The 57,671-nt window shown below is 43.6% G+C and carries 55 protein-coding genes, 3 tRNA genes and 1 riboswitch (2 of these 59 cut by a window edge); of the genes, 12 read left to right on the forward strand and 46 right to left on the reverse strand.

The genetic code is table 11. From position 1 onward, the window contains the following. From AC56AD_RS08945 to thiC, 3 genes are all read left to right on the forward strand, one after another. Positions 1-229, forward strand: partial view of a PstS family phosphate ABC transporter substrate-binding protein gene (locus AC56AD_RS08945; RefSeq protein ID WP_041526498.1) — the end only. It extends 590 nt beyond the left edge of the window; the window shows 229 of its 819 coding nt (coding positions 591-819); its start codon lies beyond the left edge, outside the window; it ends in the stop codon at positions 227-229. Positions 230-418: 189 nt separating this feature from the next. After that, the gene (locus AC56AD_RS08950; RefSeq protein WP_223293890.1) at positions 419-1,693 is read left to right on the forward strand and encodes a pentapeptide repeat-containing protein; all 1,275 of its coding nucleotides are present in this window, start codon (positions 419-421) and stop codon (positions 1,691-1,693) included. A 243-nt stretch (positions 1,694-1,936) separates the two neighbouring features. Continuing rightward, positions 1,937-2,058, forward strand: a riboswitch (TPP riboswitch). Positions 2,059-2,126: 68 nt separating this feature from the next. Beyond that, positions 2,127-3,761 carry a phosphomethylpyrimidine synthase ThiC gene (thiC, locus tag AC56AD_RS08955; RefSeq protein ID WP_012508497.1) on the forward strand — a complete coding sequence of 545 codons (1,635 nt, stop codon included), beginning with the start codon at positions 2,127-2,129 and terminating at the stop codon, positions 3,759-3,761. Positions 3,762-3,829: 68 nt separating this feature from the next. On the opposite strand, the gene tpiA is transcribed toward thiC, so the two are convergent. The 5 genes from tpiA to trpE all read right to left on the reverse strand — a co-directional run bounded on the left by tpiA (position 3,830) and on the right by trpE (position 8,546). Next, the gene (gene tpiA / locus AC56AD_RS08960) at positions 3,830-4,585 is read right to left on the reverse strand and encodes a triose-phosphate isomerase (RefSeq protein WP_012508498.1); all 756 of its coding nucleotides are present in this window, start codon (positions 4,583-4,585) and stop codon (positions 3,830-3,832) included. 10 nt (positions 4,586-4,595) lie between these two features. Next, entirely contained in the window at positions 4,596-4,820 is a 225-nt protein-coding gene (locus tag AC56AD_RS08965; RefSeq protein ID WP_012508499.1) for a hypothetical protein, read from the reverse strand. A gap of 33 nt (positions 4,821-4,853) precedes the next feature. After that, on the reverse strand, positions 4,854-5,333 hold the full coding sequence (gene greA, locus AC56AD_RS08970) for a transcription elongation factor GreA (RefSeq protein ID WP_012508500.1): 480 nt from the start codon (positions 5,331-5,333) through the stop codon (positions 4,854-4,856). Positions 5,334-5,497: 164 nt separating this feature from the next. After that, positions 5,498-7,015, reverse strand: coding sequence for a DegQ family serine endoprotease (locus AC56AD_RS08975; RefSeq protein WP_041526499.1), 1,518 nt, complete (start codon positions 7,013-7,015; stop codon positions 5,498-5,500). Positions 7,016-7,049: 34 nt separating this feature from the next. Beyond that, positions 7,050-8,546 carry an anthranilate synthase component I gene (gene trpE, locus AC56AD_RS08980; RefSeq protein WP_012508502.1) on the reverse strand — a complete coding sequence of 499 codons (1,497 nt, stop codon included), beginning with the start codon at positions 8,544-8,546 and terminating at the stop codon, positions 7,050-7,052. 129 nt (positions 8,547-8,675) lie between these two features. Here trpE and AC56AD_RS08985 point away from each other — a divergent pair, with 129 nt between their 5' ends. Then, positions 8,676-9,104: a hypothetical protein gene (locus tag AC56AD_RS08985; protein ID WP_012508503.1), complete on the forward strand. Its 429-nt coding sequence runs from the start codon at positions 8,676-8,678 to the stop codon at positions 9,102-9,104. Here the strand turns inward: AC56AD_RS08985 and lepB are convergent. The 8 genes from lepB to AC56AD_RS09025 all read right to left on the reverse strand — a co-directional run bounded on the left by lepB (position 9,098) and on the right by AC56AD_RS09025 (position 14,594). Continuing rightward, a complete protein-coding gene (gene lepB / locus AC56AD_RS08990; protein WP_012508504.1) occupies positions 9,098-9,928 on the reverse strand; it encodes a signal peptidase I in 831 nt (276 codons plus the stop codon). The two genes, AC56AD_RS08985 and lepB, sit on opposite strands and share 7 nt — an antisense overlap. 57 nt (positions 9,929-9,985) lie before the next feature. Next, positions 9,986-11,803 (reverse strand): translation elongation factor 4, encoded by a 1,818-nt coding sequence (gene lepA, locus AC56AD_RS08995; protein WP_012508505.1) that lies wholly within the window; start codon positions 11,801-11,803, stop codon positions 9,986-9,988. Positions 11,804-11,884: 81 nt separating this feature from the next. Next, positions 11,885-12,844 (reverse strand): methionyl-tRNA formyltransferase, encoded by a 960-nt coding sequence (fmt, locus tag AC56AD_RS09000; RefSeq protein ID WP_012508506.1) that lies wholly within the window; start codon positions 12,842-12,844, stop codon positions 11,885-11,887. Further along, positions 12,841-13,407 carry a peptide deformylase gene (gene def / locus AC56AD_RS09005; RefSeq protein WP_012508507.1) on the reverse strand — a complete coding sequence of 189 codons (567 nt, stop codon included), beginning with the start codon at positions 13,405-13,407 and terminating at the stop codon, positions 12,841-12,843. Before def ends, fmt begins: the two co-directional genes overlap by 4 nt. A gap of 314 nt (positions 13,408-13,721) precedes the next feature. Beyond that, on the reverse strand, positions 13,722-14,150 hold the full coding sequence (locus AC56AD_RS09010; protein ID WP_012508508.1) for a response regulator: 429 nt from the start codon (positions 14,148-14,150) through the stop codon (positions 13,722-13,724). Between the two features lie 79 nt (positions 14,151-14,229). Continuing rightward, positions 14,230-14,319 (reverse strand) — tRNA-Ser (locus AC56AD_RS09015). A 12-nt stretch (positions 14,320-14,331) separates the two neighbouring features. Beyond that, positions 14,332-14,414 (reverse strand) — tRNA-Ser (locus AC56AD_RS09020). 89 nt (positions 14,415-14,503) lie between these two features. Then, positions 14,504-14,594, reverse strand: a tRNA-Ser gene (locus tag AC56AD_RS09025). 218 nt (positions 14,595-14,812) lie between these two features. Here AC56AD_RS09025 and guaB point away from each other — a divergent pair. The 4 genes from guaB (at position 14,813) to AC56AD_RS09045 (ending at position 17,911) form a co-directional block, all read left to right on the forward strand. Then, the gene (gene guaB / locus AC56AD_RS09030) at positions 14,813-16,306 is read left to right on the forward strand and encodes an IMP dehydrogenase (RefSeq protein ID WP_041526802.1); all 1,494 of its coding nucleotides are present in this window, start codon (positions 14,813-14,815) and stop codon (positions 16,304-16,306) included. A 261-nt stretch (positions 16,307-16,567) separates the two neighbouring features. Next, on the forward strand, positions 16,568-16,786 hold the full coding sequence (locus AC56AD_RS09035) for a hypothetical protein (protein ID WP_012508510.1): 219 nt from the start codon (positions 16,568-16,570) through the stop codon (positions 16,784-16,786). Continuing rightward, on the forward strand, positions 16,786-17,046 hold the full coding sequence (locus tag AC56AD_RS09040; protein ID WP_012508511.1) for a Txe/YoeB family addiction module toxin: 261 nt from the start codon (positions 16,786-16,788) through the stop codon (positions 17,044-17,046). The genes AC56AD_RS09035 and AC56AD_RS09040 overlap by 1 nt, the downstream gene beginning before the upstream one ends. A gap of 340 nt (positions 17,047-17,386) precedes the next feature. Beyond that, positions 17,387-17,911, forward strand: coding sequence for a hypothetical protein (locus AC56AD_RS09045; RefSeq protein ID WP_150085643.1), 525 nt, complete (start codon positions 17,387-17,389; stop codon positions 17,909-17,911). Between the two features lie 156 nt (positions 17,912-18,067). Here AC56AD_RS09045 and bchH read toward each other — a convergent pair whose 3' ends face one another. The 4 genes from bchH to lpdA form a co-directional block, all read right to left on the reverse strand. Further along, positions 18,068-21,910, reverse strand: a complete 3,843-nt coding sequence (gene bchH / locus AC56AD_RS09050) for a magnesium chelatase subunit H (protein ID WP_012508513.1) — start codon at positions 21,908-21,910, stop codon at positions 18,068-18,070. A 200-nt stretch (positions 21,911-22,110) separates the two neighbouring features. Then, on the reverse strand, positions 22,111-23,967 hold the full coding sequence (bchD, locus tag AC56AD_RS09055) for a magnesium chelatase ATPase subunit D (protein WP_012508514.1): 1,857 nt from the start codon (positions 23,965-23,967) through the stop codon (positions 22,111-22,113). After that, positions 23,967-25,142 carry a magnesium chelatase ATPase subunit I gene (bchI, locus tag AC56AD_RS09060; protein ID WP_012508515.1) on the reverse strand — a complete coding sequence of 392 codons (1,176 nt, stop codon included), beginning with the start codon at positions 25,140-25,142 and terminating at the stop codon, positions 23,967-23,969. The genes bchD and bchI overlap by 1 nt, the downstream gene beginning before the upstream one ends. Before the next feature lie 130 nt (positions 25,143-25,272). Continuing rightward, entirely contained in the window at positions 25,273-26,697 is a 1,425-nt protein-coding gene (gene lpdA / locus AC56AD_RS09065; RefSeq protein ID WP_012508516.1) for a dihydrolipoyl dehydrogenase, read from the reverse strand. 70 nt (positions 26,698-26,767) lie between these two features. Here lpdA and AC56AD_RS09070 point away from each other — a divergent pair, with 70 nt between their 5' ends. The 3 genes from AC56AD_RS09070 to AC56AD_RS09080 all read left to right on the forward strand — a co-directional run bounded on the left by AC56AD_RS09070 (position 26,768) and on the right by AC56AD_RS09080 (position 32,911). After that, positions 26,768-27,817, forward strand: coding sequence for an RluA family pseudouridine synthase (locus AC56AD_RS09070; RefSeq protein WP_012508517.1), 1,050 nt, complete (start codon positions 26,768-26,770; stop codon positions 27,815-27,817). Between the two features lie 244 nt (positions 27,818-28,061). Continuing rightward, the gene (locus AC56AD_RS09075) at positions 28,062-31,514 is read left to right on the forward strand and encodes a PAS domain-containing protein (RefSeq protein WP_012508518.1); all 3,453 of its coding nucleotides are present in this window, start codon (positions 28,062-28,064) and stop codon (positions 31,512-31,514) included. Positions 31,515-31,516: 2 nt separating this feature from the next. Beyond that, positions 31,517-32,911 carry a sigma-54-dependent transcriptional regulator gene (locus AC56AD_RS09080; RefSeq protein ID WP_012508519.1) on the forward strand — a complete coding sequence of 465 codons (1,395 nt, stop codon included), beginning with the start codon at positions 31,517-31,519 and terminating at the stop codon, positions 32,909-32,911. 140 nt (positions 32,912-33,051) lie between these two features. On the opposite strand, the gene AC56AD_RS09085 is transcribed toward AC56AD_RS09080, so the two are convergent. The 23 genes from AC56AD_RS09085 to AC56AD_RS09195 form a co-directional block, all read right to left on the reverse strand. Next, entirely contained in the window at positions 33,052-33,396 is a 345-nt protein-coding gene (locus tag AC56AD_RS09085) for a gas vesicle protein K (protein ID WP_012508520.1), read from the reverse strand. Positions 33,397-33,398: 2 nt separating this feature from the next. Further along, on the reverse strand, positions 33,399-34,148 hold the full coding sequence (locus AC56AD_RS09090; protein ID WP_012508521.1) for a GvpL/GvpF family gas vesicle protein: 750 nt from the start codon (positions 34,146-34,148) through the stop codon (positions 33,399-33,401). Between the two features lie 24 nt (positions 34,149-34,172). After that, on the reverse strand, positions 34,173-34,373 hold the full coding sequence (locus AC56AD_RS09095; RefSeq protein ID WP_012508522.1) for a gas vesicle protein: 201 nt from the start codon (positions 34,371-34,373) through the stop codon (positions 34,173-34,175). A 1-nt stretch (position 34,374) separates the two neighbouring features. Next, positions 34,375-35,175 (reverse strand): GvpL/GvpF family gas vesicle protein, encoded by an 801-nt coding sequence (locus AC56AD_RS09100; RefSeq protein ID WP_012508523.1) that lies wholly within the window; start codon positions 35,173-35,175, stop codon positions 34,375-34,377. Between the two features lie 13 nt (positions 35,176-35,188). Beyond that, positions 35,189-35,461, reverse strand: coding sequence for a gas vesicle protein GvpO (locus AC56AD_RS09105; RefSeq protein ID WP_012508524.1), 273 nt, complete (start codon positions 35,459-35,461; stop codon positions 35,189-35,191). 67 nt (positions 35,462-35,528) lie between these two features. Next, positions 35,529-35,801: a gas vesicle protein GvpG gene (locus tag AC56AD_RS09110; RefSeq protein WP_012508525.1), complete on the reverse strand. Its 273-nt coding sequence runs from the start codon at positions 35,799-35,801 to the stop codon at positions 35,529-35,531. Beyond that, a complete protein-coding gene (locus AC56AD_RS09115; protein ID WP_012508526.1) occupies positions 35,767-36,543 on the reverse strand; it encodes a GvpL/GvpF family gas vesicle protein in 777 nt (258 codons plus the stop codon). The genes AC56AD_RS09110 and AC56AD_RS09115 overlap by 35 nt, the downstream gene beginning before the upstream one ends. 23 nt (positions 36,544-36,566) lie before the next feature. Continuing rightward, positions 36,567-37,340 (reverse strand): GvpL/GvpF family gas vesicle protein, encoded by a 774-nt coding sequence (locus AC56AD_RS09120; protein WP_012508527.1) that lies wholly within the window; start codon positions 37,338-37,340, stop codon positions 36,567-36,569. Between the two features lies 1 nt (position 37,341). Further along, entirely contained in the window at positions 37,342-38,361 is a 1,020-nt protein-coding gene (locus AC56AD_RS09125; RefSeq protein ID WP_012508528.1) for a GvpL/GvpF family gas vesicle protein, read from the reverse strand. 6 nt (positions 38,362-38,367) lie between these two features. Then, the gene (locus AC56AD_RS09130) at positions 38,368-40,515 is read right to left on the reverse strand and encodes a CDC48 family AAA ATPase (RefSeq protein WP_012508529.1); all 2,148 of its coding nucleotides are present in this window, start codon (positions 40,513-40,515) and stop codon (positions 38,368-38,370) included. After that, complete coding sequence (locus tag AC56AD_RS09135) at positions 40,512-41,474, reverse strand: ArsA family ATPase (RefSeq protein ID WP_273277906.1); 963 nt, start codon at positions 41,472-41,474, stop codon at positions 40,512-40,514. Before AC56AD_RS09135 ends, AC56AD_RS09130 begins: the two co-directional genes overlap by 4 nt. Before the next feature lie 4 nt (positions 41,475-41,478). Beyond that, complete coding sequence (locus tag AC56AD_RS09140; protein ID WP_012508530.1) at positions 41,479-41,991, reverse strand: Hsp20/alpha crystallin family protein; 513 nt, start codon at positions 41,989-41,991, stop codon at positions 41,479-41,481. A gap of 12 nt (positions 41,992-42,003) precedes the next feature. Then, complete coding sequence (locus AC56AD_RS09145; RefSeq protein ID WP_012508531.1) at positions 42,004-42,303, reverse strand: gas vesicle protein; 300 nt, start codon at positions 42,301-42,303, stop codon at positions 42,004-42,006. Between the two features lie 12 nt (positions 42,304-42,315). After that, positions 42,316-42,630, reverse strand: a complete 315-nt coding sequence (locus AC56AD_RS09150) for a hypothetical protein (RefSeq protein WP_012508532.1) — start codon at positions 42,628-42,630, stop codon at positions 42,316-42,318. A gap of 29 nt (positions 42,631-42,659) precedes the next feature. Continuing rightward, positions 42,660-43,559, reverse strand: coding sequence for a gas vesicle protein GvpN (gene gvpN / locus AC56AD_RS09155; RefSeq protein ID WP_190274047.1), 900 nt, complete (start codon positions 43,557-43,559; stop codon positions 42,660-42,662). Positions 43,560-43,711: 152 nt separating this feature from the next. Then, complete coding sequence (locus AC56AD_RS09160; RefSeq protein ID WP_012508534.1) at positions 43,712-44,857, reverse strand: hypothetical protein; 1,146 nt, start codon at positions 44,855-44,857, stop codon at positions 43,712-43,714. A gap of 28 nt (positions 44,858-44,885) precedes the next feature. Continuing rightward, positions 44,886-45,497, reverse strand: a complete 612-nt coding sequence (locus tag AC56AD_RS09165) for a hypothetical protein (RefSeq protein ID WP_012508535.1) — start codon at positions 45,495-45,497, stop codon at positions 44,886-44,888. 162 nt (positions 45,498-45,659) lie between these two features. Then, positions 45,660-45,866, reverse strand: a complete 207-nt coding sequence (gene gvpA / locus AC56AD_RS09170) for a gas vesicle structural protein GvpA (protein ID WP_012508536.1) — start codon at positions 45,864-45,866, stop codon at positions 45,660-45,662. Positions 45,867-45,918: 52 nt separating this feature from the next. Then, the gene (gvpA, locus tag AC56AD_RS09175; RefSeq protein WP_012508536.1) at positions 45,919-46,125 is read right to left on the reverse strand and encodes a gas vesicle structural protein GvpA; all 207 of its coding nucleotides are present in this window, start codon (positions 46,123-46,125) and stop codon (positions 45,919-45,921) included. Positions 46,126-46,177: 52 nt separating this feature from the next. Beyond that, positions 46,178-46,384, reverse strand: a complete 207-nt coding sequence (gene gvpA / locus AC56AD_RS09180; protein WP_012508536.1) for a gas vesicle structural protein GvpA — start codon at positions 46,382-46,384, stop codon at positions 46,178-46,180. A 52-nt stretch (positions 46,385-46,436) separates the two neighbouring features. After that, entirely contained in the window at positions 46,437-46,643 is a 207-nt protein-coding gene (gvpA, locus tag AC56AD_RS09185; protein WP_012508536.1) for a gas vesicle structural protein GvpA, read from the reverse strand. A gap of 388 nt (positions 46,644-47,031) precedes the next feature. Then, the gene (locus tag AC56AD_RS09190; protein ID WP_012508537.1) at positions 47,032-47,742 is read right to left on the reverse strand and encodes a DNA alkylation repair protein; all 711 of its coding nucleotides are present in this window, start codon (positions 47,740-47,742) and stop codon (positions 47,032-47,034) included. Between the two features lie 59 nt (positions 47,743-47,801). After that, positions 47,802-49,700 carry an ABC-F family ATP-binding cassette domain-containing protein gene (locus AC56AD_RS09195; protein ID WP_012508538.1) on the reverse strand — a complete coding sequence of 633 codons (1,899 nt, stop codon included), beginning with the start codon at positions 49,698-49,700 and terminating at the stop codon, positions 47,802-47,804. A 293-nt stretch (positions 49,701-49,993) separates the two neighbouring features. Here AC56AD_RS09195 and AC56AD_RS09200 point away from each other — a divergent pair, with 293 nt between their 5' ends. Continuing rightward, the gene (locus AC56AD_RS09200) at positions 49,994-50,548 is read left to right on the forward strand and encodes a hypothetical protein (RefSeq protein WP_012508539.1); all 555 of its coding nucleotides are present in this window, start codon (positions 49,994-49,996) and stop codon (positions 50,546-50,548) included. 129 nt (positions 50,549-50,677) lie between these two features. Here AC56AD_RS09200 and AC56AD_RS09205 read toward each other — a convergent pair whose 3' ends face one another. From AC56AD_RS09205 to AC56AD_RS09230, 6 genes are all read right to left on the reverse strand, one after another. Continuing rightward, the gene (locus AC56AD_RS09205; protein ID WP_012508540.1) at positions 50,678-53,227 is read right to left on the reverse strand and encodes a PAS domain-containing sensor histidine kinase; all 2,550 of its coding nucleotides are present in this window, start codon (positions 53,225-53,227) and stop codon (positions 50,678-50,680) included. Positions 53,228-53,403: 176 nt separating this feature from the next. Beyond that, positions 53,404-54,099 (reverse strand): ABC transporter ATP-binding protein, encoded by a 696-nt coding sequence (locus tag AC56AD_RS09210; protein ID WP_012508541.1) that lies wholly within the window; start codon positions 54,097-54,099, stop codon positions 53,404-53,406. Then, entirely contained in the window at positions 54,092-54,820 is a 729-nt protein-coding gene (locus tag AC56AD_RS09215; RefSeq protein ID WP_012508542.1) for an ABC transporter ATP-binding protein, read from the reverse strand. Before AC56AD_RS09215 ends, AC56AD_RS09210 begins: the two co-directional genes overlap by 8 nt. Beyond that, positions 54,817-55,812 carry a branched-chain amino acid ABC transporter permease gene (locus AC56AD_RS09220; protein ID WP_273277895.1) on the reverse strand — a complete coding sequence of 332 codons (996 nt, stop codon included), beginning with the start codon at positions 55,810-55,812 and terminating at the stop codon, positions 54,817-54,819. Before AC56AD_RS09220 ends, AC56AD_RS09215 begins: the two co-directional genes overlap by 4 nt. Next, positions 55,812-56,681 carry a branched-chain amino acid ABC transporter permease gene (locus AC56AD_RS09225; RefSeq protein ID WP_012508544.1) on the reverse strand — a complete coding sequence of 290 codons (870 nt, stop codon included), beginning with the start codon at positions 56,679-56,681 and terminating at the stop codon, positions 55,812-55,814. The genes AC56AD_RS09220 and AC56AD_RS09225 overlap by 1 nt, the downstream gene beginning before the upstream one ends. Before the next feature lie 146 nt (positions 56,682-56,827). Next, positions 56,828-57,671 carry the 3' portion of an ABC transporter substrate-binding protein gene (locus AC56AD_RS09230; protein WP_012508545.1) on the reverse strand. Its footprint extends 302 nt past the window's final position, so 844 of the gene's 1,146 nt are visible here — the last part of the coding sequence; its start codon lies beyond the right edge, outside the window — the gene reads right to left on this strand; the stop codon is at positions 56,828-56,830.

The following is a 57,671-nucleotide window of genomic DNA, read 5'->3' on the forward strand; positions in this document are numbered from 1 at the left end:
CAGCTATATCGGACTCGGTTTTGTTGACTCGTCGGTCAAGGCTGTTCTGGTTGATGGAATCGAAGCTGATGTCAAGACCGTCAAGAACAACACGTACCCGATCCATCGTCCGCTTTTCATGTACACCAATGGCCAGCCAACAGGCGCTGTCAAGCAGTTCATTGATCTGCCAAAAACTGCTGAAGGGAAACGCATCATCAGCGAGACCGGTTTTGTGAACGTCTATTAATAATCTCCTGTGATTGATCGCTGAGAGTTCCCATGTCATCAGCAGAAAAATCATCAATTGAGCAAAAGCAGTCCGGCGAGAGACTGCGTTTGCTCAATTGCGGGTTATATAGCCTCCCCTCTTCAATGTTCACTCTGACAAGAACAAAAAAAAACATCTCATCCCATGGACTGTAAAGCTCTGTGTTTCATGCTGCCTCTTCTGCTCAATACCGCTCTGGCTCCAGCGCTCTCATCAACCGCATCTGCCTCTGATGCAACACATCTCGAATTGCTTGAAGGCGGAGTAACATCATGGAATACCATGAGAGTTACGCACCCGGAATTAGTCCCCGACCTATCAGGAGCTGAACTGAAAGGCAAAAATTTGAGGGGTATTAATTTATATAATGCAAATCTTTCGGGCGCTATTCTCTCTATGTCGAATCTGAGTAACGCCAACCTCAGAAACGCTTCACTTGATGGAGCAAAAATGGATGGAACCATACTGATCAGGGCAAATCTTGACCACGCCATATTACGGGGAGCCAATCTTGAAAGTGCAGTGCTCGATGGAGCTCATCTCCATCAGGCTGTTCTTGTCAAAGCCATTCTTAAAAAAGCAGATTGCACAAATACCGATTTTTCAGAATCCGATCTTAAGGAAACCAACTTTCGTGAGGCTTCGCTCGTTAATGCCGATCTCAGCGGAGCAGATTTACGGGCAGCCTACCTTTGGCGAGCCAACCTCAACCGGGCAAAGATATCTGGTGTGAAGGTTTCAGAAAGCACCGTACTTGACAGCGGTAAATACGCCTCCCGGATGTGGGCAGAAAACCACCACTCGATTTTTGTTGAGGAACCGGCGCAACCCGTTTCCGCCAACCTGGTCAACTCCGTTTCAACAGAACAAGAGAGTCTGCAGGTCACTCTTCCCCGACAGTCAGAGGGCTCTGCCGTCCAGCAACAAGTCACGGGCAACACTCTGCCACAAAAAAATACTTCTGACTCAAAAAAGAGTTTTGCTCCCCGCAATATCTGGCAGCAGTCAGAGGCTCCGGTCAATGTCACTTTCGACAGGTCGCAACACGAGCAACTGAAAAGCAATGTGTTTGACTGGAACGAGATGAGAAAACAGAACAAGGATATCAGTGTGCAGCTCAAAGGAGCTTCATTTGATCACAAAAATCTTTCCTATGCCAATTTAAGTCATGCATCTCTCTTTAATGCAAGCTTCAAGGCAACCGATCTTGGCAACAGCGATCTTCGGTTTGCAGATTTAAGGGGGTGTAACTTCCGGGAAGCCAACCTGCAACAGGCCAATCTTGAAGGAGCAGATCTCAGGGGAGCCAATCTCTGGCGAGCAAACCTCAGCCGTAGCCGTCTGAACAACGCTGTTGTTTCCAGTTCAACCATACTTGACTCGGGTAAAATAGCCTCAGCAGAACTGGCTGCACACCGCGGTATGATATTTGTTGAACAATAGCACTCCAACAGACAATTCTACCTGATCAGTACAGCCGATTCACGATACACCTCAGGAAAAAGCTGCAACAATAACTGGATGTTATGGTGAAATAACCCAACATCATTAGAGGGGCTATACGTTTTCATAATGTGAAATCAGCCGGTATGTCGCAGAATGCCGAGGATGGTTTGTCGATATCGGAAGAAGCTGTTCCACACCTGATTTGTAAAATAGGGTGAATTTCAGTATCGTGAGCTTACATTCACATCTTGGGGGTGCTGAATTTTTTTCCTGTCCTGCTGGAGGAAAAAAAGAAGGCTGAGATCAAACCCTTATAACTTGATGCAGGTAATGCTGACGCAAGAAAAGATTATGATGGCGTTTTTTGTTCCTTTCTGCCATCCTTCTCCTTTCTGTTGTACTCCTCTGCCTGCCTGTTTAACCATCATCCATGACGAACGTTACTGAAAACATAACTTGTCCGGTGAAGCGCATTGAGTGCATCCCGCCAGAAAAAATTTACTCAAAGGGCACTATTTTCCCGCTTGAGGTGGGAATGAAAAGAGTGAAACTGAGTAAAACCTACTTCTGCAATGGCCAGGAATTCTCCTCCTTACCGCTCTATGATACCGGTGGACCCTATTCTGATCCCTCTGTCAGCATTGACCCTGAAAAGGGACTTCCGCCCATACGGAAGAGCTGGGGGTTTCAGCGCGATGAAAAAGCGGCTTCTTCCATAACTCAGATGCATTTTGCCCGAAAAGGGATCATTACCCCGGAAATGGAATATGTTTCGATCAGAGAGAACCAGCAACTGGAGGAGTGGATCAGCTCATTTTCGAGAGGTGGCGCAAAGGTTTCGCCGATAACGCCGGAGTTTGTCCGCCAGGAGATCGCTGAAGGGCGGGCCATCATTCCTGCCAACATCAACCATCCGGAGCTTGAACCGATGATTATTGGCCGGAAGTTCCGCGTCAAAATCAATGCCAATATCGGCAACTCCGCACTTGGTTCTTCGATTGAGGAAGAGGTGGAAAAGGCTGTCTGGTCATGCCGCTGGGGGGCTGATACCGTCATGGATCTCAGCACGGGCGCCAATATCCATCAAACACGCGAGTGGATTCTGAGAAACTCCCCTGTTCCGATCGGAACGGTTCCTATGTATCAGGCTCTTGAGAAGGCCGGGGGCAAAGCTGAAGCGCTGACATGGGAACTCTACCGCGACACGCTGATTGAACAGGCGGAACAGGGTGTTGACTACTTTACCATTCATGCCGGTATTCTGCTTGAGCATCTTCCCTTTGCTGAAAAACGGTTAACCGGTATTGTATCACGGGGTGGCTCAATCATGGCAAAGTGGTGCAAGTACCATAAAGAGGAGAACTTTCTCTATACCCGGTTTGAAGAGATCTGCAAGATTCTGCAACGATATGACATCGCCGTTTCGCTTGGTGATGCCCTGCGTCCCGGCTCGATCATTGACGCCAACGACGAGGCACAGTTTGGTGAACTCAAGGTGCTCGGAGAACTGACTAAAGTTGCATGGAAATATGAGGTACAGGTGATGATTGAGGGCCCAGGGCACGTTCCGCTGCACATGATCAGGGAGAACATGGATAAAGAGCTTGCGTATTGCCACGAAGCTCCCTTCTATACGCTTGGACCGCTGATTACCGATATTGCCGCCGGGTATGACCATATCAATTCAGCCATCGGTGGAGCGCTTATCGCCAGCTTTGGCTGTTCGATGCTCTGTTATGTCACCCCAAAGGAGCATCTTGGCCTGCCTGACCGTAATGATGTGCGTGAAGGGGTTATTGCCCACAAGGTTGCTGCGCATGGCGCCGATCTGGCAAAAGGTAATCCTGTTTCCTGGCTCCAGGATGAACTGATGAGCAGGGCAAGATATTCATTTGCATGGGAAGATCAGTTCAACCTTTCGCTTGACCCGGAGAAAATCCGTGCAGTGCATGCGCAAAGCATGGCTGCAAGAGGCCATACCGAAAAGAACCCTCATTTCTGCACCATGTGCGGACCTGATTTCTGTTCAATGAAAAAGTCGAAGGAGGCTGCGGAGCAGGAGTAACATCAATGGCGAACGGATAATTGACAGTGACAGTAAACGCCACTGTCAATTGATCACATACAAATAAGTTAAACGGAAGCAGCTTTAACGATTGCGGCAAAATCATCTGCATTGAGGCTCGCTCCTCCAATCAAACCACCATCGATGTTCGGCATGGCAAAGAGTTCGGCCGCATTTGAAGGCTTGACACTTCCACCATACTGGATACGAACTTTCTCTGAGGCTGTCTGACCATAAAGTCCAGTGACAAGTGTGCGAATAAAGAGATGCACCTCTTCAGCCTGTGCTGAACTTGCTGTTTTTCCGGTACCAATAGCCCAGACTGGCTCATAGGCAATGACAATGGCACTGATATCGATGATACCGTCGAGCCCTTCCCTGACCTGTGAAGAGATAACAGTTTCCATGACGCCTGATTCGCGTTCTGCAAGTGTTTCACCAACACAGAGGATAACGTTCAGCCCTTCCGACAAGGCCTTTTTTATCCTGAGATTTACCGTAGCATTTGTTTCGCCGAAATACTGACGACGCTCGGAATGGCCGATAATAACGGAAGAACAGCCAACAGCAAGGATCATTCTGGCCGATACCTCTCCGGTAAATGCGCCATCATTTTCATAATGGCAGTTCTGGGCAACAAGCTGAACTTCACTCTCTGCAATCACCTTTTCTGTAGCATCAAGGGCAAGATAGGTCGGCGCTATACCAACCTCACAGCCCGAAAAACCCTCACCAAGTGCTGCAAGCACATCCGTTGCAAGCTGCACCGATTCGGCAACACTGTTGTTCATTTTCCAGTTCCCAACTACAATTTTTCTGCGCATATCTTCTTTTTTAATAATCCGTTTTTATTTCACAGTATATCTGATCGATCTGATTAATGGCAAAGCGGTGCTTTCCTGAACGGGCATCCTTGAGTTCCACTTCGCTGCTGCCGACAGTAGTGATTGTGCCGTGCCACACTCTCGCTTCGTTGGTGACCAGGTTGACTTCGCGATTCAACAGATCCTGATTTCCCCCGATCCTGTCCTGACGATAAATGATTTGACGTTTCCCCATGGGAGAGCTGATTTAACTGGTTTTTGGTTGGCCCTATTTAACAAAAATCTCTAATATCTCATAGTGAAGTTCACCTTTGGGGACGACTATCTGAACTTTTTCGCCTACAGCTTTTCCGATCAATGCTCTTCCTACCGGGGATCGGACAGAGATTTTGCCTGAATCGGTGTCGGCCTCTTCTGATGATACCAGCGTATATTCGATGATTTCATCAGGAGTATCAAGATTTTTCAACTTTACGGAAGTAAGAATATAAACCTTGTCGGTCTTGATCTGTTTTGGGTCAAGAATCGTTGCCGATGCCAGTTTGTTTTCAAGATCTGCAATACGCGCTTCGGTATGAGACTGCTCTTCTCGGGCCGCATCATACTCTGCGTTCTCGCTGAGATCACCATGAGCCCTCGCTTCAGCAATTTTTTCCAGAACTTCCCTTCTGGTTTGATGAACCAGCACGTATAATTCCTCTTTCAGCCGGTTATACCCATCACTTGTCAGGTAAATTCTGTCAGTCATCTCTGGTTGCTGTTTTTGTTGAAAAAAAAGAAAATAACTCCATAAGCGCAATTCGCCGGGGCAAACGGACAGGATTGATAAACAAAAAAAAGTAAAGTCAGTTGCTCACCACTGACTTTACTCCAAAGCAATGTACAACTCTTAATCTTTCAGGCAAAACAAGTTTACACATTAAACGCAAAATATATTTTATTGCCCTTCCTTTCTACCAGCAGAAAAAGAAGATCTCCGCTTTTGATGTTTTTGATAAGAGCACTATACCCGGCAAACGAGTTCACACTCTGACGGTTGAGGGTAAGTATAATATCGCCGACGCGCAATCCGGCAAGGTAGGCATTGGATGCAGGATCAAGAGCTGTAAGTACAACCTTGCCAGAGCCGGGCACCAGGTTCAATTTCTGTGCCAGCCTTGCTGTAAGCTCCTCGGCCTTAAAACCGAGTACCGCAGGAATTTTTTCCTGTTCTTCTGTCATGGCTGAAGCCACACCCCTGGCGGGCTGTTCTTCAAGACGGGCCTGAAAAAGCATGATCGTTCCGTTCCTGAGCACCCGAAACTTGACCATCGATCCGGGTAACTGACTGGAGATGGCATTACGCAGTTCAATACTGCCTGTAACCTTTTGATCGTTGATATCAAGGATAACATCGCCGGTTTTGATACCAATCTTTGCCGCAGGTCCACCCTCGACAACCGTTCCTACAAGCGCCCCTTCTCCAGCCTTAAGGTGCATTGCTTTTGCAATATTTTCATCAATATCCTGGATACTGACGCCAAGATAACCTCGGGTAACTTTTCCGGTAGTAATGAGTGCGGTCATTACTTTTTGGGCCATGTTTGACGGAACGGCAAATCCTATACCATCAAATCCACCGGTTCGACTTGCTATAGCCGTATTGATGCCGACAAGCTCGCCGTTGATGTTGACAAGAGGGCCTCCGGAATTTCCCGGATTGATGGCCGCATCAGTCTGTATGAAGTCTTCATAATCGGCCAGCCCGACATTGGCCCGTCCTTTGGCACTGACGATACCCTGAGTAACCGTTCGTGCAAAATTTTCACCAAGTGGACTTCCTATGGCAATGACCCATTCGCCAACCCTGAGTTTGTCACTGTCGCCAATCAGGATTGGTTTCAGATTTTTTGCATTGACCTTGATAACAGCAAGATCGGTTTTGGAATCTTTTCCTATTACTTTGGCATCAATCTTCTTGTTATCGAAGGTGCGGATATAGACGGCATCGGCATTATCGATCACATGATTGTTGGTCAGAATATAACCGTCAGCCGTTACGACGACTCCCGATCCGATGCCCTGCAATACTTTTTTCTGGCCGTTGCGAGGGGCAATCTCCGGCATATCAAAAAAATCATCAAAGAAAGGCCTTCCCCAAAAACCAAACGGGGAGCCAATCCGCTGGTTTACCGTTTTTTCAGTGAAAATCGTCACTACTGAAGGGGTTGCCGACTCGGCAATCTGCACAAATGCCTCGTTAAAGCCTTTGAGTGACTGGATGGGATAATTCTCAATATTGTTTTTTGCCGTAGCAAAACTTGGACTGTTTGAAAAGCTCAACCCCCTGGAAGAGAGGCTAAACTCAACATTCGAAAAGACAAGTGCGCCTACGGCAATACCCGCAAAAACAAGAAGCAGGTATTTCATTATTGCTCGTTTCTTGCTCATCGGTTCTGTAAGGTTTTTTTGTTATGGTTCTGTTTTATGGTTCTGATAAAGCTTCGATATGTTCAACAGCGGTTAAACCTGCCTTCATTTTATTCATAGTCTCTTCATATTCGGATTCGGGTTTTGAATCGGCGACAATCCCGCCAGCCGCCTGAAAATAGATGGTATTGTCTTCAACCACCATTGTCCGGATAGCAATCGCCGTCGTGAGATTACCCTTGAAATCAAGAAATCCGACTGCGCCACCATACAGACCCCGTTTTTCCTTTTCGAGTTCATAAATGATCTCCATGGCACGAACCTTGGGTGCGCCTGTAAGAGTACCTGCCGGAAAACAGGACCAGAAAGCATCCATAGCGCCAAGTTCATCACGAAGCTCTCCACGAACGTTACTGACAATATGCATGACATGCGAATATTTTTCAATAACCATCATCTCATTGGTCTCGACTGTACCGATTTTAGCAATTCTGCCGATATCGTTCCGGCTCAAATCGATGAGCATCAAATGCTCCGCAAGCTCTTTTTCATCGGCCAGCAGTTCACGGGCGTTGCGTTCATCCTCTTCAAATGTACTGCCCCGGTGTCTTGTGCCTGCAATAGGACGGGTATCGACGATACGACGGCCATAGCTGTCGCGCTCAACCTTTACCAGCAATTCGGGCGATGAACCGACAATTTTGAACTCCTCCATATCAAAGTAATAGAGATATGGAGAGGGATTGATGGTTCTCAGCATCCGGTAAACATCAAAAGAGCGGGTATGGAGAGGACGACGGAGACGCTGTGAAATCTGTACCTGAAAAATATCTCCTGCCACAATGTACTCTTTCGCTTTCCCTACCTTCTGCAGGTACTCATCTCTTGTCGTATTGGAGAGTACTGGTTCCGGCCGCTCAGCCCCAAAGGTTATCTCTTCACGCCGAAGTGGTCGGAACATCTGTTCAGCGATCAGCTCTATTTTCTGCAATGCGAGAGGTTTGTCAATCTCGTCAAGGTAGTTGGAGACAATGAAGACCTTGCGCATAATATTATCAAAAACCACAAGTGTATCACAGAAAAGCAGAAAAATATCGGGCAACCCTGCCGGATCCGGACGCTCTGGCATTGGAATCTTTTCAACAAGGTGCATGGCATCATAACCGAAATAGCCAAAAACACCCGAGGTAATCATTTGGGGTGTACCATTCTTTTTTCTTGGTATCTCTCTGGTTTCAAACGCGGCAAGCAGGTGATCAATCTGCAGGCGTAGATTTGTCTCTGAACGACCAATTTCACGGAGAGCACTGAATTTTTCATCAAGAATCTCAATATCCGTTGGACCATCCACAAAACCTCTGAGGATAGCGACCGGGTCAATAGCTATATAGGAAAAGCGGGCAAGAAGCTCTTCACCCTCTACCGATTCAAGAAGGCATGAAAAAGGGCGCTGCAGTTTCAGATAAACTGAAACCGGCGTCTCGGTGTCGGCATGAACCTCCTTGAACAGCGGCTTGAGACAATAGGGAGCATGCCTTTGATTTTCTGGCATAAAAGCAGTGAGCTGAATTGGTTATTGTTTACCTTGTTAGCTGTACTGTGCAATAAAGAAAAATATTTTGTATCGTAAAGGAAAGTCCGATAATAACACTACGGAAGCGGACAAAACCGGGTAGTTACAATGGTGTGCCGATTTCCTGAAAAAATATTCGTTATCAACTGGCTGAAAGCTCTCATGCTCTCTCCCGGTATGCTTTTCCCTGCGGCATATTTTCTGATCTATCTTTCCACCAATATCTACCTGAATGCTGATTTCAAAAAGAACCTTTCACAAGCGGTAAACCAGGCAAGCGGCAACACCTTGCAGATCAGCATCAAATCACTGAAATCCGGCCTGGTGCTCGACTCGATCACACTCAATCAGATTGAATTCACCCCCATCATTCAAACCGGAAAAAAACGGCAAATCACCAATCATCCGATTACCATCAAAAAACTCGAAATAGAGTCCCCGGAGGTTGAAAAACTTCTTTTCAGCCGCAAAAAACGATTGTCATCAACGAAAATGCTCTGCGATAAAATTCTTGCTGCCGAGCATCTCATTCAATGAATGAGCAACCCTGGACGCGTCCATCGTATTGAGCTAACTTTACCGATGGGATCTGTAAGCAATGAAAGATCCGGGTCCCATGACCAATAAACCACCAACGCCTGACCGACAAGATCCTTTTCCGATAAAAAGCCCCAGAAACGACTGTCGAGACTATTGTCGCGATTATCACCCATTGCAAAATAGTAGTTGTCCTGAACGGTATACTTCTGAGCTGGAGAACCGTCAACAAAGACCTCCCTGCCCTGCAGACTCACATCATGTCCTTCATCGGCAACAAGCGAACTGTAAAGCGGATAGGTTGCCGCTGTCAGTTGCACGACATCTCCCTTGCGGGGAATGCGTATCGGGCCGTAGTTATCCTTGTTGAAGGTTGATGACTGTGGAAAAATCATATAATCACCCTCTCCTGCAGGAGCCTTGACTCCGATAAACTGTCCATGTTCCGGAAGAGGAACCGGTTTTCTGTTGATCGAAAGTTGCTGGTCATGAATCTCAAGGGTATCACCACTGATGGCAACACATCGCTTGATATAGTTCAGTGAACGATCTTTGGGAAACTTGAAAACAATAATATCGCCTCGTTCCACCTTGTCAACTCCAGGAAGCCGTATATCGGTAAAGGGCACTTTTGGCCCATAGACATATTTGTTCACAAAAAGAAAATCCCCTGCAAGCAGCGTATTCTCCATGGAGCCCGTTGGAATACGGTAAGATTCAACAACAAAAACACGAAGAACGGTCGCAAATATCGCAGCAATAACCAGAGCTTCAAACCACTCCCGTGAATGTTTTTTTTCCGGCTTACCTTTCTGAGTATTCAATGATCAGATCGTTTTGACTATTAATGAAAATTCTATCCACCAGATAAACTCTCTTGTCTATTCGTCAATATTGAGCAAGGCAAGGAAAGCCTCCTGAGGAACCTCTACCCTCCCAACCTGTTTCATCCTCTTTTTGCCCTCTTTCTGTTTTTCAAGAAGCTTGCGCTTTCGGCTGATGTCGCCACCATAACACTTGGCCAGAACATTTTTGCGCATCGCCGATATGGTTTCGCGCGATATCACCTTGCTGCCGATTGCCGCCTGTATGGCAACTTCATACATCTGTTTGGGAATAATCCCTTTCAGTTTCAGGCAAAGCTTCTTTCCCCAGTCATAGGCTTTAGAACGATGGACAACGATCGAGAGCGCATCGACCGTTTCGCCGTTCAGCAACACATCAAGCTTGACCAAATCAGAATCACGGTAGCCAATGTACTCGTAATCCATCGAGGCATAGCCTTTCGAAATTGATTTAAGGCGATCATGAAAATCAAAAACAATTTCGGCAAGCGGAAACTCAAAATGCATGATCACTCTTGTCGTGTCGAGATAATCGGTGTTCTTGTACTCGCCGCGACGCTCCATGCCAAGCTTCATGATATTGCCGATATAGTCGGCAAGTGTAATGATCTGCATGGTTACATAGGGCTCTTCAACGAGGTTTATGCGTCCGGTATCGGGCATCTTGGAGGGATTGTCAACAATGACAACCTCACCGTTGGTCATGACAACCCGGTACTCAACGTTGGGAACTGTGGTAATGATATTGACCCCATACTCTCGCTCGAGACGTTCCTGAATGATCTCCATATGGAGCAAGCCAAGAAATCCGCATCTGAACCCGAAACCGAGGGCAACGGAGGTTTCAGGCGTATAGAGCAGCGATGCGTCATTCAGGGCAAGTTTTTCGAGCGACTCGCGAAGATCCTCAAATTCGTTCGAGTTAATCGGATAGAGACCGCTGAAGACCATCGGCTTGACCTCCTTGTAACCCGAAAGACGCTCGTGTGCAGGATTGTCGGCAAGCGTGACCGTATCGCCAACCTTGGCATCCTTGACATCCTTGATGGAGCAGATCAAATAGCCGACATCTCCGGATTCAAGCAAAGATTTCGGCTGCCGTTTCATACTCATGGTGCCAATCTCTTCAGCAAAAAAGATCTTGTTGCTCGCAAAAAATTTTACTCTGTCACCCTTTTTGAGCGATCCCTCAACAATACGGAGATAGATAACCGCGCCACGATAGGAATCAAAAACCGAGTCAAAAATCAACGCCCGCAACGGCAGGTGATTGTTATCGGCAGGGGCCGGGATACGCTGGACAATCGCCTCAATAAGTTCTGGCACCCCGATACCGGCTTTGGCCGATACCTGGAGAATTTCCTCGCGTTTAATCCCAATCAGATCCATAACCTGACGAGCCACACCCTCAACATCAGATGAGGGGAGATCAATTTTATTGATAACCGGAATAATATCAAGGCCGGCATCAAGGGCGAGATAGAGGTTGGCAATGGTCTGGGCCTCTACTCCCTGAGTGGCATCAACAATAAGAAGAGCGCCTTCGCAGGCAGCAAGAGAACGTGATACCTCATAGCTGAAATCAACATGCCCCGGGGTGTCAATAAGGTTCAGAGTATACTCAAGGCCATCGGAGGCCCTGTATTTCATCTGGATGGCATGACTTTTTATGGTTATACCACGCTCACGCTCCAGATCCATATCATCAAGCACCTGTGCAGAAGCCATCTGGGTGCGGTCAAGCGTATGCGTTATTTCCAGCAGACGGTCAGCAAGGGTTGATTTTCCGTGATCGATATGTGCGATGATGCAGAAGTTCCTGATACGGTTGACTTCTGTACTGGACAATGCCATAAAATAAGCGTTTGATGCTGGTTATAAATTCAAGGTGAGCCAATATAATCAATTAATACGATTGTGACATCTCCCGACTCACTACTGGAGAAGCAATGGCCCGGCATCGGGGCGAAAACCTCTGAGAAATTCAGCAGCCTCCATTGGCTTGCGCCCTTCAAGCTGCAGCGAGAGCAGCTCAATCCAGCCATCGGAGCCTTTTGCACAGAGCCTCCCCTGATCGACATAAAGCGTGCCAGGAGATGCTGTGCAGAGGGTTTCAAGTGAGAGCTCTGCCGGAACGGCCCGGAATATCTTCATGGTTTTACCCTTGAAGGTAGTCCATGCCGCAGGCTTCAGGGCAAGACCCCTGATAAAATTATGCATATCTGCAACAGGCTGCGACCAGCAAATGCGCGTATTGTCACGAGTGAGCTTGGGCGCTCTTGAAGCGAGTGCTTCATCCTGGCCTGATACCACTACACTGCGGGAAGCAATCAGATGCACGGTATCAACAACAACTTGCGCGCCAATCAAGGCGAGGCGGCTGGCAAGATCGGTCGCATTTTCATTGGGCGCTATTGGCGTTCTTTCCTGCAAAATAATATTGCCCGTATCGACACGCTGCTGCAAAAAGAATGTCGTAACACCGGTTTCGCGCTCTCCCCTGATTATGGACCAATTGATGGGCGCAGCACCCCGATATGCCGGGAGCAGTGAGGCGTGAAGGTTAAAGGCACCGAGAGCGGCCTGCTCATAGATCGCAGGAGGCAGAATGCGAAAAGCGGCCACAACAATGACATCTGCCTTGCATGAGGCAACCGTATCCGCAAAATCCGGATGGGTGACATCATCAACCTCATAAACCGGAAGCGCAAGAGCCCGAGCGGCCACTTTGACCGGAGAGGGCTCCGCATCAGCATGTTTGCTGCGGCGCGGCTTGTCCGATCCGGTAACAACAAGCACAATCTCAAACGTGTCCTTCTCAGCCGCAAGAGCCTGCAACGAGGGAACAGCAAATTCCGGCGTCCCCATAAAAATAATCCGCGTCATAATACTCATGTGGGTTTTGCTATCGGAACAACTTCACGTTCAACAACAGGGTACTCTGTATCAACAATTCCTGAAGCCAAAGCAGTAAGCTCTTTCTGGATCTTTTTACGATCTCGTTTCTCCATCCTGTCGACAAAAAGAGTCCCGTCAAGATGATCAATCTCATGCTGAATCACTCTGGCAACCATACCGGAAAACTCACCAGTCCGCTCTGCAAAATGCTCGTCACGATATTTCAGAGTAATCGCCGCCGGGCGGACAACATAGCCCTGAACACCAGGAACACTCAGGCAGCCCTCTTCCATATCATTGTGGCCCCTGACCGAAAGAATATGAGGATTAATCACCACCATCGGTTTTTCATGCTCACACTTGCTCACACATGAGACGTCAAGCACCAGCAATCGAATCGACCGCCCGACCTGGGGCGCAGCCAAACCAATACCCGAAGCATTACGCATTGACTCGAACATGGAGGCTATCAGCTCTTCAATTGCACTGTCAACGCCCTTCAGTGGCTTTGCTTTCAATCGAAGAATATCGTCACTATAGATATTGATCGGTAAAATCATACTGTCTTTAATGTTAAAAGGGCATCAATACTCTGTAAACCAAAACAGAGAAGCACTCTCCTGCCCATCATATTTAATCTGTTTTATGGGAACAAGCTGTTAAGCAGACCACTTATGGAGAGTGAACCTCCATGAAGAACCTGCAAATTCAGCCTCGAACATCGCTATGAATATAAGTGACGAGCACCATAAAATAAGGCTCTTCCGCACAGATTCTCAATTTTTATCCGTTTTGAAGCCACTGCTCACCCCCACCACCTCCGGCATGGAATGCTCTGCTGCCTTACACCCACAAACTGAGTCCCTAAAATACCTCACACAGTTTTTGTCAGCAGGGACTCTGTATTCTCTCCGGCCTCATAACGGTAGAAGTGAATAGCGTCATTGATAACCTTTCTTAACGTTATCGGTTCAACCGGTTTTGTGATGAAACGAAAAATAGTGCGGGGATGAGAGGATTCTATAATCTTCCCAACACTTTCATGACCGGAAATAATAAGGGGAACAATTTCAGGATGACGCTGTTTGACCAGGTTTATGAGTTCCAGGCCGTTCATGTCCGGCATATTGAAATCTGAAATAACAATAGCAACATCATGGCATTCAAGCAACTCAAGAGCTTTTACTGTGGTTTCTGCGAAGAATTTCTGGTAAGGCTCTTTACGAAGAAAACGGTTTAAAGAACTGAGAATATCAGCTTCATCATCAACAAAAAGCACCACGATGTCAGAAAGATTCTTCATAGTGTCCCAATTTCAGTGCCGTCCCGCAACGGAAGTCAGATAGCAAAATGCACAAACCCCGCTTAAGCGGGGTTTGATGCGGAGAGGGAGGGATTCGAACCCTCGATAGCCCTATAAGAACTATGTCGGTTTAGCAAACCGGTGCCTTCAGCCGCTCGGCCACCTCTCCAGGGTGATGCTGCGGAGGATGAGGGACTCGAACCCCCATGGGCGTGAACCCGGCAGTTTTCAAGACTGCTGCCTTACCAATTAGGCAAATCCTCCATTATCTGCGAAAAGAACAGGACTGAAGATAGTAAATCCTTTCGAAAACTTTCAAAAAAAAAGGTTTACAAATTATTCAGCAATTTTCCTGGCGGAGAGGGAGGGATTCGAACCCTCGAGGGCTGTAACACCCTACCCGCTTTCCAGGCGAGCGCACTAGACCAACTATGCGACCTCTCCCCGATAATAAATGGCCTGTAATTTACATTCTATTTTTAATTTTCAAAACTATTCTCTTTCTGATGGGCTTTTTAACCCATTGCGTTATCAACCTTGCTCCTCCTTACCGCCTGTTTATCACAGGGTTGTTAATAGTGATTAACATTGTCATTCTTTGCTCACTTTTTGTAAATTGGCAAAATTGATTTTGCAGCAATCCCTTAATCCTGCCCATGCCCATGAAGAAGATTCTCTATGAAGCACTGACGTTTGACGATGTTCTTCTTATCCCGGCTTACTCCTGTATTCTTCCAAAGGAAACAACAACTGAAAGCCGACTCACCAAGACTATTACACTTAAGATACCGCTGGTAAGTGCAGCAATGGACACAGTGACAGAATCGGGGCTTGCTATTGCCCTGGCTCGTGCTGGTGGTATCGGTATTATCCACAAGAACCTGACTATTGAGACGCAGGCACGTGAAGTCGCCAAAGTTAAACGATATGAAAGCGGTATCATCCGTAATCCGTTTACCCTGTATGAAGATGCCACAATGCAGGATGCACTTGATCTCATGCTTCGCCACTCCATTTCAGGCATCCCGGTCATCGCACGCCCGGAATGTGAAGGCAGCTCAGACAGAAAACTTAAAGGCATCGTCACCAACAGGGATCTTCGCATCAAACCGGAGCCCGATGCAAAAATCAGAAACATCATGACCAGCAAGAACCTCATTACCGCTCGTGAGGATGTTGATCTTCAAAAAGCCGAAGAAATTCTGCTTTCCAACAAGATCGAAAAACTGCTCATTACCGATAGTGACGGAAACCTTAAAGGGTTGATTACCTTCAAGGATATTCAGCAACGGAAACAGTTCCCCAATGCGTGCAAAGACAATCAGGGGCACTTGAGGGTAGGCGCTGCTGTTGGTATCAGTGCCAATACACCTGAAAGGGTCAGAGCCCTGGTTGATGCGGGTGTCGATGTAGTTGCGGTTGATACCGCTCACGGTCACAGCAGGGCTGTGCTTGAAATGGTCAAGAGCATCAAGGGATCCTGGCCTGAGCTGCAGGTCATCGCTGGCAATGTTGCTACGTCTGAAGCGGTTAGAGACCTTATCGAAGCTGGCGCCGACTGCGTAAAAGTTGGTATCGGTCCTGGCAGTATCTGCACCACCCGCATTGTGGCCGGTGTCGGCATGCCTCAGTTGACTGCAATTATCAACTGTGCGGAGGAAGCGGCAAAAACCAATACACCAATCATTGCAGATGGTGGCGTCAAATACAGCGGCGATATTGCCAAAGCTCTCGCTGCAGGAGCAGATTCCGTCATGATTGGAAGTATTTTTGCCGGAACCGACGAAAGTCCGGGAGAGACGATTCTCTATGAGGGAAGGAAATTCAAAACCTATCGTGGCATGGGTTCTCTCGGAGCCATGTCGGAACCTGATGGAAGCAGCGACCGCTATTTCCAGGACGCGTCAAGTGAGTCGAAGAAATATGTGCCCGAGGGAATTGAGGGTCGTATCCCGGCAAAAGGGCTGCTTGATGAGGTAGTGTACCAGCTTATCGGAGGATTGAAATCGGCGATGGGTTACTGCGGAGTCTCCTGCATTGAGGAGCTGAAAACCAACACCCGTTTTGTACGCATCACCTCGGCTGGCCTCAGGGAGAGCCACCCGCATGATGTCAAGATCACCAAGGAAGCGCCGAATTATTCTACTTCGATGTAGAGAAAGCCAGAAATTTTCATCTTTGGAGAGGCTCCCAGCCTCTCCATCTGGCACACCCCTCTTTGTTTTACAGAAACTTTCTGTACCTTTACCGTATTCCTTTTTCGGAAAATACATCAATAGAGCAAGGGAACTTGTTGCTTGTTCATGGCTGGTTTAGAGTGATCGTTATAAACCGATAGCTTAGATCCTTGAACTTAACCCTCTGTCAGGATAAAATCAGCTGGCTACGGTAGTCGGCAATCAATATCGGAGAATACCATGAAAACCGTGACACTGAAAATTGATGATAGCGTTAACGAAAAATTCACCTGGTTACTTGAGCACTTCTCGACGAACGAGATAAAAATACTTGAACAATCCGAATATGTTAGTGATGATGAATATCTCAGAAACATTAACGGCATGGTTCAAAGCATTCATGATGCCCAACAAGAGCCTCAAGAAGGTGGAGTGACACTTGATAAACTGGAGTGGTGATGTACACCATACTCTTCATGACCCAGGCTCAAAAGGATGCAAAAAAACTTGGGGCGAGTGGTTTGAAGAAAAAAGTGCTTCAATTAATAAATATTATCAAGGATAATCCCTACAAATATCCGCCTGAGTTTGAATATTTAAAGGGTGATATGAAGGGATTGATCAGTAGAAGGATTAACAAACAACATCGCCTTGTCTACGAAGTTATTGAAGAGGCCAAGATCATTAAGGTGTATCGCATGTGGACTCATTATGAATAAAAACGTTCAATGAACCAATGTTAATTGCTTTCAGTGTGGTTGGTGTGGTGAAGTAATGTCAGTAGAAACTTTCATAGACAACCAAGAGCCAACGGATCCAAAGTCGCCCGTTTGGCGATACGTTGAATTCTGCAAGCTGCGGGACCTCGTCCAGAATAGACAACTTTATTTATGTCGCTCCGATAAATTCGAAGACCAAGACGAGGGGCTGCCTCCCTTTGAGTATGTTCAACACGCCCTGAACCTCAACCCTTATGACCTGAACGATATCCAAGAGCGCGATCACGCAATCGGCTATCTGGCCCAAGTCCGTCAATCGTTCTACGTGAACTGCTGGCACTTGGACATCGGTGAAACGGCAATGATGTGGAGGCGATATGGAAAAGATGGTGTTGCAATCGTATCGAGATACGACCTCCTCAAACAAGTGCTTCATCCGCTGGATGACAAGGTAATGGTCGGTCTAATCAGATACGGCACTAAGCATCTGACGGGCTGGAACGTCATTCAATTCATGACCACCAAACGGGAAAAGTATTCGCTTGAACGAGAAGTTCGAGCCATGATCTGGTTGACCGATACCGGCGACAACATGAATCGTCACTACGACAAAGACAATCGGCCTCACGATCGACCTATATACTCGCCGCCCCCGACGCTGCCGGAAGGGATTCGTCGCGAAATCAATGTCGGTTCCTTGATCACTGAAGTTGTTGTCAGCCCCTTTGCACCTGCAAGCCGATTGGCTGAGGTTCGAACGCTTCTTGCCGATGCAGAAATCGCTGCAGAGGTACGTGAGTCGAAGTTAACTCCCTTTCAGTCGCTCATACCAAATGAAGATGAACTGAGGGGCTTCATGACTTGATCAAGAACAAGCAACCACATCCCCGACCACAACCAACAAAAAAGGTCTGGCTAACTTTGGCTTGCAGCCGAAGCGGATCGGCAAACAATAATCACCGCCACGGCTGAAACCGGTTGTTAAATTTATGAGCCCGCCCTAACCTCATTCCTAATTCAGTTACTCGTCGTCGGTCAGGCCTTCCAGGCGGTCCTCGAGATCGGCGTAGATCTCCTGCAACTCATCAATCATGTTCTGGTCGGCTTTCCACATGCCACGACCATGCGCTTCAAGCATTCGCCCGACAATGTTTTTGATCGCCTGCGGATTAAGCGTTGCAAGCCGCTCCCTCATTTCAGGGTCGAGCGCATAGGTTTCGGCTGTTTTTTTGTAGACCCAGTCATCAACGCTCTTGGTTACGGCATCCCAGCCAAGCATGTAGGTGACGCGGTTGCTGATTTCACCAGCGCCGCTATGACCATGCTTGAGCATTCCCTCAAACCACTTCGGGTTGAGCAGTTTTGAACGGTACTCAATACGGAGCGATTTTTCAGCATCATCAACCTTGATGTCGGAGGTAAACGATTCTACGTAGTTGAGCTTGACATCACCTGGTTTCGTATTGCGGCGGCGAGCGGCAAGCTGCAGGGAACCGGAAGAAGAGAAGTAATGATCGATATCGGAGATACCAAATTCGGTAGAGTCAACCTGGTGCACAACCCGGTCAACCGAACCGAGCAATTTCTGCAGAATAGCCGACTCATTCTCCCCTTTCCTGCCTCCACCGTAAGCACTACTGTTGCGACGGATAAAGAGGTCATCAAGATCATTTTCTGATTCCCATGCCGAGTCCTCAATCATATCATCAACATAGGTACCATAAGCGCCCGGCGCCTGGGTAAACTGGCGGGCGGTCGCCGTCTCAAACTCCATACCAGAGGCAAGCGCCTCATCGACATGTTTTTTAACATAGTTCATCTCCACAGGCTCATCAGCTTTGGCTGCATCCTTGACAAGTCGGTCGAGCTGATCCATGAGAAGGCCGAAAGCATCACGGAAAATCGGGCTGAGCTGCATGAGCACATCAATCCGTGGACGGCGGAGCCTGTCAAGCGGCACCAAACTGTAGTGACTGATTTTACCAAAAGCATCATAGGATGGCTCCCCCCCGAGCAACCTGATCACAACGGCTACGGCTTCACCCTTGGTTTTAATGGTGTCGAGACCCCAGAGCACCTGGGCGATGGTTTCAGGATACTCTCCACCATTTTCCTCAAGATGCTTTTTAACAATACTGTCAGCAATCAGCGTCCCCCGCTTGAAAGCAAGTACCGAGGGAATTCTCCATGGATCGATAGAGTGAATATTGCGACCCGAAGGAAGTACATTGATACCGTCCCGCACCAGGTCACCTCCTGGACCGGAAGAGATATAACGGCCATTGAGTACCTTCATCAGGGAATCAAGCTCACCGGTATTGTCGCGAAGCGCAACAAGGAGCATTGAGCCCTCCCTCATCAACTGTTCAACAAAGGGGATATAATCAGCCGGAATGCGCGATCCTCCTGTTATCGAAGAAAAGGCTCCTGCTGCATTTTTACGGTCAAACAACACCTGCTGGACAAAATCACGGCACGCCGTATCGACCCACTCACGCAGGCGGATAGCCTCTTCGTCTCCCTTTCTTGAGCGACTGGTCAATTCAGCATAGCTGCTGAAGTGTCCATTCTTCCCCGAAGCGCTCATAAGAAGAGTCGGCAGAGTTTTTGCCTCTTCATCCCGGTTTTTAAGGGTTTCCGTGACGGTGATGATCTGCGCTTCAAGAGGACTCGCCTCACCGAAAACATGAAGGGAGTTGGAAATCAGCCGGTTTTCAAGTTCGCTGATATAGATATAGAGCCTGCTGACATAATCAGTGAACCCTTCGCTCTCACGACGGGGACAATCATCGGTCAGATTGAGCAGTTCAGCTTTCTGCATAATGGCCTCTTCAAAACCAGAAGCATCGACCTCCCCACTCGGAGAAGCTGAGGCTGAAGCTGAAAAATTTCTCTCCCGGAAATCGACAAGCAACTCTTTCAATGCAGGAAGCTCCTTGTAGAGGCCGGCACGAGAGAGCGGTGGTACAACATGGGAAACCATGGTAGCCAATCCGCGCCGCTTGGCAATGGTGGATTCACTGGGATTGTTCACCGGATAGATGTAGATATGCGGAACCTCTCCAAGAAGAGCATCCGGCCAACAATCGCCGGTAAGACCTGTCTGAAGTCCCGGCATCCACTCGACCGATCCATGCATTCCTACATGAACCATGGCGTGAGCCTGAAACTCCCGGCTTATCCAGCGATAGAATGCGATATACTGATGGTGCGGTGTATTGGCCTTGTCGAAAAGCAAGCGCATGGGATCGCCCTGCACACCAATTCGTGGCTGAACACCGACAAAAATATTGCCAAACCGTATGCCTCCGATAAAAACATCGTTTTCACCGATCGGCACAATTTCTCCAGGAAATTTCTGCCACCGCTCCTCAATACGTTCGCGCTCCCTTGAGGAGGTCAGCGTTTTGAAAGTCTCATAATTAACTTTCAGGGCATCCGGCTGATGCTGTTTAATCTGGTGATCGGTTGCCTGATCAAGGGCTGTAAAGAGCGCATCAGCCGTTTCGGGAAGCTGGCCAACATTGTAGCCCTCTTTTTTCAACCGTTGCAAGGCGGCCAAAAGCGTTCTGGGAACATCAAGCAGCGCCGCACTGGCTTTTTTGCCGAGGCCGGGAGGATAATCGTAGACAATAAACGCAACTTTTTTATCCCTGTTGGCCGTTGCACGCAAGCGAAGCCACTGACTGACAACGCCAGCAAGCCGGTCAATGCGCTCAGGAACCGTCTCTATTTTGCCATCCTGCAATGCTCCAAGAATAACCGGACAGATCGCACCATCCATCTCAGGAATGGCGTAGGTAAAGGTCATCTGCATGGGAGAGACACCAAGCTCTTTCCAGGATTCAAATCCCTGGGTCAGAAGTGGCTGAGCAACAATGTAGGGGACGTCAAGTTTTGTCATGATTTCGTGACGCGCCTCAGCAGCCGTGCCAGGCTTAGTCGATCCGGCAGGGCCTCCTACGAGGCCAAAACCCATCATATTAACCAGAAGATCGATATTTTCCTTGACAAGCCAGTCCCGCACCAGAACATGTCCCTCCACACCCATCACAAAGGATGGGAACAGATGAATACCCCGTTTTTCGAGCACGCGAATCGTGTTATCGATATAGGTTTTTTCCTGCAGCAGGTGTTTACGAAAAAATAAAAGACCAATTTTCTGGCCCTTGTCAATATTGATCCCACGCTTTTTTAACCAGTTTTTATAGCTCTTGACATCCGTAAAATAGGCTGGTGCATCAGGATGATAAATCCCCATATTCGGAACATCAACAATCGCCCCGACAGTAACCTTTTCGTTAAAATATTCCCGCAGAATAAGCCGGAACATATTGGCGATATTCTCTGCTGTCGGCTGCATCCAGTAGGAGTAAACCATCAGCCAGTTCTTGAAATCCTTGGCTTTGCTTGGCACAAGGGGAAGAATGGTGCGCATGATCTTCATGAGCTTCATATAACCATAGAGGGCATCCTCATCACGACCCTTCACCAGCATTTTCGCCACTTTTTTAACCATATCCGGCATGCCAGCCTTTCCATCTCCTACCGAATAATTCCCTACCTTGGTCAATGCCATCGCTTCAGGCATGGACTCAAAAATAAAGATGGTCTTTTCGTTACTCGATTGATCAAGCTGTTTCTTGAACCAGTCGATCTGCTCCTTGAAATTGATCATGCTCATGAAAACACAGTCCGCCTCCTGAATTGCCCTGGCCGCTTCAGGATGCTTTTTTTCAAGATCAACATCACTCAACTGGGTTAATTCGGCTTCGCTGGAAAGAAGCCCCTTGATCTTTTTCCAGAGACCAGCGTTATACTGCTCAAGACCAACAATAGCAACAATTTTACGGCGATTAGACATGATGTTAGGAGTAGATAGACATTAGAGTGTCATTGTACATAACAAAGCCAATATATATGGCTAATATACAAAACAAGTCCCGCATATATATCGAAAACGTATATATTTGGGTTCCAACTGTACCCCTAATGTAAGTAAAGGAAGGTAATTATTCCACAAAAAGACCTTTCCGCAAAATAAGGCAGAAAGGTCTTTGGGAATTAAAAGCTCAATGCAGCCTCAACGATCTGTTCTGCTTTGGCATTCGGCAGGTAAAAATAACGTCCCCCGAGCTTCTGGGCAAGCTTGGGCGCTTCGCCCCGCGATAGATAGTTCATCTGGGTATCAATAACAATAGATGCAACACCATCGGCCTGGATAGAGAGCGAAAGGGCTTCAATCTCCTTTTCAAGCGCCTCTTTGGAAGCTTTTTCCGCAAGTGGATCAAAGGTAGCCTGCAGCCCGATATTTCCACGTCCATCAGTAATCAGCACAAACATGATCTGTGAAATACCTTTGGTACGCGCCTGTTTGGCCGTCTCCCAGCCAAGATAGAGTGCAGAGGCGAGAGGTGTTCCACCACCTGTAGGAAGAACATCAAGCTCCCGTTTTGCACGGTCAACACTCTGTGAGGGAGGAAGCAACACCTGAGCCTGCTTTCCGCGAAACGATATCAGGGCAACCTGGTCGCGATGCACATAGGCATTCTGCAAAAGACTGGCTACAGCACCCTTTGCCTGGCGCATACGGTTCAATGCCATGGAGCCTGAGGCATCGACCATGAAGATAAAGAGCGTTCCTGACTTGTCTCGGAAGCGCTTGATCTTCACATCATCCTTGGTAATAAGCAAGGCTGTTTTAGACCGCCCTGCCATCTTGCTGTCACGCCTCCGGGTCTCCTGCCAGGGCGCTGCGGAAATAAGTGTCGGAATAAGCGCAACTTTATTGGTGCGCATCTCACCGGGCTGAGCCCGTACAAAACGGCCACGCTTGTTGTTGAGCGCTTCGCCACGGCTGCCGGTAGTAGTTTTCTTTTTTGATGCCAGAGAGATGTTGAGAATATTATCAGGCAACTCCATCTCAATAGCATCCATCATCAGCTCCTCGATCATGTCGGGAGTCTCTTTCTGCTCCTCTTCAGCTTCCGCATCCGGTGTGTCCGCCTGGGCCTCTTCATCTTCAGATTCCGGCTCTTCCTGTGGAGGCGGTTCCTCTTCGGGAGGCGCTTCGTTGGATTCCGCTTCACGTTCAGGCATACGGGTCGCACGAGGAATGAGCACCAGCTTGATGGCCTGTTTCATATCTTCCTCCTCAACATCGCTGCGCTGTGCGAGAGCGGCTGCGGCTATTGCAGCACGAACGGTGAAAATATCAACACGGTTTCCCTCAACCCCCAAGCTGATGGCAGTCTGGATAAGCGCCCGAATCTGCTCATCTGTTATCGAAACATGCGGCAGTTGTTCACGGGCAGCCTGGATAAAACCGGCAAGCATCTTCAACTCGTCACGGGTATCTTCCTCATCCCTCTTGCCAAGTACGATATTGACAATTTTCTTGCGCGCCCGATAATCATTCTGTGCCGTAAAGGGTACAATAATTCCGATGCGGTCGAGAAGTCCCATGCGAACTTCGCCATCAGTAGGATCATAGGTGCCCACCAGCATAAACTTTGCTGGATGCACCTCACTGAGGCCTTCGCGCTCGACAAGAACTTCGCCGCGCGAAATGGCATCCATGATGTGCGATACCGCCGAACTGTCGAGAAGGCTGATGGAGTCGACATAGAGCACCCCGCCATGTGCCTTCGAGAGCACACCATGCTGGACAACGCGCACTCCTGTTGCAAGGGTTGCCTCCAGATCAACGCCACCGATCAAACGATCTTCAGTTACGTTTAGAGGAAGTTCCACGAAGGGTGTCCCTTCGGGAAGAATATCAGCAAATGCCCTGGCGAGCGTCGACTTTCCCGACCCCACGGCCGAAGGAATAACAACACCGCCAAGTTCAGAATCAACGGCCAGCAGCATGAGCGCCTGCTTGGCCAGATCCATCCCTACGATATCGGTAAAAGCTATCATTATACTGCTTCCGCTTCTCCGAGGATTTTAGCGAGTTCACGATCAATTTTTTCACCGGCATCAAGGGTCTCAAGAGGATCCTTGCGCAGACGGTGACGCAGACAGAGGCCTGCGATATCCTTGACATGCTTCATGGTCACTACTGTTTCACCAAGGAATGCTGCATGGGCAAAAGCGGTACGGGTAATGGTAAGTTCACCACGGTGACCATCAATACCAAGGTTCATACAGAGCTTTGCAATATCGGTAAGCACACTGTCATCCATGGTCACTGACGAAAGCAGCTCTTTGGCTGTCTGAATCTTTTTCTGGAGCTTCTGCTGGTCACGACCGTACTTTTTCATAAATGCATCCGGATCTTCATCAAAATCACGACGGCGCTTGACAATATCGACTCGTTTTGCAATATCAAGAATCGTAATGATACGGGCATGCAGACCAAAACGGTCAAGAAGCTGGGGACGAAGTTCGCCCTCTTCCGGGTTACCGGAACCAACAAGCACAAAACGGGCTGGATGGCGAATACTGATACCTTCACGTTCAACCACGTTTTGACCACTCGCAGCAACATCAAGCAGCACGTCAACAAGATGGTCATCAAGCAGGTTGACCTCATCAATATAGAGAAATCCGCGATTCGCCTGGGCAAGCAGGCCTGGTTCAAATGCTTTTACGCCGCTGGTAAGCGCTTGCTCAATATCAATGGTACCGCAGACACGGTCTTCTGTAGCACCAAGCGGAAGATCTACAACTGGTACAGGAATTTTTTCGATTTTGAGCGATGACGGATCAATAGCCTTATGGCCCTTTTTTGCCTCCTCACCTTCAACATATTGATCGACGGTACGATTGTATGTATCACCCTCAACCCGTTCAATCAGTGGAAGCACTTCAGCAAGCGCTCTGACCGTGGTACTTTTTCCGGTACCCCTGTGTCCCATGACGAGCACACCTCCGATTCTCGGGTCAATGATATTGAGGATCAGACTGAGCTTCATTTCCTCCTGACCGACAATTGCTGTAAAAGGAAAGGCTTGTCCAGACTTCTTTTTTGCAGCAGGCTTAACTGCTTTTTTGAGTTCAGGAGTAGTTGTGACCGTTGAACTCGCCTTAGCCTTTACCGCAGCAGGCTTCTTTGCAGCAGTTTTTTTCGCAGCCGTTTCAGTCTGAGTCATAGTTGATCTTTTAGTTGATACCTGTTTCGCCGTGAACATTGAAATCATTCACTGGAAAAGGTTTACTGTTTTATGAGCTAAATAAATGAAACTGAATTTATGCTTTTAGAAAGACAATAGAAAATGGTTTTCAAAAACGTCGCTCCTGCAGAGCATTTTCTGCTGCCTCTTTAATTGTTTCCGAAAGGGTCGGATGGGCATGAACCGTGCTGGCAAGCAGTTCGGCAGTGACCTCAAGCCGACGTGCCAGCGTGATCTCTCCAATCAACTCAACCGCTCCATGTCCCAAAACATGCGCTCCAAGCAAACGACCATCTACAGCGTTAAAGAGCAGCTTCACCACTCCCTCAAGATTACCATAGGCATTCGCCTTGCCTGATGCAGCAAAGAGGGAGCGTCCAACCATTACCATGTAACCCTGCTCAATAGCCTGCTCCTCACTCAGTCCGACACTTGCAACCGATGGTTCTGCGTAAACACATCGCGGAATCATGCTCTCATCAAGCAGATGGGGAGCCTTTCCTGCTATTGAATCAACAGCAATGGCAGCTTCAGCCGACGCCTTGTGGGCAAGCAGCATCCCTCCACGCACATCTCCTATAGCAAAAATATTGCTGACTGACGTCCTGCAGGCAGCATCCGTCACAATGAAACCCCGTGACCTCTCCACGCCAGCATGTTCCAGACCAAGTCCGTCACAATTACCGGTCACTCCGACAGCGACCAGCAACAACTCTGCACTTATCGGTTGCGACTCTTCTCCATCAACAACAAGAAGTCCGTTCACCCGATCTTCTGATACAACAACACCTTCCAGCTTCGCTCCGGTGACCACCCTGATCCCTGCCTTCTCAAACGAGCGCTTCAGAGCTTCCGAAATCTCCCCATCTTCAAATGGCAAGAGACGTGGCATCATTTCTACAAGTGTAACAGTAGTACCAGCCATCGCATAAAACCAGGCCATTTCAACACCAATAGCACCACCTCCCAATACCATCATGGATGAAGGAACTGACTTCATGGCCAACGCTTCCCTGCTGGTGATAATGTGCCTGCCATCCGGCTCCAACCCAGGAAGTTGTCGCGAGCGCGCTCCTGATGCAATAATGATATGGTTTGACTGAACGGTTTCAACACACACCCCATCGCGAAAAATATCAAGTGTGTGTACACCGCTGAACAACGCCTCCCCCTGGATCACCTCAACCTGCGCCCGACGCAGAATAAAAGCGATCCCTTTCGACAGTTTCTGTACCACACTGCGGCTGCGTTTAACCGCTTCGGCAAGGTCAATTCCAGAGGCTTGAACCTTGAGACCGTAGGAACCAGCTTTTTTAAAAAGATCGAACACCTCTGCGCTCCGCAAAAGAGCTTTTGTTGGAATACAACCCCAGTTCACGCACACACCACCCAATGCGCCTTTCTCAATGAGGCATACCTTCATTCCGGCCTTTGCCGCTCGAAGCGCAGCTTCATAACCTCCTGGTCCTGAACCGATAACGGCAACATCAACGTTACGACCGGGCCCTTCAGGCAACTGTTGCATGGAATGCATAAAAAGATATGGTGTGGTTTTGTTATACTGACCCCGTAGTTTATCACCCGTAGTGTTCAAGTATCGCAAAATGCAAAATCAGCCACAAAAAAACGAATCGGAACAACGAGGTGAACCACCTCTTGAGCCCAAAAAACTCACCTTGCAGGTAAGTCGGGTACAAATCCCGATGCGTATTGACCAATACCTGACACAGCAGGTTGAAAACGCAACACGCAACAAGGTACAGGAAGCTATTGAAGAGGGTCGTGTGCTGGTCAATGAAAATAGGGTAAAATCGAATTATCGCATTAAATCATGCGATGTTATTGAGATGACTTTTCTGCGGCCACCAGCACCGGAGCTCACAGCGGAAAATATACCCATTGAGATCATATACGAGGATTGTGATCTGATGGTCGTCAACAAAAAAGCTGGTATGGTAGTCCATCCTGCATTCGGGAACTGGACAGGAACACTGGCAAACGCTATTCTGCACCACATTGGCATGGATGCAGAGGAGCTTGACCAAGCTGAGCTACGACCAGGAATCGTACATCGGCTCGACAAAAACACCTCGGGACTTATCATTGTTGCCAAAAATCCGATTGCGCTGCATCGTCTTGCCCGCCAGTTCGCTGAGAGAAAAGTGATAAAAGTCTACAAGGCCATCGTATGGGGAGTTCCCGATCCAGCAGCAGGCACCATAACAACCAATATCGGACGCTCAAAAAAAGACCGAAAAGTGATGGCAAACTTTCCTTTTGAAGGAGAGTATGGAAAAACTGCGATCACCGATTATTCCGTAATGGAAAATCTCCAATGGTTTTCGCTGCTTTCGCTTAGGCTGCATACAGGACGAACCCACCAGATCAGGGCTCACTTGCAGCACCTTGGTCATCAGATTCTCGGAGATGTTACCTATGGCGGAACCATCTTGCGCACACTCCCTTTCAGTAAAAGTGAAAGTTTCGTTAAAAACCTCCTCGAACTACTACCGCGTCAAGCTTTACATGCCGAAACGCTCTCTTTTCATCAGCCAATAAGCCATGAACCACTCTCCTTCACGGCGCCCATGCCGGAAGATATGCAGCATGCGCTGGATAAAATCCGCTCAACACTTCTTCATCCCTCTTGTTAAGAAGATCAAACCATGAGGATATGATGAATAACTGGCAAGAGATATTTCTCTTGAATACTTATGTTTGAAATAGGTCAGGCAATTTGTTACTCAAATCAGAATGAAGAATATCACTTTTGTCGCCACCATTCCATCTCCCCCTCTTGTAAAATTTTTAGATGAAATTTTCGTATGTTGAAGGGAGAGATCGAAGTGCAATGCGCTTACCACTGAAGAGAAGGTTCTGTTCAACAAAAGAGCCCATATGCCCGTAATATATACAGACAATAACGCCGATAACTCCTACTCTGAGCTTAAAGAGACAAGGGATGCACTCGCTGCCAGCAATACCCATCATCGCAACCTTATTGACTACATGCAAAATGGGTATGCTTACTGCCGCGTAATATTCGAAGAAGGAGTTCCTGTTGATTTTATCCATGAGGAAGTCAATTCCGGTTATGAGAAAATGACCGGCCTGAAAAACGTTGTTGGAAAGAGAGCGACCGAGGTCTTTCCCGGCATCAACAACACCTTTCCTGAATTTATCGAGAAACATATAACCGTAGCCCAGACAGGAATTTCTAATCGGTTTGAATTGTATCTGGAACCATTGAGGTCATGGTTTGACCTGACAGTTTACTGCCCTCAAAAAGGCTACTTCGTCTCTATAATTGATGACATCACACAACGAAAAATAGCTGAAGAGGCTCAGAAGGAGAGCGAAGAACGGTTCAGAAAACTGTTTGAGAACCATTCAGCACCTATGTTAATCATCGATCCCGAAACAGGCTATATCGTTGATGCCAATAACGCCTCTGCAATTTTTTATGGCTGGTCAATCGATGAACTACGCCAAATGCATATGCAGCAAATCAGCACCCTGTCTCCTGATAAAATTAAAGCAGAGATGGCGAAAAGCGTCTTGAAGACACAAAACCAGTTTTCTTTTCGCCATCGCAAAGCTGACGGGTCATTGCGAGAAGTCGATATTTTCAGTAATGCAATTGAAATTCATGGTAAAATCCTTCTCTATTCAATTATTCATGATATTTCTGAACGCAAGAGATACGAATCACTGACCGCATTCCGTCTTCGCCTGCTTGAAATGGCAGAAACCCATTCCGCCGAAGAGTTACTGTTGGCAGCAATGGACAAAAAGGAGGAGGATCAATCGTTCAACAGACTGTTTAATGTCTTTCCTCAACCAATGCTTCTTCTTGATCCCGATGGCGGAATCATTTTAGCTAATAATGCATTCAAAACTCAATTAAACAATCACTCTGAAATAACTCCAGGCTCGAATATTTTTGATTCTATCTCTATTGAACTTGCTCTTGAACAGAGGAACGTAATTGCGGAGGTTCTTTTTACTGGCGAACGTATCTTTTACGAAAAAGAATCTCATGGGCGTATATACCGCCATACTGTCTACCCTATCCCAAATAGCGATGGTGAAATAACAAAGCTGCTGATGTTCATTATGGACATTACAAACCTCATTTTAACAGAAAAAGAGCTTCTTGTTGAAAGAGTACGTTACCGGAACCTCTTCAATAATCATTTGAATGGTTTTGCTTATTGCAGAATGATATTTAAAGATAATTGTCCAGTAGATTTCATTCCTGAAGTGGTAAATCTGAATTTCAAAAGATTAACAGGATTACAAATCATTGAGGGACAAAGTATATCTATGCATATTCCGGGTATAAGCATATCTAATCCGGAACTATTTGAAAAAGTTGGGCGTGTATCACTGAATGGAATTGCAGAAAGATTCGATTTATATATAAACACATTGGATAAATGGCTTGATATTACAGCATACAGCCACCAGAAAGGGTACTTTGTCATCGTGTTGACTCCCATGAAAACCATAAATACCGGTAACTGGGAGTGGAATCTTGAAAATGGAGAGATGATATGGTCCGATAAATTACGGATGCTTTATGGACTTGACTTGCACAGTAGTAACCCTTCCTACCAGACTTGGTTACAAGCCATTGTTCCTATGGAAAGGATAAATACAGAAAAGACAATGCGGGATGCAATTCATAATGAAAATACATTTGAAACAATATACAATATCTGTGATCAAAATGGCACCGTAAGACAAATGATGACTCACGGTTTCCCTGTAAAAGATGAAAACGGACTTGTAAAAAGATATATGGGTGTAAGTATTGATATTACAGAATATAAAAATGATGACACTACCCATCTCATCAATACACACAATTTCACATCTCTTTTGAATTCTGCTGTGGAGCCACTATGCTCTTTGGCAATCGATGGAACAATTCTTGATGCAAACAAAGATTTTCTCGATATCTACTCATTAGAATCAAAAAGCGTTATAGGACAAAACTTTCATTCTCTCTTTCCTCGTCAACTTCAGGAAGAACGAAAAACAAAATTTGAACTTATCTTTTATACAAGAGAACCAGTTCATTTCAAGGATCTGTTTCATTCAAATCTTCATGAAACAGATCGGAATGAAGAATATATCTATCATATTTCCGCATATCCTATTTATGGAATCAATGAAGATATCAACTCTATAGCTGTCTTTATTACAGACTCCAACAAAAACAATAAAGCAGAAAAATCAAGAAGACAATTAGACAAACAATACCAGACTCTCATAGCAGCGTCACCTGACAGCATTATAACAACTGATCTTGATGGAATTATCAGCAGTGTCTCTGATATTGGTCTTGAAATATTTGGAGCCAATAATAAAGCTGATGTTATAGGCATGTCTTTTTCAAATATTGTATACTCAGATAACATTAAAATAATCAATGAAATATTTGATGTAACATTACGCGAAGGTTTGATACAAAACAAAGAGATCGTGCTAAAAAAGAAAAACAATACCGTATATTCGGCAGAAATCAGTGCGGCATTAATTCAGGATTATAATGGAGCTCCATCATCGTATATGATGATTATTCGTGATATTTCACAAAGAAAAATAATTGAAAGCGAACTTTTTCATGCCAAAAGATTAATAAGTCTTGGTGAAATGGCATCTGGTATTGCACATGAAATTTATCAACCGATTAATAATATTGGATTAATCGTTGATAAGATTTTGATGGATGCGTCAAAACATAATTGGGCATGTGAAAAAGAAATTAAAATCAAATCCGAAAAAATATTTGAAAACATATTAAGAATTCAGACTATAATAGATAACATCAGATCCTTTTCAAGTACAGATAATAATTATATATCTTCAGTTATAAATATCAATAAAAGCATTCGAAACGCTCTCTTGATGGTATCCGAGCAGTGTAAGCACAAATCTATAATACTTGATTTCAAAGCTGAAGAAGAGCGATTCTCAGTTACTGGAAACATTTACAAATTCGAACAGGTAATTCTGAATTTAATCAAAAACTCTATTGATGCTCTTGAAGAAAAGAAACAAATCTATAATACGGGCTTTGAAATGAAAATATTTGTTAGATCATTTTACAAAAACAATTCGATAATAGTAACAGTAGAAGACAATGGGATAGGTGTAAGTGAAAGCAATATCGAATATATAATGCATCCATTTTATACAACAAAAGAATCTGGAAAAGGTACAGGACTTGGACTTTCGATTAGTTATGGCATTATAAAAGAGATGAATGGCGATATTAAAATAAAAAGTGTTCCAATGAACGGAACATGCATTATTATTACTCTTCCGTCAAATAGCAACTGAACATGCAGAATAATTACATTAGTCAGATAAAGGTACTAATACTTGACGATGAAATAGATTTTACAAATGAGATCAGTGATTACCTGAAAAACACTGGTTTTATTCCTTTTTCTGCAAACACGCCAGAAGAAGGTTATGCTATTTTGAGCAAATATAATATTGATCTTCTCATTCTTGATGTACGTTTGCCAGGTACAAACGGACTTGATATTTTAAAAAATGTCAAATCGTTGTATCCTGGTATCGAAGTGATCATGGTATCTGCACATGGTGACATGGATACGGTAATCGACTCCATAAGGCTGGGGGCTTTTGATTATTTACGTAAACCCATGAGGTATATAGATATACAGATAGCTATAGAGCGAACACAAAAATATCTTAAAATGCAGCGTAACCTCGCGCATGCAGAAGAGAAGTACTCACTGATAACATCAGATATTGCTTCAAAAATAGGACGCCATTGTATCGGAAAAAGCAAACAGATAATTGAAATCTACGAACTGGCTAAAACAGCATCAGAATATTCAGATATAAATGTACTTATTACGGGCGAAAGTGGAACAGGAAAAGAGATTTTTGCTAAACTTATTCATTATATGAGCAAGCAAAAGGACAATTATTTTGGAGCTATTAATTGCAGTGCGATAAGTGACGCTTTGATTGAAAGTGAATTTTTCGGACATAAAAAAGGAGCTTTCACTGGTGCTATTTCAGATAAAAAAGGATTATTTGAAATATGCAATGAGGGGACATTATTTCTGGATGAAATTGCTGATATGCCATTGAATTTGCAGTCAAAGATTTTACGGGCTATTGAGGAAAAAACAATTACCAGAGTCGGAGATACAAAACAAATACAAACAAAATTCAGACTGATAGCCGCGACAAATTGTGATTTGCAAAAAATGGTTGACGAAAAAAAATTCAGACTTGATTTACTTCACAGACTCAATACATTACATATACATATTCCGCCTCTTCGTGAAAGGATAGAAGATATCGGGCCATTGTTTATCGATTTCACAAAAGAGTTCTCTGAAAAAATCAACAAACCGATAGAATCTATTGGTGATGATGTCTTTGTCGCTCTTGAAAAATATAGTTTTCCCGGGAATATAAGAGAATTAAGAAATCTTGCTGAAAGAGCTATCATACTTTCTAAAGGGAATTCACTACAAATATGTGATTTCCCATTACCTGTAGTGAACAAAATATCCAATACAACTGATAGCAATACTAAAATTGATGAGGAAGATGCTATACATAAAACTCTTGAGGAATGCGAATATAATCAGGTAATGGCAGCAGAGATACTTGGGATAAGCAGATATGCTTTGATTAGAAGGATGAGAAAATATAAAATTGATATCAAAAGAAATGAAGCAGAGCGATAAAGTGATATATTGTAGCAGTTATTAATATACGTCGAGCGAATAATTGCGCGTAATCTTATATCAAGGACGATTTATATTTTTATGTCTGACCTTACGTTACTGCGGAATCAATTCTTGAGAAATACTTTTGTAGATATGGGTTACATAAGATCGCCCAAAGGACCGAGATTAAGGTTGAGATCTTTGTCAGTAAGGTTGAAGATACCTTTTAACTCCTCCATCTTTTTCTCAAGCTTCATAAGCGTTTCTCCAAGCTCTTCAATTTGTGATTCACTCAATGAATTACCATCAATTCTGCGCATTGCCTGTTTTTCAATCAATTTTCTTATAAGTTCAATAAGAGTCAATACAAGCTTGGCGAGACCTGACTCTACATTATCGGGAGTTGCATTGATTCTCCCTTGAATACCTGGTTTTAATTTTTCAAGTTCTTCAATAATTTCATCTGCCGAACCTGCATAATATAATATCTTATCACTATCCATAATTATCCAATATTTATATTTGAAAAATTATATGGTGGCCATGGACCAGATAAAACAACGTTATGTTCCGAAAATAGAGTCTGCATTTGAATAACTAAATCAAGAAGCTCACTTTTTTTCGACCTTTCTATCATAAATACAGCATCAACTATAAATCCTGTTGTTGTTTGTTTATTGTACACAATTAAATCAGTTATTTTTTGAAGATTACAAGCAACAATCGACTGTATCTTATCAATGTATTGAAGCCTCTTTTCTTCTGATAAGTGTTTTATGTATTTGTTTAATAAATATTTTTTACTGTCAGTATTTCCATGTAAAATATCTGGAACATTTTGAGGCAAATCAAACAAATCTTCAATATTATTTTTTTCTTTATCCTGATGCGAATAGAGTATTCTTAAGGAATACTCTTCTTTATCAGTTATTTTTTTTATTATTGTAACAAATGTTTCATTATGGTTTTTTAATAATTCAGTCACATCGAATGGTGATGATACAATAGATCCATACCTCATAGGCAGTATTGAGTATTTAGCAGCAATGTCTCCTATAATCGTTGCATATATCATTACATCATTTTGACATGCTTGTTTTTTCTCATCAGTGGTTCTTGAAACGATAGCAGAGAGTGTACTTGTAGATATTATTTCAAGTTTAATTTTTGATTTAAGTGATATTGCATCAACATATGATGAAAACGAATCGATATAATTTATCGAATCAAAAATAGCATAAATAATTAAAGGCATGCTTGATTATAATAAATGCTGTTTTTACATTTTTATCGAGTTCTGTTTATTTTTTTCCATCGTCTCCACAGAACTTAGCAATAGTCTGAGTCCAACATACACAAGATCTATATCTGCTACGGAAATGACAATATCTCCTGTAATAACAACACCTTTGGTTAAAACACGATCGAGAACATCGAGAATTGTAATTTCTTTATTCTTGCTATAAAATTCGTCTTGCATTTCAATGCGATATATTTATAAAGGAATAACAAGGCCAAGGGCCTGTAATTTCAATATTCAGGCCTATATTTTGATGCTGAATAATTAACTGATCAGACGTTTCAATAAAACTTTCAACATTTGCTTTATTCAATAACAAAACCACGTTAAGTATCATATCATCCTCTTTTTCCAAAGTTTCATTGTTTGGAATTGGATTGAAACGGAATTCTTCAGATAAGATACTAAACTTTGTAAATATTTTTTTTGAGTACGTATTATATATATTAATAATCTCGTTCTCGATGATTTCATTTTTTTTCTTTCCAAGTATATATGCTTTTCCTATTGAACTATTTTGGATCAAAGCATTTATATCTGATACTTTTTTACTGAGATGCGTGATATTCTCTACAATCTTATTTTTATTGCAATAGAGCTTTACAGCCCACTCCTCTTTCTCTTCGAGATAAACCAAATTTTTTTTAAACTCTTCAGCATATTTGATTATAAACTGCATCAAACTGCTTTCAGATTTGTACAGAGTGCCGAAATTGAAGGGAATCAGGCTCTTGACATGTTGCATAATGGAAGTAATAACATCAAGGTGTTCCCTTACCTTTGTATCTAACCAGACAACATCAGATAGATTTGATTGTAATTGATTTTCCGCAAAATCATTATCTGTCACATCCATTGTAGTAACAAATAATCCATCAACATCTACTACGCATATTCCCTTCTGCAATTGATACTGTTGTAATAAAGGGGGCTCACTTGTAACACAAAAGATGTATATAAGTCTTTCTTGAATAGCAACCATAGAAGATCAATAATCAATTATTTTCACTTTCAGAATCATCATATGTTGACAACCTCGAAAAAGAAATAACTTCTAAATCTGAATCGACAGTTACAGCATAAAATAACCTTATTTTTTTGGGGGGAAGATTCATCGATTTTAAAAAAGAATCATCCTCATATACTTCTGAAACAGTTTTCCAGGTATCTCCTGATTTTTCTACCCTTATTACTGTTACATCTGCTGTCTGTACATTTTCTTTAAGAAACGCAACTACCGTATTTCTTATAGTAATTATTTTACTCATTATATGCTCCAATAGTTATTTATAAAATAAACGAAGGATTATATTTTACTCCATAAAAACAATTTTTTTATTGATTTTGTTTATTCAATCTTATTCTTTCGAGTTTTTGTAATAATTCATCCTCTTCTCTGTCATATTCAACTTCATCAATCTCATCCAACTCGAACCTGAGTTGGAGAGCCATTAAACGTTCTTTAACAACACCTTCATCAGACGTCTCTTTCTCAACGACATCATTTATTTTTTTTGCTATAAATATAAGCCCATTAAGTGGAGCAAATAATATATCGTCTAAAATAAAAATATTATACCCCTTTTGTATTAATTGACAGATTAACAAAATTATATGGCGGTAACGTACCTACATATTTGAATGTCATAATATTTCCATACTTCTCATCAAGTTTATTTACAGAGTCATCAAACTCTGACTCTTTAACTTCCTTAATAAGAAATGCGGCGTTAAGAATCATAAGATTACCATAATTATCAGTTATCTTGATATCCTCAGCGATAGGACTCAATATATCAAGAATCTGTTGTTTATAACTCTCAATCTCTTTCTTCAGTGCATCTGCAACCATCTCACCTATTTTTACACGCTGATAGTGTATTTTATCAGCAGGCTGGTTCAATAGCTTATCTCTTAGAGATCGTATATTATCATATTTCTGAATAATATTTTCATATATTCTTGTTTCATCTGCCATGACTTTTAGGCCCAATTCCTTCTTTCCTTTCATTTTGATGAGCAATTCATCAAATCTGCTATAATCGGTAATCAATATTTTGATTATTGCGTCATCATTATCATGAGGTGATATTGTAGAAAATCTTACCGGGAGAACATTAAACCGCTTCATTACCTCTTCAAGAACCTTCTGATGGGCGATCATATTTGCTCGTCTTGCTTCATATTGTATGATCGGCGTTGAACTTACAACAGCGCAAATATCTTTGTAAATAACACCATATACCCTGTCATTACGTTTACCTATACCAATCTGGCCGAAATCAATAAATTCAGAATTGCGTATAATTCCGTATATATATCTTCCCTCTTTCGTTGTTTCGATATCCATCTGATTAATAATTAATAATGATTTCAGAGTTCCCATTTCTCAGGAAGAATTCGTAAATCTATAAAGTTAAAGATCGGTAAAGGGCCTGTATAATAATAGTCACTTCTGTCTTTATATTGCTCACCAAGATCATTCATTATATTATCAAACTCTACTTCACGGCCTTTGTTCAATAAAAAAGCGGTATTCATAAACATAGCCTCGCCAGTTGTCTTATTATGCTTATGAGCAACAACTGTCTTTCTCAAATATGTTACAATTTCGTATGCTTCGACTTCTTTCTTTTTTTGCAACTCATTCTCAATAATATGTCCGGCCTCAACAATAAGCAGTTTTCTTTTTTCTTCATCCTTCAGTCCCTCTATTTCACGTCTCAATTGTTTTAACTCAACATGTTCTTTATCTATCTCTTTATATATATCGATCATGCAGCGCCATGATGCTTTAAGATTATACTCAACCTTGTTTTCAAAACGCTCAAGAAGTTCAGATAATTCGCCATACCTGCGATCAAGAAGATTTCTTATTTCATCTGGTGTTGCTGCAACTGTGCCAAATCGAACTGGAATAACACTATTGAATTGACTCATCACGACCTCTATGACTCTTTGATGAGCAAGAATATTATCCGGGTTTAAAACAAAATGATTAAGTGGGTGGTCACTAACAACCATACTTAAGCCCTGAAATCCAATTGTATTTACAAGATCACCTCTACCCCCTATTCCAATTGCACCAAAATTGCATTCATAAGTAGAAGCAATGATACAATAAACGTACTTGCCATCCTTTTCCATATTATTTCTTTATTTTAACCAGATAAAAAGGTTCATCCGGCTTATGATCAGGAGAATCCTTGAAGACACTTGAATATTCAAGTAAAATCTGATATGCTTTGTTAATCTCTATAAAATCATCGTTATCAATTGCAGAAATAGTATTATTTTTATCTGGATGGGCGTGCGCTGCTTTTGCTCGGTATGCCTTTTTTATATCTGATTCTGATTTATAGGCATCAATACCAAGAATTTTTTCTGCCTTTTCGATCTCTTTTTTATTTAGAAGTTTTGATTCAAGAGTATAAAAACTATAACAAGGCAACGGACCAACTATCTTATATCTAAGCAGATTTTCATATTTTATATCAAGTTGATTAACCATCTCAATAAAAGAGTTTTCTTTATCCTTTTTTATTAGAAATGCTGAATTTAACGGCATTTCATCATTCATCGACTCATGTTTCTTAACACAAATACATAAAGAAGATAAAGAATTCATAATATCAAGATTGACTTTACTATTTTTTTCATCAATCTTTTTTTTGATTATTTTTCCGATATTTATGCTGTCCGCCTGATCATAACTACCTTTATTGGCAATTTCTTCCTTCATAATCCTGATCTGGGGAGTATCTGATATTTTTTTAATAAGATCAGGGAAATTATTCCACATGACCACCAGATCAAACTCCTGAATATCAGCTATATCATCAAAAGTTTTATTGATGATACGTAATCCATTTTTAACTATTTTTATAACATCATTACCCGAATTTACAATTGTACCAAGCTGCATGGGAATTATTGTTGAGCAACCTGTACTCATAATCAACTCAATTTTTTTCTGATGATCAACAAGTAAATAAGCTAAATCTTCTCTATTTAAATACTCAATATCATCTACCATTGTATCAGAAACAAGGGCAGCAATACTGCCATACTCTATCGAATAAATACCTGACTCAATCAATATAGTCTTGATATCTGTCAAATAGTGATTTGGAATAAATCCATATATATAAATACCTTGCCTGTCCATTATCTATTAATTTTGTCTATTTGTTGCCTGATTGCTGACTACTTGTATCGCATGTTCAAAATGCTCTTCTGTTATAATTATTTCTATAGTTTCTGAATCGACTTTTTTATCAATCAGTTCACGAATAGCAACCATTTTAGCCTTTTGACATATAAACTGTATATCTGCGCCAGTCATATTATCGGTTTTTTCGGCAAGTGCATTTAGACTAACACTCTCTTTTAGAGGCATATTTTTAGTATGTATTTTAAAAATCATCTCTCTTGTTGATAAATCCGGTAATGGAACTTCAAACATGAGATCAAATCTTCCTGATCGTAATAAAGCGGGATCAATACGATCAATTCTATTTGTTGCAGCAAGCACAGTGACCCCTTTTAACTCCTCAATACCATCCATTTCTGTGAGAAATTGACTGATTACTCTGTCAATAACTCCTGATTCTACGCCATCATTCCTTCTTCGTGGAGCAAGACTATCTATTTCATCAAGAAAGAGAATTGTGGGCGCTGATTGTTTCGCAAGCCTGAAAAGTTCTCTTACCCCTTTTTCAGATTCTCCAATAAAACGGTTAAGTATTTGAGGACCTTTTACAGAAATAAAGTTTACTCCACTCTCACTGGCAAGCGCTTTAGCAAGGTATGTTTTTCCTGTGCCAGGCTTACCATATAATATTATACCCTTTGGAGGATTGGTATCTGTTTTTTTAAATAGTTCAGCATATTTTAGAGGCCACTCTACGGTCTCTTTCAATGCCTGCTTAATCTCATCAAGCCCCCCAACATCTTCCCACTTGACATCAGGAACCTCAACAAATACTTCACGGATAGCAGAAGGTTCGACCTCTTTCATCGCATCAAGAAAATTATCCATCGTAACTTCTAACTGCATTAATAGCTCGTATGGTATTTCTGATAATTCAAAGTTAATCCTTGGAAGAATTTTCCTTAACGCTGTCATAGCCGCTTCGCGAGCAAGAGCTTCAAGATCAGCTCCAACAAAACCATGGGTAATATCAGCAATCTTTGACATATCCACATCTTCTGACAAGGGAATACCCCTTGTGTGGATATGAAGTATTTCAAGTCGTCCCTTTTTATCAGGAATAGAAATTGATATCTCACGATCGAAACGTCCTGGCCTTCTAAGCGCGGGATCAATAGAATTTGGAATATTTGTTGCTCCAATCACAATAACTTTGCCCCTTGACTCCAAACCGTCCATCAAGGATAAAAGCTGAGCTACAACCCTTTTCTCAACCTGCTTTTCGCCACCCATATCCTCCCGTTTTGGAGCGATTGCATCTATTTCATCAATAAATATTATAGACGGCGCATGAGACTGGGCCTCAGCAAATATATTACGTACTCTTGCTTCGCTTTCGCCGTAATACTTGCCCATAATTTCAGGGCCGGATATATTTATAAAATAAGCATCGGTCTCTTGTGCGACGGCTCTCACAATAAGCGTCTTTCCTGTACCTGGAGGTCCATACAAAAAAACACCTTTTGGTGGTTCGACTCCTAACCTTTCAAATATTTCAGGATATTTTAGGGGTAATTCAATCATTTCACGTATTCGCTGAACTTGATTACCAAGTCCACCTATATCTTCGTATGTAATCTTGTTTGATTTTACTTCATTTTGTTTTGAAGATTCAAGTTGTATTGATGTATCAGGATGTATCAAAACAACTCCATCAGGTACGGTCGATGAAATCGTATAATATATCGATCCGGAACCAAATAATGTCGCCTTAATTTTATCACCATTAGAAACCGGTAAACCATTTATAAGAGAACCAATATATTTCGCATCATCAGCCTTAATCAAAGAGCTTGATTTTGTTACCGGCTTGAGTTTTATTTTTGTTGCCTTGCGTATTGTTGTTTTATGTATTAGAACTTTTTCGTCTATTCCAACAATGGCATTTTCTCGAGTGATTCCATCAATCTGTATGATTCCCTTATCTCGATCATTAGGGTAAGAAGGAAGTATTTTAACTGGAGTGGAGCGTTTTCCCTCAATAAGGACAATATCACCCGATTCCAAACCAGCATGAACCATATCATTCGGATCAATTCTCGCAATTGCACGCCCTACATCCTTAACAATTGCCTCTTTGACTTTTAAGACCAACTCAGTATTGCTCATGTCAGATCCCTTTTTTGCTCTTTAACGTCAAAGAGCACCTGTTTTAACTTATTTAATGCTGCCAACCCTTTAATTTCATCAGGAAATACCGGAACAGTCACTATCCTTAATTTATTAAACAATTCATTTGCCTTCAGCAGATATTTTAATTGTGCTTTTTTTCGCTGTCTGCAGAATCCTGACTCGTCAGACTCCATTACATTATTTATAATCAATTGGCGTGATGTAATTTTGAACTGTCCAAGCTCATGTAACAATCTTTCTGTCTCCATAATAGCCATATCTTCAGGAATACAGACAGGAATAAATTCGCATTTATTACCATTACTGAGAAGAGCAGCAATACGTTTGACTGTCTTTTTAAGATTGATAAGCATGACATCCGCTTCATCATCCTTATACTCTCCCGAAAAAGACTCTATCATATAACGATATTTCCACCGCATTTTTGCAGCCATTTTGATCCACTCATCAAGGAGAACCGGGGAGGAGAGCAAGCGCAATGCATGACCAGTAGGGGCTGTATCAACAACGTATTTCTCGTAATTATTCTCTTCAATCAAATCAATGATGGTTTTAAAACTCATAACTTCATCAATACCAGGTATTGACATACTCATCATTTGCTGTATATCATCATCATCGAAATTTGTGGATGTATCGAAAAGTTTAATAAGCTCACGTTCATGCTCTTTTTTAAACTCTTGAAATGCCTTGTCTGCAGATATTTCTATTGCGGTCAGGTTCACTACATTATGAACCGGTTGAAGTCTGAATCCAATTTCCTGTTCAAGACTATCTGAAACCGAATGTGCCGGATCAGTTGAAATTACCAATGTTTTATACTTTTCTGCCAAGCCAATCGAACATGCAACAGCACAACTGGTTTTACCAACACCTCCCTTACCACCAAAGATAATCATCTTAAGGTCTTGGCTATCCAAACCTGTAAGCGGCATTATATTATTTTTTAATTCTTATTTCAAGTATTCCATTTGTGTATTTATTTTTAATAACTTGATTATCAGAAGTTATCGGTAATAATAATTCTTTCCGATAGCTTTTTTTTCTGCTTTTCGTTGAAATTTCAAGTATATCATCCTTAAAGTCAATAATAATATCAGACTCTTCAATACCCGGCATTTCTGCAATTATTACAACTTCATCATTTTCATCGAATACATCTGTTATAGGTTCACGCTCTTCGTTAACCTTTGGGCCTTGTGGTGTTTTTATTATGTTACCAAAAGTTTCAACCTTTGGAGCACCACCAATTGCGGATTTTATTGTAAATCCATAAACACCATTCATCCCTTTTTTTAACGAATCTAAATTAAATTCTCCTTCCCGATTAATTGATCCTGATGTTTCAAGTTTTGCTGCCAGATCAACTAATTTTTCTATTCCTTTAAAAAGACCGCCCAAGCCCATAAAATCAAACTCAGCATCTCCATTACCATCTTTTGTGTTTTTCATCGGATCTCGTTATTATGTTATCTTCGTCAATGCCTCAAGCTTCTCTATGCGTTGCTGTAAATCATCCCGCAGTAATTGCTGTTCTTTATCTTTCGCCTTTGTAGAGAGATATGTATCTTCCTGCCACCAGTTTATACCCATCTCCATAGCTTTATCAACTGATGCAATTAATAACCTTATCTTAATTGTCAGCAAGTCAATATCAGCTATTTGTATCTTGATATCCCCTGCTATCACAATACCCTTATCGAGTACTCTTTCAAGTATATCGGCAAGTCCTGTTGCATTAACAGCATGTTTTAATTCTGGCATGATGAGATATTTTTAATACTCTATTTGGATAGTCGTAAATCCGGGATTTTTCGTTTCTTCTCCATACATATTATTTCTATTTCTGTTTTGAGGATCAAGCAAATGTGAACTATGTTCATAAATATTCTGTATAATCCTTAATCTATTTTGAACATAATCAAGTCTATGCAATATTTTTGTCTCCTCACTCATTAATCGCTGTTTTTCCTTTTCAAGCATATACAACTCAATAAAATCGGCTGTATCTGTCTGCCTTGCAGCAGACTTTGTAACCGTATGCAGCGTCTTTATACTGCTGACGCCTTTTTTAGGGTTATTAATTGGCATAACTCTTTCCAGAATTGCAGTTTATATAACTAAGAATGTAAATCTATCAACTCATTGACAATACCACGCACTCTTTCTTGATTTGTTTTTGACCCGACACGACTGGTTTCTGAAGTCAAAATATCCTGGCAGACTTTTTTAAAAAGTTCATTTGTCTTATCCGGCCTTGCATTAAGAACATTTAATGTCTTGGCAATCATAATCGATCCTCTTATTGTAGGGTCAAACTCAGTTTTACCTGATTCCCGCAATCCTCGAACTATTTTGACAATCTTTTCTGCATCATCAAGCGACATTCCTGATTTTGCATGAGTTATCATGAGTTCTGTTTCATAATCAAAATAATCAAGATCCATTGTAACCATCCTGTCACGCAATGCATCCTGAGTCCTGTTAACTCCGGCATATTCTTCAGGATTAGATGTAAATATTGCCCTGAATTCAGGATGAACTTTCATATAATACTCTTCTTCATTTGAAGATGAAGTACTCATCATTTTTTCTTGAAGAATCGGAAGAAGTATGTTATTTGCCTCAGGACGTGATCGTGTAAACTCATCATAAACCAAAGTAAAGCCTTTTTTGATAGCAATAGTTAAACGGTTGTTTACCCATTGCTTGGTCATATCCTCTTCATATTTATGGACAGAGTGAATAAAATTATCGTCCAATCTTCTGTATTTATAACCCTGCTCACTACCAATAAGATCCGATGTTTTATACTCAGAATCGCCATGAATAATGACAACAGGCCGACCTATCTTACTAGCAAGATGTAAAGCAACTGTCGTTTTCCCTGTGCCGGAAGGACCTCTGAAATGAACGGGAAATCCTGCTTTCATATAAGTCAGACCACGGCTTGTTATATCCCTGATATAGTCTGTTTCGACAAAATTAGGCATGGGCTTTGGCTCAAGCACTGTATTCATCTCACTATCACATCCCTGACGACGCATATTTTTATGGCTATTAGAATTTTAATTATAACCGCATCTTAATCAGCTATTACTTCTATAAGGTTAAAAAACGTTACAGGACCTTGAATATACAATAAAATCCTGTAACGTTTCCAACGAAACGGTTATTTAAACGTCTTCTTTATCGGATAATAAAGATTTTCGACTTTCGAAACCTTACCTGCATCAAGCAAACATTTTGCAGCAAAACCTATCTTCATTCGAGTTTCATGCAATGGTTCCTCCATGTCAGAAACCTTTACACCTTCATGATGACTATTGATATATTGCAGAATTTTCTCTTCCAAAGTACTCTCACTTGCAACTTGAGGTGTTTCGATATTAACAACCGGCATTTTTTCCTCAAATACAGGTAATTCGTTAATCACTGCTTTTATCTCTGTTTTTTCAGCAACTTTCACAACAGGCTTTTCAATTTTATCCGAAGTCACCACTTCCCCCCCACTCCTTATAGCTGCTATCTTCTCCTGCATTTCTTTCCAATATCCTGCACCTTCAGCTCTGTCTGCAGAACAATTATCCAACAGACTGGCTGTCGATGTTCTCAGCTCGGTTACTTCACGACTGATTCGCTCAAATAAAGTGTTGTATTCTTTCAGTCGATCAGCTTCGCCCTGATCCATATCCTTTTTCAGTTTACGAGCTGCATTAAGATTTTCATTACCGATATCAGCTATTCTTTCCTGAATGCTTTTAAGCAACGCATGCGTATACTCAAATCTTTCATTTCTTGTCTTATTCAGCTCGGCCCTTAATTCATCAGACATTTCCTTATGCTCAGTTCCGAATCTTTCAAGCATTTCATTTGTATAATTAAAAATACTCGACACTTCAGCGCTTATTTTACCAATGTACAATTCATACTCAGCCATTCTTGATTTTTCATTCTGAGCACGTGCTGTATTCTCCTCTGTAAAAAACTTATTCAAATCACTTGCCAAAACAGTTCTTGCTTTGGAAAAGTCCTGAATCAAATCTTTAACTTCTTTTTCGATTGAATCAATATCTTTTTGAATAGATCCTATTAATTGGGCATATTTACCCAGTCGATCTTTTTCTCCAGAATCAAGTGTCTTTTTTAATTCCGCCGCATTATTACTTATTTTTTTAGCAGTCTCCTCCTGCTCGTCACGATACTGCTTCATTTTTTCTGCAACATCTGCAACAAGGGCTTCATTATCTTTGACGCGCTCTTTAAATGAAGAAAGCATTTCTTCACTCAAGCTTTTCATTTGATTTGCCAATCCCATTTGTCTCTCCATTTTAGGTTATATAGCCTTAAACAAATCTATTGCTTATTATATATTTAGCATGTTTTATATCCCTGATACTGATAATATCTCCTTTATCAAGCAAAGACTCCAGATACTCCATCAATCTTTTGTGTGTTTCCTGAAAATCCATCAATATCCCCATAACATCTTCTTTTCTTTTTTCCTGTATTTCCGCAATCTCAGATAGCTCAGCTTTCAATAACGCATTTTTATCCGCATTCTCTGCAACGCTATAATCGGAAATATTTACTATTATATTTTTTAATGACTGTGTAAATTTTTTCTGGTCTTCTATGAATGCAACAAAATGATTTTTAGCATTACTCTCTTTTTGATCAAGAATACTATAGATCTCATCCATTATCAGATTATAATCCTTTTTCCGCAATGACTCTTTTTTAGCCAATGCCTCACAAAGCTTTATACTAACATCCATTCTCCTCACCTTAAGATATTCCAAAGAATCTTCAACACTATCAATCAAATAATGACACGACTCTTTTATATTTTCGGATGATTGAAATGCACTCTGAATATTTTTTATTCTAACTTCATCAGAATCACAACTATCTGAAGATTCAAATCCCTTTTTATTTATTTCTTCCTTAATAACCATCTTTACGAAATGTTATATGTATTTCATCTGAAACATAAAACATGTAACATGCTTTCTCTCAATTTTTTATTTCATAATAATAAGTTCTTGGTAAATCATGCTCGAGAGACATAAGAGACTGAGGATGTTTTAGCAAGAACAATCATCATACCGCGTGCTGCACTACGCTGCTTTTGCGGTCAGGCCGATTGCTTCAGCATATTTCAGATAGGTCTCTACAGAGGCAACGACTACCCTTGCTTCGATGGCAAGAAGTTCGATTCCAACAAGTGATACCCTTACCCATGCATCAACAACAACACCCTTGTCAAGAATACGATCGATAACCTCTACGAGGCTTGATGAACCGATTGTTTTTTCTACTGACATGATATTCTCCTGTTTTTGGTTTTAAAATCGACAACTCAGCTTCAAATTCTCTTTATGCTGCTTTTGCGGTCAGGCCGATTGCTTCAGCATATTTCAGATAGGTCTCTACAGAGGCAACGACTACCCTTGCTTCGATGGCAAGAAGTTCGATTCCAACAAGTGATACCCTTACCCATGCATCAACAACAACACCCTTGTCAAGAATACGATCGATAACCTCTACGAGGCTTGATGAACCGATTGTTTTTTCTACTGACATGATATTCTCCTGTTTTTGGTTTTAAAATCGACAACTCAGCTTCAAATTCTCTTTATGCTGCTTTTGCGGTCAGGCCGATTGCTTCAGCATATTTCAGATAGGTCTCTACAGAGGCAACGACTACCCTTGCTTCGATGGCAAGAAGTTCAATACCCACAAGCGATACCCTTACCCATGCATCAACAACAACACCCTTGTCAAGGATACGATCGATAACCTCGACGAGACTTGATGAACCGATTGTTTTTTCTACTGACATGATATTCTCCTGTTTTTGGTTTTAAAATCGACAACTCAGCTTCCCATTCTCTTTATGCTGCTTTTGCGGTCAGGCCGATTGCTTCAGCATATTTCAGATAGGTCTCTACAGAGGCAACGACTACCCTTGCTTCGATGGCAAGAAGTTCAATACCCACAAGCGATACCCTTACCCATGCATCAACAACAACACCCTTGTCAAGGATACGATCAATAACCTCTACGAGGCTTGATGAACCGATTGTTTTTTCTACTGACATGATATTCTCCTGTTTTTGATCAATAAACACCGTCTTACAAAGAGAGGGACGGCTTACCTCTTCACATATAAGTGGCATATACCATGCCAGCATTTGCAATTACAGTTGCCCAACAAAACAAAGCACAAGTTAACTCATTTATTATAAATCAGTTATAATAAATTTTATTTTAACACTATCTTATATTGTGCTGTTTTGAGACCGATAATGCTTCCCTGATCCTGCTTATTTTCTATTTAACCCCGCACAGGTGTGCGGAAGCATGTTCGCTTTTAATAATTAAGGAAGAAACAGTACCTGCCGGGCAGGATGACTTCTTGATGGATGGAGAGTAGTGACGTGAGGCGGAAGAACATTGCAACCCAAATGGAATGGGCGGATATTGCTCTTACAAATTCCCTTTCAGGTAGAGAAGCCGCCTTGCTTCAGGAAAGCGCTCAATTGCATATCGGAGCATAACCCTTGGCATACGCTGATAATGTCTCGATAAAAAATCTTCAAGTGCAGCCAGGTTACGCTTGCCAACCTCCCTGAGCATCCACCCTGTAGCCTTATGAATCAGCTCTTCAGGATCCTGAAGCAGCTTTTCTCCCAGAGCAAGAGTATCCTGAAATTCTCCCAGACGGATGAAATGAAAGGTTGCGATAATAGCAATTCTGCGCTCCCACAACCTCTCAGAATCAGCAAGTTGAAGGAGGGACGTTCGTGGATGGTCATGTAAAAAGCTGCCGACAATATGCGGCGCGGAAATATCAACCAGATCCCAGTTGTTGATACATCGGGTATGTGCAAGGTAGATATCGTAAATCCGCTTCCGTGAGGGTTCGTCACCCCGGATAAAACGACGCATCAGCATCAACAGAGCAAGCAATCGATCTTCATGAAAAGCCGACTCAAGCAGCAGAATAAGCTCAGGCATAGGAACATCATCCACCGTCAAGGAAAGTTTTCTCAACACTGGCACCCGAATTCCACGAAAAAGATCACCTTCAGCATATTCACCGGGCCCAGTTTTGAAAAATCTCTGCGCAAACCGGGCCGCCTCGGGATTTGAGAGCGCCTCAAGACGTTTCATGATCATGGATGCAGTACCACTCATGATAATATTCCCTCTTAACTTCAGATTAATCGTTTCCCGAAATCCTCATTATCAACACCCTACGCCTGTTCAGCCAGCTTACTCCACCGGGCCATCTCTTTTTCAAGCTGCTGTTGAAGCGCCTGAAGTTCCGACCCAAGCTGCTGCTGCAACCCAAAATCACTACCTGCCGACGCAAGACGTGCGGCTATCTCCGACTGACGGATTTCAGCATCGTGGATCGTCTGCTCAAGCAGCTCAAGCTCACGCTTCTCCTTGCCTGAAAGCTTTGAGGGCTTTGGCTTTACCGATACCGGTGGAAGAATCTTCTGAGCCTCTTTCGCAGATGATTTCTTTTCATCCTTTCCCTTGGCCGCCAAAGCTGCTTTCATTTCGAGGTAGACGGTATAGTTACCCGGATAGCGACGAATACTGCCGTTCTCCTCGAAGGCGAAAATATACTCCACCGTCCGGTCAAGGAAATAGCGATCGTGACTGACCACCAAAAGGCAGCCCTGAAAGGTATCGAGATAGTCTTCAAGCACCCGGAGCGTCGGGATATCAAGATCGTTGGTCGGTTCGTCAAGCAGAAGCACATTGGGCGAATCAATGAGCTGTTTGAGCAGATAGAGCCGCCGGCGTTCGCCTCCCGAAAGGGTGCTGATATAACTGTACTGGGTTGAGGGCGCAAAGAGAAAACGCTCAAGCATTCTCGCAGCAGAAAAAACTGTGCCATCCTTAGTCTTGATCTGCTCGGCATGCTCCTGAATATACTCAATCACCCGTTTCGAATCATCAAGTCCCCTGCTCTGCTGATCGTAATAACCGATATTCACCGTCTTACCAAGATCAATATGGCCACTGTCAGGCTCAACACGCCCGGTAATCATATCAAACAGGGTCGTTTTTCCCGAACCGTTCGGTCCGATAATGCCAATACGGTCTCCCTTTTGCAGATGATACTCAAACGAATGCAGCAGCAACTTGTCACCGTACGATTTTGATACCTGGTGAAACTCAATGATTTTATCACCCAGCCGACCAGCTCCGAAGCCGATCTCAAGCTCTTTTGACTTCTGCTTTTTCGGAGCATACACAAGGCTCTCGGCACGCAACATACGGGCTTTCTGTTTCGTCGTCCGTGCCTTGCAGCCACCCCTCATCCACTCCAGCTCCTGACGGACAAGGGCGGAACGCTTGCGATCATCCCGTATCGCCTGCTCTTCCTGTTCAGCCTTCTGCAACAGGTAACTTGAATATCCTCCGGTGTAGGTAACCGCCGTCCGGCCATCCATTTCAATCATTCGAGTCGCCACACGATCAAGAAAATATCGGTCATGCGTAATCAAAAGCACCGCGCCCTGATAACGACGGATATACTGCTCCAGCCACTCAACACTATCGGCATCAAGATGGTTGGTCGGTTCATCAAGGATAAGCCCGTCACTCGGCACAACAAGCGCATGAGCCAATGCCACACGCTTGCGCTGACCACCGGACAGCGTACCCATGGTTGCCGCAAGATCATAAAGACCCAGTTTACCAAGCACCATTTTGGCATTCGATTCAAGCTCCCATGCACCACACACATCAAGCTCGTGAGCAAGCCGACTCATCTTCTCAATCAACGATGGGTCTTCACTGTGGCGCGTCTCCAGCTCCTTGCAGACCACTTCATACTCATAAATCAGATCCATCGCCTTATCGCTCGACTTCAGAATGGCTTCCAGCACCGTATCCTCAGGATTGAAAGGAGAATCCTGCGGCAAATAGGCAATCCTCTTCTGGTTAGCCACCATCACCTTTCCTTTATCAGGCGTTTCAACCCCCGCAAGAATCTTCAAAAGCGTACTTTTACCGCTCCCGTTTGCCCCGATAATACCGATCTTGTCGCGATCATCAATGCCAAACGAGACATCCTCAAACAAATGTTTCAGACCATATTTTTTCTGTAACCCTTCAACTGTTAAAAGCACCATACCTCTTCACCATTCCTTATACTTATGTTCATTCATGCCCTTCAAAACCTTTCAAAAGAGCGGAATATAACGATTACATCCCGTTTGGCAGCCAACTCATTGTGCACCGCTTAAACGATAAAAACTGGTACCAACTTACAAAAAGAGGAGTTATGCTGTCAGAACGAACGCAACGTTTTTTTTCTCTCCAGTTTCCTGTTCCCCTTTTTTTTCATAAACTGTGCTAATACAAAAACAACATGCAGGAAATTACCCCTGCAAAACAGAGTAAAATCACCATCAAATAACCTCAAATGAGTGAACTGGAAAAATTGCTGGCATGGGGCGATCTACCCGTACCTGAAGTATTACATCAGCTTCCACACCAGCAGCAACAGGAAGTTGCAACCTGGGCAATCAATATTATCAGCAATAAAACAGAAGGGCTGGACGATCTCTACAACGCCATAAGCATGATCGTCAAATTCATCCCCAACTTCATGGTCATTCCGCTTATGGTCGAACACATCCGCCCACGGATTGCCGCCGAAGTATGCATCAAAATGGGCATTGACCAGGCAACCGGATACGCAAATGACCTGCCCCTGGAATATTTCAGCGCAGTTTCCAAGCACCTTGATGCCGAGATGATGGCCAGAATTCTCGAAAAAATGAAACGGCACACCGTCGAAAAATTCATCCACCATGAACTGCAGCAGTGCCAGACCCGTGTACTCGACATCGCCATACATCTCAATCAGCAACTCCTTGAAATCGTAGCAAAACTGGTTGCACTTCCCGAACCCTCAACCGATCATGACAACAATCCGCATGAAGCGGTGATTGAAAAAATCAGGGCCATGCAGTAATTAAAACCCTGAACACACTGAAATTGACCAAAAACACAACAACTCCATCGCCTAAAATTCAGAGACCATTTGTATATCTGATAAACAGAACAACGTTCAATCGCTGATGGAAAAGTTGCAACACGAGCGCTACTCTGGCTGAAAACCGGCAACTGGACAGATCCTTGAAGGCAACCCTATGGTAATAATCGTACCTCCCCCAGCAGGACACTCAACAGAAAGAGTTCCACCATGTTTATGGACAACAATGTCATAACAAATGCTTAACCCGAGTCCGATACCTTTTCCAGGTTCTTTTGTACTGAAAAACGGATTAAAAATATCTCTCCTGATTTCCTCCGGTATGCCTGGCCCGTCATCGGTAATTGAGCAGAAGACCTTGCTGCCCTCGAACCAGGTATGAAGCGCGATTGTGCCGGGAGAACTCCGATTCTGTGACTTGATTGCATGTGCACTATTGACAATCATGTTGAGAAAGAGCTGATTAATCTGTTCCGGATTACAGTATACCGAAGGAAGCACTTCATCAAACCTGGTTTCAATCCCGGCAATGTCACGATATTCATGACGGGCAAGAATAAGCATATCACGGAGTCCCTGATTGAGATCGAACGAGACCCGCTCATCAGGAGCGTGAGTTATGGAGAAATTCCTCATGCTGTTGATAATGGTTGTCATACGCTCGAAACCATTATTTGACTCGGAAAAGATCATCGGAATATCATCAAGCAGCATATCAATGTCAAGCTCCGCCTCCATTCTGCGTAGCTTTTGCAACGCGGGAGCCAAAAATCCACCCATCGACTCCACTTTTCCTGTAATCTCCCGGTACTCGTTTACAAGCAACAAGAGATCGTCAAAATATTCCTTCTGGGTCGAAAAGTTGATCTTGATAAAATTGAGCGGATTATTCAGCTCATGGGCAATACCGGCAGCAAGCTGACCAATCGAGGCAAGTTTTTCATGCAGAATCACCTGCTGATGCATTATTTCAAGCTCTCGGGTACGTTCTGCAATACGCTCTTCGAGTGTCTTGTTAAGATGAAACAGTTTTTGTTCAGCCAGCTTGCGTGCAGTAATTTTGGTACTGGTACCGATAATCCGGTAAATACGACCATAATCATTGCGAACCGGATTAAGAACCGTCTCCCACCAGCTCACCTTACCCATGAATTGCAAATTCTCTTCAAAATGTATGGAACTGCCTCGACGCACACAGGCATCGTAGTTACCGATAAACTTTTGAGCAATTTGAGGAGGAAAAAGCTTTTCGGGTGTTGCTCCAACAAGCTCCTGATTGCTTATTCCTGTCAGTTGTTCATTAAGCGGATTATGGCCTTTATACTGATAGGAACCATCTGGAAGGACGTCAACAACAAAAATGGAATGATTGACCTCCTCATAGATACTTTTGAGCAACAGCCCGTTTTCAAGCAGCTCCTGCTCGTACTGTTTACGCCTGTTTTCATTCTTTTTGCGCTCTGTAACATCACGGATCAGCCCCATCATGCCCGATAAATCCTGCCCCTGAAAATAGTGAACATGAACTTCCCCGTAAAAAAAATCTCCGTTCTTTTTCCTGAACCTGAACTCTACAACCTGATCGATCAAGTCATCCTGCAAGGTTTTATTGAATATGAGAAGCGCTCCCGGAATTTCATCTTCAGCAAGATACTCGGTAAAGTGATCCCCGATAACCTCCTGGGGGGTATAGCCAAAAATCTTTTCAATAGCCTGTGAGGCATAGGTCAGAATTCCGCTCCTGTCAGAAACAAAAACCACCTCAACCATCTGTTCCGTAATCGTACGAAACTTCAGTTCACTGTCACTCAATAGTTTTTCGGTCTTTTTGCTCTCGGTGATATCAAAAACAATAGCATAAAGAAATTCCTTTCCCGTAATCTCTATCTTGCTCGAGAAGACCTCCACATCACGCACAGAGCCATCCGAACGGCAATGACGAAAGAAAAAGCGGTTTTGCTTTGCTGAACGGCTTTTATCAAGATTATTCTGGATCTCTTCAACAGTGATCGGATTGATTTGCCTGATATTCATCTTCCTTAGTTCCTCAACAGACCACCCATAAAAGTCTGCTGCCGCACGATTGGCGTCAACAATATTGCCCGTATCAGGATCGAGAAGAATCTTGACCGCTGCATGACTTTCAAACAGCTTCCTGAAACGCTCTTCACTGATGCGCAACTCCTGCTCAGCCTGATTGCGTTCAGTGATATCATGAATGACTGAATAGAGAAACGCTTTGCCCCCAATCTCAATTCGGTTACTGAACACCTCCACATCCCGCACAGAGCCGTCAAAAAGGCGGTGGCAAAAAACAAATCGGTTTTGCTTCGATGAACGGGTTTTTTCCATCTCTTTCAGCACAACATCCGGTGAAAGAAGATTGATCTGCTGAATATTCATCTTCCTGAGCTCCTCAATCGACCAGCCATAAAAGCTGGCGGCTGCACGATTGGCATCGACGATGTTAGCCGTATCAGGATCAATAACCAGCATCACGGCTGAATGTTCGTCGAAGAGTATCCTGAACTTTTCCTCGCTTTCACTCAGACACTCACCCGTTCGAAGAGAAGTAATCCGCTTCTCTTCCTCTCTCTCTTTCAGGAGCGCTTTCAATCGGGCATTTTCCTGCTCTAACCGGAGTAACTTTTTTTCCACCAAATTGATTATTTATCCTCTATTCCAGCCCATCTTGCATCACCATCAACCAACAATCACTTTTGTGACTTTTGTAACTTTTGTAACTTTTGCGACAAAAAGGTAACGATTTATATCGTATGAACCAATGAGTCCAGGACACGATCCCTACCCTGCAAACCGACTTACAAAAGAGGTTACATCCCAAGAAAAGCCCTCTTGACCTCCCTGTTATTCAGCAGCTCCTCACCTGTTCCGGTAAGCACAATCGCTCCGGTTTCAATGACATATCCCCTGTGGCTGATGCTCAGTGACTGATAGACATTCTGCTCAACAAGAAGAACCGTAACACCACTCGCATTAATGGTACGAATAGCGCCAAAAACCACCTCCGTAAAGAGAGGCGATAATCCCAGACTTGGTTCGTCAAGAAGCAGGAGCTTCGGATTACCCATCAATCCCCTTCCAATGGCGAGCATTTGCTGCTCCCCGCCAGACATGGTTCCACCCAGTTGATTACGACGTTCAGCAAGTTTCGGAAAAAGGGCAAAGACCCGATCAAGGTTTATCTGACGCTCTTTCTGGTGCAGGTAGCCTCCCATCATCAGATTTTCGACAACGGTCATATCAGGAAAGATCTTTCGTCCCTCCGGAACATGCACAATCCCTCGCTGAACAATAGTGTGCGCTGCAAGAGTACGAAGCGATTCATGATTAAAGGTGATGATACCGGTTGATTTGATAATCCCCGAGATTGCTTTAAGCAGGGTTGATTTACCGGCACCATTGCTGCCAACAACAGAGACAATCTCTCTCTCCGCAATCGTAATGTTGACGGAGCACAGAACAGGCATTTCACCGTATCCCGCATGAAGATTTTGAATATCAAGCATTGTATCCACCTCCAAGGTATGCGGCTATGACATCAGGGTTATTGGTAATCTCTTCGGGCGTACCTTCCGCAAGCTTTTCCCCGGAGTTCAGCACAACAATCCGGTCGCAGATTGAGGTAACCGCTTTCATATCATGCTCGATAAACACAATGGTCGCCCCCTGCTTCCGAACCCGGCGGATGATTTCAAGAATGGTATCGGTTTCGGTATGATTCAACCCGCCACATATTTCGTCAAGAAGCAGCATTTTCGGATGGGTAGCCAGCACACGCGCAAGTTCAAGCTTTTTCTTCAGTCCTATAGGCAACGATCCGGCAAGTTTATCGGCATAATCACTCAGGCCAACTGCCTGCAAATTCTCCCTTGCAATCGCCTCGGCATCCCGGGTAGCATTGGTGATGGCAAAGGCGCCAATCATGACATTCTCCAGCACTGTAAGAGTTCCCAGCGGCTTGACCCTCTGCCAGGTTCGTACCATGCCCAGACGGCACACTTCGTCAGGACGCAGGGCATTGATTTTTTTGTTATCAAAGATTACATCTCCGGCAGTTGCCGGATAAAAGCCGGTCATACAGTTAAACAAGGTGGTCTTTCCTGCACCGTTCGGCCCGATAAGACCGAAAATCTCTTTCTCATCAACAGAAAAACTGACATCAGAAACAGCGACATTACCGCCAAAATGTTTACTGACATGACTGATATGGAGAAGATGCTGTATCATTTCACCCTCCGGAAAAGCCCAAGAATACCTTTGGGCAGATAAAGTATGCAAAGCACCGTAATGATACCATAGACCAGTACATGGGCGTGAGCCAGGTTCTCTTTCAAAAAGAGCCCCATGCCTGAGGTTTCCGATACCAGACCAGCCTTGACCAGAGCATCCCCAATAAAATTTGAGCGCAACATCTCGGCAAGCGGCACAAGCAAAACCGCCCCGATCACCGGCCCCCACAGGGTTCCAACACCCCCGATAATTGCCGTCAGAATGATTTCAATAGAGAGCCGAAGATCAAGAACTGCCGAGGTATCAATAAAGCGGATATAGAGACCATAAAGACTTCCCAGAACAGAGGTCAGGGCTGCGGATATCAGCAACGCCTTGTTTTTGTAAAAGGAGAGATTAATGCCCAATGAAGCTGCTGCATCCTGATCCTCGCGGATTGCCTGTAAATAGAACCCCGTCTTCGATTTCCGAAGATAGGCCGTTATACCAAGGGAAACCACAAGCACCAGCAACATCCCGTAATAAAAGGGATTCTTGCTGTTCAGGTCAAGCCCCCACAAAGAGAGATCCGAGAGCAGAATCCCCTGTGCGCCTCCCGTAAACTCAAAATTGAGCACCGAGAGCCGGACAATTTCAGCAACAGCAATGGAGGCCAACGCAAAGTAATGACCTCGCAACCGAAACACAATGCTTCCGGTAATGAGGGCAATAATGCAGGCAACAACCATACCTGCCGCCATGCAGAGAAGCGGGTTGAGATTGTAGAGCGTGATCAAAATCATGGTGGTATAGGCGCCAGCCCCGAAATAGGCGGCATGACCAAAGCTGTACTGCCCGGCATAACCGCCAAGAAGATTCCACGCCGAAGAGAGCGCCGCCATCATCAGCACCGAAATCAATATTCCCGTGAAATAGGGATTCTCCCCCATGAAAAGCGGCACCACAGCAGCTATTGCCGCAAGGATAACGATAAGTGCAATCTGTTTCATTACTGCTCTCCTTTTTTACCGAACAACCCTTGCGGACGAAGAAGCAGAACCGCAAGAAAAAGTACAAAGACCACAACATCCTTCCAGTCTGTTGAGATGTATGTCGATGACATTGCCTCAACCACGCCGATAATCAGCCCGCCGACTCCAGCTCCGATAACCGAGCCAAGACCGCCTAAAACACAGATCGTAAACGCCTTCAGCAGAAAACTGTGCCCGGCAAGCGGATGAATATAATAGGTTGGCGCTATCAGTGCACCTGCGGTCGCAGCCAGAGCCGTACCAATACCAAAGGCGATTGCACTCATTTTAGCAACATTGATGCCCATCAACTGAGCAGCCTCCCTGTTTTGGCTCGTTGCCCGCAGAGCCATGCCAGTACTGGTTTTTAAAAGAAAAAGAGAGAGCAGTGCCGTAATCCCGCAGGTAATGAGAAAGGAGATCACCAGGGGAACAGAGAGGAAAATGCCTCCGGGCAAATTGTATGCGCTGCTTGAATAGGAGGTCGTCAATATCTTCGGATCACTGGTAAATGCCAGAAGTGCAGTATTACTCATGATAAGACCAAGACCAACGGTCAGGAGAATCTGGTTTTGATGGGGATGATGGATAACACGATTGATAAAGAGCTTTTCCAGCATAAATCCGAACAAAAAGGCTACAGGCATAATCAGCACCAGCGACAGATAGGGATCAATATGCAGCAGGGTAAAGGCAAAATATGCCAGATACATGCCAAGCATCATCAAATCACCATGAGCAAAGTTACTGATATTCATGACGCCAAAAACAAGGGACATCCCTATTCCGGCAAGAGCATAAACCCCACCGGTCAGTATTCCTGAAAGTAACGATTGAAAAAACAGCATGATAGATCTCCCCGTAAAATGAACTGATCAGCCAGCGAACCCATTTCACAACAATAACGCAACAAACCAACAGGAAAAAAGCGCCTCCAGCAACGTTCCGGAGGCGCCAGATTTCCAGTTGCACTCTGAACAGATGCAACTGCGACTTAACGCTTGAAGGGATAGATTAGCTTCTTTTTGCTGAACTGAGCAGGATAGACCGTTTCATACTTACCGTTTGCAATCTGCTGCACCAGCATCGGATGGTTGTTCTGATTGGTAAAACCGCCATAGTCAGCAAATTTGACTGGCCCCATAATACCATTCCAATATCCTCCCTTAAGAGCCGCCTGAAGTTTCACGGCACTTTTGGTGGCGGATGCCGTAATCGCCATAATCCTCATGGCTTCATAAGCACAGGCCGCATGATAGGAGGGCTCCTTCGCATATTTTGCCTTGTAACGAACTGCAAAATCGGCCGCACCCGGCCAATTGACATCATCAGTCCACTGGGTAGCAGAAATAACAAGATTGGAGATTTCAGTCTGCTGGGCAAACTGAGCCGTTGTATAACCGGCACCCGCGCCAAGAAAAGCCTTTGGTGTAAGTCCGATCTCCCTGGCCTGGCGCATCAGCAGAATAGCATCAGCATCATACGACACCAGAAAAACAAGATCAGGATTAGCCGCCTTGACTTTTGCGAGTGAAGAGCGGTAATCGGGTTGCCCCTGCTGATACTTTTCGTTGGCAACCTCCTTCAACCCCATTTTCAGAGCATTCTCCTGGGCAGTCTTGACCGTCGATACGCCAAAATCAGTTGCGGCATAGACATAGGCGATCGTCTTCGGTTTGTAAGGCGCCACCGCTTTCATCAGCACACTTGAATAGACATTGGCAGGAGCATTCAGGCGGAAAACATTCTTATACCCCTTCATGGTGATCTCCTCCTTGGCGGCTGCAGGAACAAGCAGCGGCACCTTATACTGATCAGCCCTTGAGGCAACAACATTT

It is taken from the genome of Pelodictyon clathratiforme (assembly GCF_982375515.1).

What these genes read in the sequence shown, in the direction of transcription:
- AC56AD_RS08950 (WP_223293890.1), top strand. Translation starts at nt 419, where the DNA reads ATGCTGCCTCTTCTGCTCAATACCGCTCTGGCTCCAGCGCTCTCATCA.
- thiC (WP_012508497.1), top strand. Translation starts at nt 2,127, where the DNA reads ATGACGAACGTTACTGAAAACATAACTTGTCCGGTGAAGCGCATTGAG.
- tpiA (WP_012508498.1), bottom strand. Translation starts at nt 4,585, where the DNA reads ATGCGCAGAAAAATTGTAGTTGGGAACTGGAAAATGAACAACAGTGTT.
- AC56AD_RS08965 (WP_012508499.1), bottom strand. Translation starts at nt 4,820, where the DNA reads ATGGGGAAACGTCAAATCATTTATCGTCAGGACAGGATCGGGGGAAAT.
- greA (WP_012508500.1), bottom strand. Translation starts at nt 5,333, where the DNA reads ATGACTGACAGAATTTACCTGACAAGTGATGGGTATAACCGGCTGAAA.
- AC56AD_RS08975 (WP_041526499.1), bottom strand. Translation starts at nt 7,015, where the DNA reads ATGAGCAAGAAACGAGCAATAATGAAATACCTGCTTCTTGTTTTTGCG.
- trpE (WP_012508502.1), bottom strand. Translation starts at nt 8,546, where the DNA reads ATGCCAGAAAATCAAAGGCATGCTCCCTATTGTCTCAAGCCGCTGTTC.
- AC56AD_RS08985 (WP_012508503.1), top strand. Translation starts at nt 8,676, where the DNA reads ATGGTGTGCCGATTTCCTGAAAAAATATTCGTTATCAACTGGCTGAAA.
- lepA (WP_012508505.1), bottom strand. Translation starts at nt 11,803, where the DNA reads ATGGCATTGTCCAGTACAGAAGTCAACCGTATCAGGAACTTCTGCATC.
- fmt (WP_012508506.1), bottom strand. Translation starts at nt 12,844, where the DNA reads ATGAGTATTATGACGCGGATTATTTTTATGGGGACGCCGGAATTTGCT.
- def (WP_012508507.1), bottom strand. Translation starts at nt 13,407, where the DNA reads ATGATTTTACCGATCAATATCTATAGTGACGATATTCTTCGATTGAAA.
- AC56AD_RS09010 (WP_012508508.1), bottom strand. Translation starts at nt 14,150, where the DNA reads ATGAAGAATCTTTCTGACATCGTGGTGCTTTTTGTTGATGATGAAGCT.
- guaB (WP_041526802.1), top strand. Translation starts at nt 14,813, where the DNA reads ATGAAGAAGATTCTCTATGAAGCACTGACGTTTGACGATGTTCTTCTT.
- AC56AD_RS09035 (WP_012508510.1), top strand. Translation starts at nt 16,568, where the DNA reads ATGAAAACCGTGACACTGAAAATTGATGATAGCGTTAACGAAAAATTC.
- AC56AD_RS09040 (WP_012508511.1), top strand. Translation starts at nt 16,786, where the DNA reads ATGTACACCATACTCTTCATGACCCAGGCTCAAAAGGATGCAAAAAAA.
- bchH (WP_012508513.1), bottom strand. Translation starts at nt 21,910, where the DNA reads ATGTCTAATCGCCGTAAAATTGTTGCTATTGTTGGTCTTGAGCAGTAT.
- bchD (WP_012508514.1), bottom strand. Translation starts at nt 23,967, where the DNA reads ATGATAGCTTTTACCGATATCGTAGGGATGGATCTGGCCAAGCAGGCG.
- bchI (WP_012508515.1), bottom strand. Translation starts at nt 25,142, where the DNA reads ATGACTCAGACTGAAACGGCTGCGAAAAAAACTGCTGCAAAGAAGCCT.
- lpdA (WP_012508516.1), bottom strand. Translation starts at nt 26,697, where the DNA reads ATGCATTCCATGCAACAGTTGCCTGAAGGGCCCGGTCGTAACGTTGAT.
- AC56AD_RS09070 (WP_012508517.1), top strand. Translation starts at nt 26,768, where the DNA reads ATGCAAAATCAGCCACAAAAAAACGAATCGGAACAACGAGGTGAACCA.
- AC56AD_RS09075 (WP_012508518.1), top strand. Translation starts at nt 28,062, where the DNA reads ATGCCCGTAATATATACAGACAATAACGCCGATAACTCCTACTCTGAG.
- AC56AD_RS09080 (WP_012508519.1), top strand. Translation starts at nt 31,517, where the DNA reads ATGCAGAATAATTACATTAGTCAGATAAAGGTACTAATACTTGACGAT.
- AC56AD_RS09085 (WP_012508520.1), bottom strand. Translation starts at nt 33,396, where the DNA reads ATGGATAGTGATAAGATATTATATTATGCAGGTTCGGCAGATGAAATT.
- AC56AD_RS09090 (WP_012508521.1), bottom strand. Translation starts at nt 34,148, where the DNA reads ATGCCTTTAATTATTTATGCTATTTTTGATTCGATAAATTATATCGAT.
- AC56AD_RS09095 (WP_012508522.1), bottom strand. Translation starts at nt 34,373, where the DNA reads ATGCAAGACGAATTTTATAGCAAGAATAAAGAAATTACAATTCTCGAT.
- AC56AD_RS09100 (WP_012508523.1), bottom strand. Translation starts at nt 35,175, where the DNA reads ATGGTTGCTATTCAAGAAAGACTTATATACATCTTTTGTGTTACAAGT.
- AC56AD_RS09105 (WP_012508524.1), bottom strand. Translation starts at nt 35,461, where the DNA reads ATGAGTAAAATAATTACTATAAGAAATACGGTAGTTGCGTTTCTTAAA.
- AC56AD_RS09115 (WP_012508526.1), bottom strand. Translation starts at nt 36,543, where the DNA reads ATGGATATCGAAACAACGAAAGAGGGAAGATATATATACGGAATTATA.
- AC56AD_RS09120 (WP_012508527.1), bottom strand. Translation starts at nt 37,340, where the DNA reads ATGGAAAAGGATGGCAAGTACGTTTATTGTATCATTGCTTCTACTTAT.
- AC56AD_RS09125 (WP_012508528.1), bottom strand. Translation starts at nt 38,361, where the DNA reads ATGGACAGGCAAGGTATTTATATATATGGATTTATTCCAAATCACTAT.
- AC56AD_RS09130 (WP_012508529.1), bottom strand. Translation starts at nt 40,515, where the DNA reads ATGAGCAATACTGAGTTGGTCTTAAAAGTCAAAGAGGCAATTGTTAAG.
- AC56AD_RS09135 (WP_273277906.1), bottom strand. Translation starts at nt 41,474, where the DNA reads ATGCCGCTTACAGGTTTGGATAGCCAAGACCTTAAGATGATTATCTTT.
- AC56AD_RS09140 (WP_012508530.1), bottom strand. Translation starts at nt 41,991, where the DNA reads ATGAAAAACACAAAAGATGGTAATGGAGATGCTGAGTTTGATTTTATG.
- AC56AD_RS09145 (WP_012508531.1), bottom strand. Translation starts at nt 42,303, where the DNA reads ATGCCAGAATTAAAACATGCTGTTAATGCAACAGGACTTGCCGATATA.
- AC56AD_RS09150 (WP_012508532.1), bottom strand. Translation starts at nt 42,630, where the DNA reads ATGCCAATTAATAACCCTAAAAAAGGCGTCAGCAGTATAAAGACGCTG.
- gvpN (WP_190274047.1), bottom strand. Translation starts at nt 43,559, where the DNA reads ATGAATACAGTGCTTGAGCCAAAGCCCATGCCTAATTTTGTCGAAACA.
- AC56AD_RS09160 (WP_012508534.1), bottom strand. Translation starts at nt 44,857, where the DNA reads ATGGGATTGGCAAATCAAATGAAAAGCTTGAGTGAAGAAATGCTTTCT.
- AC56AD_RS09165 (WP_012508535.1), bottom strand. Translation starts at nt 45,497, where the DNA reads ATGGTTATTAAGGAAGAAATAAATAAAAAGGGATTTGAATCTTCAGAT.
- gvpA (WP_012508536.1), bottom strand. Translation starts at nt 45,866, where the DNA reads ATGTCAGTAGAAAAAACAATCGGTTCATCAAGCCTCGTAGAGGTTATC.
- gvpA (WP_012508536.1), bottom strand. Translation starts at nt 46,125, where the DNA reads ATGTCAGTAGAAAAAACAATCGGTTCATCAAGCCTCGTAGAGGTTATC.
- gvpA (WP_012508536.1), bottom strand. Translation starts at nt 46,384, where the DNA reads ATGTCAGTAGAAAAAACAATCGGTTCATCAAGTCTCGTCGAGGTTATC.
- gvpA (WP_012508536.1), bottom strand. Translation starts at nt 46,643, where the DNA reads ATGTCAGTAGAAAAAACAATCGGTTCATCAAGCCTCGTAGAGGTTATT.
- AC56AD_RS09190 (WP_012508537.1), bottom strand. Translation starts at nt 47,742, where the DNA reads ATGAGTGGTACTGCATCCATGATCATGAAACGTCTTGAGGCGCTCTCA.
- AC56AD_RS09195 (WP_012508538.1), bottom strand. Translation starts at nt 49,700, where the DNA reads ATGGTGCTTTTAACAGTTGAAGGGTTACAGAAAAAATATGGTCTGAAA.
- AC56AD_RS09200 (WP_012508539.1), top strand. Translation starts at nt 49,994, where the DNA reads ATGAGTGAACTGGAAAAATTGCTGGCATGGGGCGATCTACCCGTACCT.
- AC56AD_RS09210 (WP_012508541.1), bottom strand. Translation starts at nt 54,099, where the DNA reads ATGCTTGATATTCAAAATCTTCATGCGGGATACGGTGAAATGCCTGTT.
- AC56AD_RS09215 (WP_012508542.1), bottom strand. Translation starts at nt 54,820, where the DNA reads ATGATACAGCATCTTCTCCATATCAGTCATGTCAGTAAACATTTTGGC.
- AC56AD_RS09220 (WP_273277895.1), bottom strand. Translation starts at nt 55,812, where the DNA reads ATGAAACAGATTGCACTTATCGTTATCCTTGCGGCAATAGCTGCTGTG.
- AC56AD_RS09225 (WP_012508544.1), bottom strand. Translation starts at nt 56,681, where the DNA reads ATGCTGTTTTTTCAATCGTTACTTTCAGGAATACTGACCGGTGGGGTT.